This window comes from Micromonospora sp. DT231 (assembly GCF_049847025.1).
In the GTDB taxonomy this organism is placed as follows: domain Bacteria; phylum Actinomycetota; class Actinomycetes; order Mycobacteriales; family Micromonosporaceae; genus Micromonospora.
This window is the reverse complement of record NZ_JBNCNO010000002.1, coordinates 111567-167996: the sequence shown is the minus strand read 5'-3', so window position 1 is coordinate 167996 and position 56430 is coordinate 111567. Positions and strand designations below refer to the sequence as shown.

Annotated in this window: 54 protein-coding genes and 1 pseudogene (2 of these 55 running past the window's edge); 24 read left to right on the top strand and 31 right to left on the bottom strand. The window is 71.5% G+C overall.

The features are described 5' to 3' along the window. On the bottom strand, nt 1-139 hold the 5' end (the start) of the coding sequence (locus tag ACPXBU_RS05590) for a hypothetical protein (RefSeq protein WP_425756914.1). Its footprint begins 2462 nt before the window's first position; the window shows 139 of its 2601 coding nt (coding positions 1-139); it begins with the start codon at nt 137-139; the stop codon falls past the left edge of the window. After that, on the bottom strand, nt 136-927 hold the full coding sequence (locus tag ACPXBU_RS05585) for a deoxyribonuclease IV (protein ID WP_393365002.1): 792 nt from the start codon (nt 925-927) through the stop codon (nt 136-138). The genes ACPXBU_RS05590 and ACPXBU_RS05585 overlap by 4 nt, the downstream gene beginning before the upstream one ends. 637 nt (nt 928-1564) lie before the next feature. Between ACPXBU_RS05585 and rpsF the strand changes: the two genes are divergently transcribed. The 4 genes from rpsF to rplI all read left to right on the top strand — a co-directional run bounded on the left by rpsF (nt 1565) and on the right by rplI (nt 3217). Next, nucleotides 1565-1855 (top strand): 30S ribosomal protein S6, encoded by a 291-nt coding sequence (rpsF, locus tag ACPXBU_RS05580; RefSeq protein ID WP_036391391.1) that lies wholly within the window; start codon nt 1565-1567, stop codon nt 1853-1855. Nucleotides 1856-1935: 80 nt separating this feature from the next. Further along, the gene (locus ACPXBU_RS05575) at nt 1936-2475 is read left to right on the top strand and encodes a single-stranded DNA-binding protein (RefSeq protein WP_030487687.1); all 540 of its coding nucleotides are present in this window, start codon (nt 1936-1938) and stop codon (nt 2473-2475) included. Beyond that, nucleotides 2475-2756, top strand: a complete 282-nt coding sequence (gene rpsR / locus ACPXBU_RS05570; RefSeq protein ID WP_051723758.1) for a 30S ribosomal protein S18 — start codon at nt 2475-2477, stop codon at nt 2754-2756. The genes ACPXBU_RS05575 and rpsR overlap by 1 nt, the downstream gene beginning before the upstream one ends. A gap of 14 nt (nt 2757-2770) precedes the next feature. Continuing rightward, the gene (gene rplI, locus ACPXBU_RS05565) at nt 2771-3217 is read left to right on the top strand and encodes a 50S ribosomal protein L9 (protein ID WP_357242916.1); all 447 of its coding nucleotides are present in this window, start codon (nt 2771-2773) and stop codon (nt 3215-3217) included. Nucleotides 3218-3393: 176 nt separating this feature from the next. Here rplI and ACPXBU_RS05560 read toward each other — a convergent pair whose 3' ends face one another. After that, the gene (locus ACPXBU_RS05560) at nt 3394-4941 is read right to left on the bottom strand and encodes a hypothetical protein (protein ID WP_425756912.1); all 1548 of its coding nucleotides are present in this window, start codon (nt 4939-4941) and stop codon (nt 3394-3396) included. 525 nt (nt 4942-5466) lie between these two features. On the opposite strand from ACPXBU_RS05560, the gene ACPXBU_RS05555 reads away from it, so the two are divergent. After that, nucleotides 5467-9372 (top strand): replicative DNA helicase, encoded by a 3906-nt coding sequence (locus ACPXBU_RS05555; protein WP_425757536.1) that lies wholly within the window; start codon nt 5467-5469, stop codon nt 9370-9372. Nucleotides 9373-9394: 22 nt separating this feature from the next. Here the strand turns inward: ACPXBU_RS05555 and ACPXBU_RS05550 are convergent, their stop codons facing one another. The 5 genes from ACPXBU_RS05550 to ACPXBU_RS05530 form a co-directional block, all read right to left on the bottom strand. Next, nucleotides 9395-10072: a maleylpyruvate isomerase N-terminal domain-containing protein gene (locus ACPXBU_RS05550; protein WP_425756910.1), complete on the bottom strand. Its 678-nt coding sequence runs from the start codon at nt 10070-10072 to the stop codon at nt 9395-9397. 103 nt (nt 10073-10175) lie between these two features. Beyond that, nucleotides 10176-10550 (bottom strand): zf-TFIIB domain-containing protein, encoded by a 375-nt coding sequence (locus tag ACPXBU_RS05545; protein ID WP_393364985.1) that lies wholly within the window; start codon nt 10548-10550, stop codon nt 10176-10178. Between the two features lie 22 nt (nt 10551-10572). Continuing rightward, nucleotides 10573-11205, bottom strand: a complete 633-nt coding sequence (locus ACPXBU_RS05540) for a phosphoribosyltransferase (RefSeq protein WP_393364982.1) — start codon at nt 11203-11205, stop codon at nt 10573-10575. Nucleotides 11206-11246: 41 nt separating this feature from the next. Next, nucleotides 11247-12587 carry a glycosyltransferase 87 family protein gene (locus ACPXBU_RS05535; RefSeq protein ID WP_425756907.1) on the bottom strand — a complete coding sequence of 447 codons (1341 nt, stop codon included), beginning with the start codon at nt 12585-12587 and terminating at the stop codon, nt 11247-11249. A gap of 67 nt (nt 12588-12654) precedes the next feature. Next, entirely contained in the window at nt 12655-15171 is a 2517-nt protein-coding gene (locus tag ACPXBU_RS05530; RefSeq protein ID WP_393364976.1) for a putative bifunctional diguanylate cyclase/phosphodiesterase, read from the bottom strand. Between the two features lie 887 nt (nt 15172-16058). Between ACPXBU_RS05530 and ACPXBU_RS05525 the strand changes: the two genes are divergently transcribed. The 5 genes from ACPXBU_RS05525 (at nt 16059) to ACPXBU_RS05505 (ending at nt 21945) form a co-directional block, all read left to right on the top strand. Next, nucleotides 16059-18968, top strand: coding sequence for a BTAD domain-containing putative transcriptional regulator (locus ACPXBU_RS05525; RefSeq protein WP_425756905.1), 2910 nt, complete (start codon nt 16059-16061; stop codon nt 18966-18968). Nucleotides 18969-19229: 261 nt separating this feature from the next. After that, nucleotides 19230-19721, top strand: a complete 492-nt coding sequence (gene moaC / locus ACPXBU_RS05520; RefSeq protein WP_425756903.1) for a cyclic pyranopterin monophosphate synthase MoaC — start codon at nt 19230-19232, stop codon at nt 19719-19721. Beyond that, a complete protein-coding gene (locus ACPXBU_RS05515; RefSeq protein ID WP_425756901.1) occupies nt 19718-20188 on the top strand; it encodes a MogA/MoaB family molybdenum cofactor biosynthesis protein in 471 nt (156 codons plus the stop codon). The genes moaC and ACPXBU_RS05515 overlap by 4 nt, the downstream gene beginning before the upstream one ends. 75 nt (nt 20189-20263) lie before the next feature. Further along, the gene (locus tag ACPXBU_RS05510) at nt 20264-21520 is read left to right on the top strand and encodes a molybdopterin molybdotransferase MoeA (RefSeq protein ID WP_425756899.1); all 1257 of its coding nucleotides are present in this window, start codon (nt 20264-20266) and stop codon (nt 21518-21520) included. Next, a complete protein-coding gene (locus ACPXBU_RS05505; RefSeq protein ID WP_357411229.1) occupies nt 21517-21945 on the top strand; it encodes a molybdenum cofactor biosynthesis protein MoaE in 429 nt (142 codons plus the stop codon). Before ACPXBU_RS05510 ends, ACPXBU_RS05505 begins: the two co-directional genes overlap by 4 nt. Before the next feature lie 4 nt (nt 21946-21949). On the opposite strand, the gene ACPXBU_RS05500 is transcribed toward ACPXBU_RS05505, so the two are convergent. Together ACPXBU_RS05500 and ACPXBU_RS05495 are read right to left on the bottom strand one after the other, a co-directional pair. Further along, nucleotides 21950-23416 (bottom strand): glycosyltransferase 87 family protein, encoded by a 1467-nt coding sequence (locus tag ACPXBU_RS05500; RefSeq protein WP_425756897.1) that lies wholly within the window; start codon nt 23414-23416, stop codon nt 21950-21952. Nucleotides 23417-23631: 215 nt separating this feature from the next. After that, nucleotides 23632-24177: a DoxX family protein gene (locus tag ACPXBU_RS05495; RefSeq protein ID WP_393364959.1), complete on the bottom strand. Its 546-nt coding sequence runs from the start codon at nt 24175-24177 to the stop codon at nt 23632-23634. A 135-nt stretch (nt 24178-24312) separates the two neighbouring features. On the opposite strand from ACPXBU_RS05495, the gene ACPXBU_RS05490 reads away from it, so the two are divergent. Next, nucleotides 24313-24861, top strand: coding sequence for a GNAT family N-acetyltransferase (locus ACPXBU_RS05490; RefSeq protein ID WP_393364956.1), 549 nt, complete (start codon nt 24313-24315; stop codon nt 24859-24861). 21 nt (nt 24862-24882) lie between these two features. Here the strand turns inward: ACPXBU_RS05490 and ACPXBU_RS05485 are convergent, their stop codons facing one another. The 3 genes and pseudogenes from ACPXBU_RS05485 to ACPXBU_RS05475 all read right to left on the bottom strand — a co-directional run. Further along, nucleotides 24883-26124 carry an AAA family ATPase gene (locus ACPXBU_RS05485; RefSeq protein ID WP_393364954.1) on the bottom strand — a complete coding sequence of 414 codons (1242 nt, stop codon included), beginning with the start codon at nt 26122-26124 and terminating at the stop codon, nt 24883-24885. 155 nt (nt 26125-26279) lie between these two features. Next, nucleotides 26280-26678 (bottom strand): LppU/SCO3897 family protein, encoded by a 399-nt coding sequence (locus tag ACPXBU_RS05480; protein WP_425757534.1) that lies wholly within the window; start codon nt 26676-26678, stop codon nt 26280-26282. Between the two features lie 475 nt (nt 26679-27153). After that, nucleotides 27154-27648, bottom strand: a pseudogene (locus tag ACPXBU_RS05475) (LppU/SCO3897 family protein); the annotation flags it as partial. 464 nt (nt 27649-28112) lie between these two features. Between ACPXBU_RS05475 and ACPXBU_RS05470 the strand changes: the two are divergent. Both ACPXBU_RS05470 and ACPXBU_RS05465 read left to right on the top strand, forming a co-directional pair. Continuing rightward, nucleotides 28113-29117, top strand: coding sequence for an EamA family transporter (locus tag ACPXBU_RS05470; protein WP_425756894.1), 1005 nt, complete (start codon nt 28113-28115; stop codon nt 29115-29117). Between the two features lie 10 nt (nt 29118-29127). Further along, on the top strand, nt 29128-29760 hold the full coding sequence (locus tag ACPXBU_RS05465) for a prepilin peptidase (RefSeq protein WP_425756892.1): 633 nt from the start codon (nt 29128-29130) through the stop codon (nt 29758-29760). Between the two features lie 108 nt (nt 29761-29868). Here ACPXBU_RS05465 and ACPXBU_RS05460 read toward each other — a convergent pair whose 3' ends face one another. The 5 genes from ACPXBU_RS05460 to ACPXBU_RS05440 all read right to left on the bottom strand — a co-directional run bounded on the left by ACPXBU_RS05460 (nt 29869) and on the right by ACPXBU_RS05440 (nt 36601). Continuing rightward, nucleotides 29869-33054 (bottom strand): UvrD-helicase domain-containing protein, encoded by a 3186-nt coding sequence (locus ACPXBU_RS05460; RefSeq protein ID WP_425756890.1) that lies wholly within the window; start codon nt 33052-33054, stop codon nt 29869-29871. A gap of 61 nt (nt 33055-33115) precedes the next feature. After that, nucleotides 33116-34408, bottom strand: a complete 1293-nt coding sequence (locus ACPXBU_RS05455; RefSeq protein ID WP_425756888.1) for a metallophosphoesterase — start codon at nt 34406-34408, stop codon at nt 33116-33118. Nucleotides 34409-34418: 10 nt separating this feature from the next. Further along, complete coding sequence (locus ACPXBU_RS05450; RefSeq protein ID WP_425756886.1) at nt 34419-34673, bottom strand: MoaD/ThiS family protein; 255 nt, start codon at nt 34671-34673, stop codon at nt 34419-34421. 3 nt (nt 34674-34676) lie between these two features. Next, entirely contained in the window at nt 34677-35690 is a 1014-nt protein-coding gene (gene moaA / locus ACPXBU_RS05445) for a GTP 3',8-cyclase MoaA (RefSeq protein WP_425756884.1), read from the bottom strand. Further along, a complete protein-coding gene (locus ACPXBU_RS05440) occupies nt 35687-36601 on the bottom strand; it encodes a fructosamine kinase family protein (protein WP_425756882.1) in 915 nt (304 codons plus the stop codon). The genes moaA and ACPXBU_RS05440 overlap by 4 nt, the downstream gene beginning before the upstream one ends. A gap of 172 nt (nt 36602-36773) precedes the next feature. Between ACPXBU_RS05440 and ACPXBU_RS05435 the strand changes: the two genes are divergently transcribed. Together ACPXBU_RS05435 and ACPXBU_RS05430 are read left to right on the top strand one after the other, a co-directional pair. Further along, nucleotides 36774-37820, top strand: coding sequence for a DUF4192 domain-containing protein (locus ACPXBU_RS05435; RefSeq protein ID WP_425756880.1), 1047 nt, complete (start codon nt 36774-36776; stop codon nt 37818-37820). Nucleotides 37821-37990: 170 nt separating this feature from the next. Next, nucleotides 37991-38698 (top strand): GAP family protein, encoded by a 708-nt coding sequence (locus ACPXBU_RS05430; protein WP_425756878.1) that lies wholly within the window; start codon nt 37991-37993, stop codon nt 38696-38698. Nucleotides 38699-38701: 3 nt separating this feature from the next. On the opposite strand, the gene fdhD is transcribed toward ACPXBU_RS05430, so the two are convergent. Further along, nucleotides 38702-39568, bottom strand: coding sequence for a formate dehydrogenase accessory sulfurtransferase FdhD (fdhD, locus tag ACPXBU_RS05425; RefSeq protein WP_393364924.1), 867 nt, complete (start codon nt 39566-39568; stop codon nt 38702-38704). Between the two features lie 272 nt (nt 39569-39840). Between fdhD and mobA the strand changes: the two genes are divergently transcribed. From mobA to ACPXBU_RS05410, 3 genes are all read left to right on the top strand, one after another. Beyond that, a complete protein-coding gene (gene mobA / locus ACPXBU_RS05420) occupies nt 39841-40440 on the top strand; it encodes a molybdenum cofactor guanylyltransferase (RefSeq protein WP_425756875.1) in 600 nt (199 codons plus the stop codon). Beyond that, nucleotides 40437-40703 (top strand): DUF6457 domain-containing protein, encoded by a 267-nt coding sequence (locus ACPXBU_RS05415; RefSeq protein WP_393364918.1) that lies wholly within the window; start codon nt 40437-40439, stop codon nt 40701-40703. Before mobA ends, ACPXBU_RS05415 begins: the two co-directional genes overlap by 4 nt. 81 nt (nt 40704-40784) lie before the next feature. Beyond that, a complete protein-coding gene (locus ACPXBU_RS05410) occupies nt 40785-41891 on the top strand; it encodes a T3SS (YopN, CesT) and YbjN peptide-binding chaperone 1 (RefSeq protein WP_425756873.1) in 1107 nt (368 codons plus the stop codon). Here ACPXBU_RS05410 and ACPXBU_RS05405 read toward each other — a convergent pair. Together ACPXBU_RS05405 and ACPXBU_RS05400 are read right to left on the bottom strand one after the other, a co-directional pair. Beyond that, entirely contained in the window at nt 41888-42892 is a 1005-nt protein-coding gene (locus ACPXBU_RS05405) for a zinc-binding dehydrogenase (RefSeq protein WP_425756871.1), read from the bottom strand. The genes ACPXBU_RS05410 and ACPXBU_RS05405 overlap by 4 nt on opposite strands. Before the next feature lie 25 nt (nt 42893-42917). Next, nucleotides 42918-43382 (bottom strand): Lrp/AsnC family transcriptional regulator, encoded by a 465-nt coding sequence (locus ACPXBU_RS05400; RefSeq protein WP_393364909.1) that lies wholly within the window; start codon nt 43380-43382, stop codon nt 42918-42920. Nucleotides 43383-43441: 59 nt separating this feature from the next. On the opposite strand from ACPXBU_RS05400, the gene ddaH reads away from it, so the two are divergent. Continuing rightward, a complete protein-coding gene (ddaH, locus tag ACPXBU_RS05395; RefSeq protein WP_393364906.1) occupies nt 43442-44275 on the top strand; it encodes a dimethylargininase in 834 nt (277 codons plus the stop codon). A gap of 66 nt (nt 44276-44341) precedes the next feature. On the opposite strand, the gene ACPXBU_RS05390 is transcribed toward ddaH, so the two are convergent. Further along, nucleotides 44342-45529 carry an ABC transporter substrate-binding protein gene (locus ACPXBU_RS05390; protein WP_393364903.1) on the bottom strand — a complete coding sequence of 396 codons (1188 nt, stop codon included), beginning with the start codon at nt 45527-45529 and terminating at the stop codon, nt 44342-44344. Nucleotides 45530-45609: 80 nt separating this feature from the next. Next, entirely contained in the window at nt 45610-46407 is a 798-nt protein-coding gene (locus ACPXBU_RS05385; RefSeq protein ID WP_425756869.1) for an alpha/beta hydrolase family protein, read from the bottom strand. An 83-nt stretch (nt 46408-46490) separates the two neighbouring features. Here ACPXBU_RS05385 and ACPXBU_RS05380 point away from each other — a divergent pair, with 83 nt between their 5' ends. Then, the gene (locus ACPXBU_RS05380; RefSeq protein ID WP_393364897.1) at nt 46491-47093 is read left to right on the top strand and encodes a bacterial proteasome activator family protein; all 603 of its coding nucleotides are present in this window, start codon (nt 46491-46493) and stop codon (nt 47091-47093) included. A gap of 5 nt (nt 47094-47098) precedes the next feature. On the opposite strand, the gene ACPXBU_RS05375 is transcribed toward ACPXBU_RS05380, so the two are convergent. The 3 genes from ACPXBU_RS05375 to ACPXBU_RS05365 all read right to left on the bottom strand — a co-directional run bounded on the left by ACPXBU_RS05375 (nt 47099) and on the right by ACPXBU_RS05365 (nt 49719). Beyond that, the gene (locus ACPXBU_RS05375; RefSeq protein WP_393364894.1) at nt 47099-47911 is read right to left on the bottom strand and encodes an HAD family hydrolase; all 813 of its coding nucleotides are present in this window, start codon (nt 47909-47911) and stop codon (nt 47099-47101) included. Then, a complete protein-coding gene (locus ACPXBU_RS05370; protein ID WP_393364891.1) occupies nt 47911-48732 on the bottom strand; it encodes an HAD family hydrolase in 822 nt (273 codons plus the stop codon). The genes ACPXBU_RS05375 and ACPXBU_RS05370 overlap by 1 nt, the downstream gene beginning before the upstream one ends. A 246-nt stretch (nt 48733-48978) precedes the next feature. Next, complete coding sequence (locus tag ACPXBU_RS05365) at nt 48979-49719, bottom strand: hypothetical protein (RefSeq protein ID WP_425756866.1); 741 nt, start codon at nt 49717-49719, stop codon at nt 48979-48981. Between the two features lie 130 nt (nt 49720-49849). Here ACPXBU_RS05365 and ACPXBU_RS05360 point away from each other — a divergent pair, with 130 nt between their 5' ends. From ACPXBU_RS05360 to ACPXBU_RS05350, 3 genes are all read left to right on the top strand, one after another. Then, nucleotides 49850-50281, top strand: coding sequence for an OsmC family protein (locus ACPXBU_RS05360; RefSeq protein ID WP_110564777.1), 432 nt, complete (start codon nt 49850-49852; stop codon nt 50279-50281). A gap of 146 nt (nt 50282-50427) precedes the next feature. Next, nucleotides 50428-50775 (top strand): metallopeptidase family protein, encoded by a 348-nt coding sequence (locus ACPXBU_RS05355; protein WP_393367003.1) that lies wholly within the window; start codon nt 50428-50430, stop codon nt 50773-50775. A gap of 104 nt (nt 50776-50879) precedes the next feature. Continuing rightward, a complete protein-coding gene (locus tag ACPXBU_RS05350; protein ID WP_357065944.1) occupies nt 50880-51602 on the top strand; it encodes an AIM24 family protein in 723 nt (240 codons plus the stop codon). A 45-nt stretch (nt 51603-51647) separates the two neighbouring features. On the opposite strand, the gene pheA is transcribed toward ACPXBU_RS05350, so the two are convergent. The 5 genes from pheA to ACPXBU_RS05325 form a co-directional block, all read right to left on the bottom strand. After that, nucleotides 51648-52604 carry a prephenate dehydratase gene (gene pheA / locus ACPXBU_RS05345; RefSeq protein ID WP_425756864.1) on the bottom strand — a complete coding sequence of 319 codons (957 nt, stop codon included), beginning with the start codon at nt 52602-52604 and terminating at the stop codon, nt 51648-51650. Nucleotides 52605-52614: 10 nt separating this feature from the next. Continuing rightward, nucleotides 52615-53241, bottom strand: coding sequence for a hypothetical protein (locus ACPXBU_RS05340; protein ID WP_393364883.1), 627 nt, complete (start codon nt 53239-53241; stop codon nt 52615-52617). 85 nt (nt 53242-53326) lie between these two features. Then, complete coding sequence (locus ACPXBU_RS05335) at nt 53327-53716, bottom strand: ACT domain-containing protein (protein WP_393364881.1); 390 nt, start codon at nt 53714-53716, stop codon at nt 53327-53329. A 66-nt stretch (nt 53717-53782) separates the two neighbouring features. Further along, nucleotides 53783-54241 (bottom strand): hypothetical protein, encoded by a 459-nt coding sequence (locus ACPXBU_RS05330; protein ID WP_393364878.1) that lies wholly within the window; start codon nt 54239-54241, stop codon nt 53783-53785. Nucleotides 54242-54409: 168 nt separating this feature from the next. After that, a complete protein-coding gene (locus ACPXBU_RS05325) occupies nt 54410-55147 on the bottom strand; it encodes a hypothetical protein (protein ID WP_393364875.1) in 738 nt (245 codons plus the stop codon). Between the two features lie 163 nt (nt 55148-55310). Here ACPXBU_RS05325 and ACPXBU_RS05320 point away from each other — a divergent pair, with 163 nt between their 5' ends. After that, nucleotides 55311-56430 carry the 5' portion of an arginine deiminase gene (locus ACPXBU_RS05320; protein WP_425756861.1) on the top strand. Its footprint extends 86 nt past the window's final position, so 1120 of the gene's 1206 nt are visible here — the first part of the coding sequence; its start codon is at nt 55311-55313; its stop codon lies beyond the right edge, outside the window.

Here is a 56430-nt window from a genome sequence, read left to right as displayed (position 1 = left end):
CGGGCGCCCTGTCGGTGCCCGAGCTGTCGGCCGGCTGGGTCGGGCTGGCCGTCGTGGACGCGGTGGCGGGTTGGTTCTCGGCTTTCGCGCCGGTGGGGGCGGGCCGGGCCGCGCCGGTCCCGGGCTGTCCGGTCGTCATGCTTCCGGGCTCTCCGTCCCGAGCTGCTGACGGAGGAAGTCGATGTCGGCGGTCTGACCGGCCACACCTCCCGGTGTCTCGACGACCACCGGCGCCCCGGCCGCCCGAATCACCGCCACCACCAGTTCCGGGTCGATCGTCCCGCCGTCCAGGTTGTCGTGCCGGTCCTGGCCGGAGTTGAACGCGCCCTTGGAGTTGTTGGCGTGGATCAGGTCGATCCGTCCGGTGATCGCCTTGACCCGGTCGACGAGCCCGAGCAGCTCCTCGCCGCCCGCGTACGCGTGGCAGGTGTCCAGGCAGAAGCCGACCTCGTGGTCGCCGATGGCGTCCCAGAGTCGGGCGAGCGCGTCCAGTCGGCGGGCGCACGCGTTGTCGCCCCCGGCGGTGTTCTCGATCAGGACCGGCACGCCGAAGCCACCGGAGTCGGCGGCGTACGCGAAGGTCTTGCGCCAGTTGTCGAAGCCGACGGCCAGGTCGTCCCCGGCGTTGACGTGCCCGCCGTGGACGATCAAGCCCTTGGCGCCGATGGCCGCGGCGGCGGTGGCATGCCCGAGCAACAGCTTCCGGCTCGGAATCCGGATGCGGTTGTTGAGGGTCGCCACGTTTATGACGTACGGCGCGTGCACGTAGAGGTCGACCTCGGCCGCGCGCAGCCGCTCGGCGTCTTCCCGGGGCTTGGGCGCCTTCCACCCCTGAGGGTCGGCGAGGAAGAACTGCACGGTGTCGGCGGACCGGGCGGCCGCCTCCGCCAGCGGGTCGGTCGAGTCGACGTGGGCTCCGATACGCATGCGAGCGAGCCTACGTCGCGGGCCGGACCGCCGCCGCGACGGTCGGGGCGGTGTCGTGGGGCGTTGACGTCACCGCTCGGACCGACGGTCGTTGATGGGATTGAACCGGCGACCACAGCCGGGTCAGCCGGCGGCGCGAGCGCCGCGTACGGCGACCGGGGTCGACGGCCGACAGCGAGGTTGCCTCCGCCGCGCGGCCCGGCGCGGCGGGGGCGGCCCCCTCGTCGGGCGGATTCCGACCGACGAAGAATCCGGGAAATTTGTGCTTTTTGCTCCGACAAGGTACGAGAGCTGTTGTATCGTCAGATAACAACACGATAAAGCTCCGCGGGGCGTCTCCAGTCCAACCTCATCGGTGTGGTCGTTCCTCCCCAGGTCCCACCCAAGGAATGCGGACGGGACGCCCCGCGGCCTCGTTGGACGGGGGTCCACCACCGATCGGTAACGGTCGGGCGGTGGACCCCCGTCAGCGTGTCCGGGTGCTGACCCGGCCGCCCCGGGCATGATCGTTCGGACCGGGTATCCTGGTCCGGTTGTCCGCGTCCGGCCGAGTTCCCTCGGCGCGAGCGGGCAGCGACACAAGACCTCCTGCCACGGAAGGACCGTGGCCGCTTAGCCCACAGGAGGTGAGCACGTCTTGCGTCACTACGAACTAATGGTCATCCTCGACTCCAGCCTCGAGGAGCGCACCGTCGCACCGTCGCTCGACACGTACCTGAACGTGATTCGGACCGCGGGTGGCTCGGTTGAGAAGACCGACGTGTGGGGCCGTCGGCGCCTCGCGTACGAGATCAACAAAAAGGCCGAGGGCATCTACGCCGTCATCGACCTGCAGGCCACGCCTGCTGCGGTGGCCGAGCTGGACCGTCAGCTGCGCCTCAACGAGTCCGTGCTGCGCACCAAGGTCATCCGACCGGAAATGCGCTAGAGCATCCAACCCCGGTTCGTCCGGATCAGCCTCCGCGACTCTGTCGTACGGCTCTGCGAGCCTGTACGACGAGACGCTGAGTGCGCGAGGAGATGGTCATGGCAGGAGACACCACCATCACGGTCATCGGCAATCTGACCGATGACCCCGAGTTGCGGTTCACCCCCTCCGGGGCTGCGGTCGCCAAGTTCCGAGTCGCTTCGACGCCCCGTTTCATGGACAAGGCGTCGAACGAATGGAAGGACGGCGAGCCGCTGTTCCTCGCATGCACCGTGTGGCGGCAGGCCGCCGAGCATGTCGCCGAGTCGCTGCAGCGTGGCGCTCGGGTGATCGTGTCGGGCCGGCTGCGTCAGCGGTCGTACGAGACCCGCGAGGGTGAGAAGCGCACTGTCATCGAGCTTGAGGTCGACGAGATCGGCCCGTCGCTGCGCTACGCCACGGCGAAGGTGCAGAAGATGTCCCGCTCCGGCGGCGGTGGCGGCGGCTTCGGTGGCGGCGGTGGCGGCGGTCAGGGTGGCGGCGGAGGCAACTTCGACGACCCCTGGGCTTCGGCTGCTCCCTCTCCCTCTCCCGCGCGTGCCGGTTCGGGCGCCAATTTTGATGAGGAGCCACCGTTCTAATGGCGCCTAGCGCTCGCGATCGCAAACCAGGAGCACGTGCAACGGCCAAGGCTGCGGCACTGCGCAAGCCCAAGAAGAAGGTGAACCCGCTCGACAAGGACGGGATCGCCTACATCGATTACAAGGACACCGCGCTGCTGCGCAAGTTCATCTCCGATCGCGGCAAGATCCGCGCTCGTCGGGTGACCGGCGTTACCTCGCAGCAGCAGCGCCAGATCGCCCGTGCGGTCAAGAACGCCCGTGAGATGGCGCTCCTGCCGTACACGGCCACCACCCGCTGAGAGGAGGCACCGATATGAAGATCATCCTGACTCAGGAAGTGTCCGGCCTCGGTGCCCCGGGCGACGTCGTCGAGGTCAAGGACGGCTACGGCCGTAACTACCTGCTGCCGCAGGGCTTCGCGATCGCCTGGACCAAGGGCGCGGAAAAGCAGGTCACCGTCATCAAGCGAGCCCGTGGGGCTCGCGAGATCCGGGACCTCGACCACGCCAACGAGGTCAAGGCTCAGCTCGAGGGTCTCAAGGTCAACCTGAAGGTCCGCGCCGGCGACGGCGGACGGCTCTTCGGCTCGGTCACTCCGGCCGAGATCGTCGACGCCGTCAAGGCGGCCAGCGGCCCGGTCCTCGACCGTCGCCGACTGGAGGTGCCCGGTCACATCAAGTCGACCGGCACCTACCCGGTGAAGATCAAGCTTCACCCCGACGTGACCGCGTCGTTCAACCTGAACGTCCTTCAGGGCTGACGTCCGCAACACCACCACGAGGGCCCGCACCGAGCGATCGGTGCGGGCCCTCGTGCGTACGTCGTCCGCCCTCGCTCCTGCCTGCCCGCGGCCCGGCCTGCCCGCGGCCCGGCCTGCCCGCGGCCCGGCCTGCCCGCGGCCCGGCCTGCCCGCGGCCCGGCCTGCCCGCGCCCCGATCAGCCGATCGGCTGGCCGGTCACCGCGCTGATCAGCACCGTGGACAGACCGCCGCCCACCACCGCGGCGGCGAGCGCGATGGTCGCCGAACGCCAGGTCGTGCCCACCCGACGCAGCAGCGCCGCCACCACCAGACTGCTCACCAGCGCCAACCCGAAGCGCGGCGAGCCAGCCAGCAACGACTCCAACGCGCGGGACCGAGGTGAGTCGCACCCACCCCCGCTGATGTCTGTCACACAACCAGCGGGCGCCTGACTGTCCAAGGTCAACAACCACACGAAGATCAGCACCGCCGGCGTCAGATAACAGGCCGCCGTGTACAGCAGCGGCCGGAAGGGTCCGCCCGGATCCGGGTCGAGCAGGTCGTCCTCCAGGCGGCGAGCCCAGGCGCCCGTGGCCGCCGACTCGACCCGCCGACGCACCGACGCCGTCCCGGCGGCCGGCCGATCCGCCCGACGCCGTGGCGCACCCACCGGCGGCACCGCGGCGCTGCGCGGCCTCGGAGCCGTGTAACCCACCACCGGCGATCGAGGCGCGGACGGCAGCGGATCCGTCCACCGGGGATCATCGCCGGCCAGCCGAGTGCCGGACCAGAACCCGCCGTCCCGGGCCGGCCAACCCTCCGCCGCGGCATCCCGGTCCGAGCGCGGCGGCAGTGTCTGGTCCCACTTGTCGTCCTCGATCGCGGACCGCTCCCACTGACCAGTGCGGTCAGACCGCTCCCAGCCACCGACGCTCTCCACCGCCGACCACTGCTCGCTCAGATCCGTGCCGTCCGCACCCGGCCCCGGCGGCCACCCGTGCACCCCAGAGGCGTCCCACGGATCCACCGCGGGCGGGTACGACGGCTCGGGCTCAGCCACCCGATCCGACCCACGTGCCCACGGGTCGGCCGCCGGCCGGGACCACGACTCCTCCGCCGCACGGCGGCTGCGCCGGGTGGGACGGCTCACCTCCGGGCCCGGCACCGGCTCGCTCGGAGCGGACTCCAGATCCCCGCCCGACCAGACCACCTGCGGACGGCCAGCGGGCGCGCGACGGGGACGGCGGTCCGGGACAGCACCGGAAACCGGCTCGTCCTCCCCGGCGTCCGCGCGCCGGCGGCCGGCGTACCCCTGCTCCTGCGGACGGTCGAGCGTCCACTCCCGGGTGTGGTCCGACTCGGGAGCCGCGCCGATCGCCGTCTGCTCCCGCCAACTCGTGTCGCTGCCCCGCCGCCGGCTGCCAGACGACTCGATCGACCGCCGGCCGGCACCCGAACTCGGCCGCTCGGGTTCGCGTTCGGGCTCTTCCTCGTCGTCCGGTGCCGCGTGGCGACCGCCGCCGTCAGCGTGCCGAACACCCGACTCCAGCGCCCACCGGGGCAGGTAGGCGTCGACGGGCTCGTCCTGGCCGCGGTCCAACGCGCGCCGCCGGCTGGAGGTGCGGTAGCGACCGTCCTCGTCGTACGGATCAACCGGAAGAGACGCCGCGCGCTCACCCCACGAGGCGGTCGGCTGGCGCTCGCGCGGGCTGCCATCCCCGCGTCCCCAGTCCCGGTAACTCACGGCCGGAGTGTGACCCTTCTGAACCGAAAGCGGAATCCGCTGTCCAGGTGTAGCCGTTCGCTGGAGATAGTACGGGACGATCGTGTCACAGGCCCGACCGAAATATTCTCCTCCACAGGCTGGGGAGCATGTTTTCCCAGGTCAACGGCCTAAGGCCAAGAATTCCCCAATGGTTATCCACAGGCTGTGCACACCCTGCGCACATCATCTCCCCCGGCATCCACAGGTTGTCCCGAGGCTCGTCCACCGGCGTTGTTGAGTCTCTGACCTCGGGGTCCGTATGGTTGGCCCCCGACCGCCGGCGCGATGGCCCCCGATCGACCGGCCCGGTCGGACGGAATCGTCAGACCCCAGCGGTAGAGCTGGAATCAGATCCGACGCACTGGAGGGGGACCCGTGTCGGTCACCGACGACAGGCGGGCGGACTCACGGTCCGGTGGCGGCCAGCCACAGGGGCCGCGCGACGGCCAGTTCGACAAGACCCCACCCCAGGACGTCGCCGCGGAGCAGTGCGTCCTCGGCGGCATGCTGCTCTCCAAGGACGCCATCGCCGACGTCGTCGAGATCCTCAAGACCAACGACTTCTACCGGCCGGTGCACGCCACCATCTTCGACATCATCCTCGACATCTACGGCCGGGGTGAGCCGGCCGACCCGATCACCGTGGCCGCCGCCCTGACCGACTCCGGCGATCTCGCCCGCATCGGCGGCGCGCCCTACCTGCACACCCTCATCGCCAGCGTGCCCACCGCGGCGAACGCGGCCTACTACGCGCGCATCGTCAGCGAACGTGCGGTGCTGCGCCGGCTGGTCGAGGCCGGCACCAAGATCGTGCAACTGGGCTACGGCACCGCCAGCGGCGGCAGTCGCGACGTCGACGACGTCGTGGACCTCGCCCAGCAGGCCGTCTACGACGTCACCGAACGGCGGGTCAGCGAGGACTTCGCGATCCTGGCCGACATGTTGCAGCCGACGCTCGACGAGATCGAGGCGGTGGGCGCGCAGGGCGGGATGATGACCGGCGTACCGACCGGCTTCAGCGACCTGGACCGACTGCTCAACGGCCTACACGCCGGACAGTTGATTATTGTCGCTGGCCGGCCCGGTCTGGGAAAGGCGCTCGCGCTCGACACCCCGCTGCCGACGCCGGACGGCTGGACCACGATGGGTGAGGTACAGGTCGGTGACCGGCTCATCGGCGCGAACGGTCATCCCACCACTGTCACCCATGCCTTCGAGGTGCGTCACGACCGTCCTTGTTACGAGGTTGAGTTTTCCGACGGGTCCATCATCGTGGCGGACGCTGAGCATCTGTGGAAGACCACCACCCGAGCGAGCCGCAGAGCGGGCGACGACAGGCGTCGCAACCAATGGCGCCCGGAGACCGTTGAACGGCTGCGCGCCGTCGCCACGACCGCCTCGACCACTGACACCGTCACCATCAACGAGTTGGCCAGCACGATCGGCGCAGAGCTCGTACACACAGCCCAAAGGGTCGCCCGTGAGTTGCCGCGGGAGGCTTCCTCCTCGATGCGCGGCAGGCCGGGGAAACGTCCCGCGCGTGCGTATCCCACCCGTGCGCTCCGTGGAGGATTGCTCCACCGGGTTGAGCGCTGGACCGCTGACCCCGGTGACAGCATGCAGCCGGGGGTCGTGACGACCGAGCAGATTCGGGCGACGCTGCGCACGGAGACGGCAGATCGTCGCCTCAATCACGCGGTTACGAACGCGGCCCCTCTCAGCCTTCCCGATCGACTCCTCCCGATCCCGCCGTACACGCTCGGGGCGTGGTTGGGTGACGGCAGCAGCGCCGACAGCCGGATCACGACCGTTGACCCCGGTATTTTGCGGCGTATCGAAGAGGATGGCTTCGAGGTCAGGCAGTCAGGCGCTGTCTCGACCCTCTACACGATCCTGCCCAGGAAGTGCCCGGTCTGCGACAGGCGTCGAAATGGCTGCGCGGCCTGCGGGAACCGCCCTTCCTCCCTGGTGCGAAGTCTGCGAGAGTCGGGAGTGCTGAACTTCAAGCACATACCCGATGCCTACCTGCGCGCGTCTGAAGGGCAGCGCCGAGCCCTGCTCGCAGGGCTGCTCGACACCGACGGGACTGTCACTGGCACGGGAAATGCGCAATTCACCACCACCTCGGCGCGACTGGCTGCCGGGGTGTATGAGCTGATCGTCAGTCTGGGATACCGCTGCTCGATCAGTCGCAGAGCGGTCGACGGGCGCAAGCCGGAGACGTCGGTCGCATACAACGTGAACTTCACGACCAGGGACCAGGTCTTCGGGCTTGCCCGAAAGCGGGAACTGCACGCGGCACGACGGCGGGGGGAGGGCACCGCCCGATCCGGAACCCGCTTCATCGTCGACGTCCGCCCGGTCCCCAGCGTGCCGGTGCGGTGCGTGACCGTAGACAACGACGATCATCTGTACCTGGCCGGCCGGGCCATGATCCCGACGCACAACAGCACGGCGAGCATGGACTTTGCCCGAAATGCTGCTATTCGCGCCAATCAGGCTGCCGCGATCTTCTCCCTGGAAATGAGCAAGGTCGAGATCGTCATGCGACTGCTCTCCGCCGAGGCGCGGGTGCCACTGCACGTGCTGCGGAGCGGGCAGCTCTCCGACGACGACTGGACCAAGCTGGCCCGGTGCATGGGTGAGATCAGCGAGGCGCCGCTCTTCGTCGACGACACACCGAGCATGAACCTGATGGAGATCCGGGCGAAGGCTCGGCGGCTCAAGCAGCGGCACGACCTCAAGATGATCGTCGTCGACTATCTCCAGCTGATGACCTCGCCGAAGCGCACCGAGAGCCGCCAGCAGGAGGTCGCCGACCTGTCCCGTGGCCTGAAGCTGCTGGCCAAGGAGGTCGAGTGTCCGGTGATCGCGGTGAGTCAGCTGAACCGTGGCCCCGAGCAACGTACCGACAAGCGACCCCAGTTGTCCGATTTGCGGGAGTCGGGCTGTCTCACGGCGGAGACACGAGTGGTTCGAGCGGATAACAATACCGAGATCACGCTAGGTGAGTTGCTGTCAAATAACGCTAAAGACATCCCGGTCTGGGCGTTAGACGAGAGCCTTCGGTACACGCCACGCACGATGACCCACGTCTTCCCGAGTGGTAGCCGCGAGGTGTTCCGGCTGACTCTCGCATCGGGCAAGCAGATCGATGCCACAGCCAACCACCCCTTCCTCGCGTTCACCGGGTGGGTTCCACTCGGCGAGCTTTCACCCGGGGATCGCCTTGCCACACCACGTCACCTGCCGCCGCCAATGGCCACCCGCCCATGGGACGACGCGGAGGTCGTCATGTTGGCGCACCTGTTGGGTGACGGCTCCTTCGTTCGGCGCCAGCCGATCCGATATGCAAGCTGTGATGAGCTGAACCTGCAGGCTGTGGCGGAAGCCGCGAAGCACTTCGGGATCACCGCCGTGCGTGACGACTATGCGGCCGCGAGGGTGACCACTCTCCGGCTGCCTGCGCCCTATCGCCTGGCTCGCGGTCGGCGTAACCCGATCGCTGCGTGGCTGGACGACCTGGGTCTCTTCGGTCTGCGGTCACACGAGAAGTTCCTTCCTTCGGCCGTTTTCAGCCTGCCCAAGGAACAGATCACCGCCTTCCTGCGGCACCTCTGGGCCACAGATGGTTCGGTGACCGTCAACGGCTCAGGTCGTGGAGGTCGCGTCTATTTCGCGTCCACGAGCCGCCGAATGCTCGAGGACATCTCGCGACTGCTCCTCAGGTACGGCATCACGGCCCGGCTGAGGGTCGTACCAGTCGTGGGGCACCGCCCTCAGTACACGCTCGACATCTCCGGCCGGGATGACCAGTTGAGGTTCCTGCGCGAGATCGGCGTCTACGGGCAACGGTCGGAGGGCTGTTCCGCTCTGCTCGCTGCGTTGGAGTCAACGGAGAGCAACACCAACGTCGACACTGTGCCACGAGAGGTTTGGGCCAGAGTCAAGGAGATTTTGGTCGAGCAGGGCATGACTCACCGTGAGTTCGCGAAGGCCATCGGCACCCAATTCTGCGGCAGCACCCTCTGGAAGCGCGCCCCCAGCCGCTCCCGCCTGGCAGCGATCGCCACTGTTCTTGATGCGGCCGATCTGGACCTGCACGCCACCAACGACATCTTCTGGGACTCGATCGTGTCTATCGAGTCGATCGGTGAGCAGGAGGTGTTCGACGCGACCGTGCTCGAGAAGCACAACTTCATCGCCAACGGCATCGCCACCCACAACTCGATCGAACAAGATGCCGATGTTGTCATACTTCTGCATCGTGACGACTACTACGACAAGGAGTCGCCGCGGGCGGGCGAAGCGGATTTCATTGTCGCTAAGCATCGGAATGGACCAACCGACACCGTGACCGTCGCGGCCCAGTTGCACCTGTCCCGCTTCGTCGACATGGCCATCGGCTGACCGGCGCGGCACCCGCCGTCGATCACCCGAGCAGCGGGAACCAGCCCGCCGACTCGCCCAGCTCCACCCGGTCCCGATCGGTGAGCGGGACGCGCCCGGTGGCCTTCAGCAGGAAGTCCTTGTCGTCCCAGCCGGCGGGGCGCACCGTGTCGTCGCTGAGTAGGCCCTCCATCGTGGTCACCGCGACACGCGCGGCCAGCGGGCCGGGCGGCGGCGCCTCGGGCAGCTCCGGGATCAGGTCCAGGTGGTGGACGACAGCCTCGGTGGTCAGGGTGGCGAGGAAATCGGGTACGCGCAGCACGTGCCCCTGCGTGGTTACGTACCCCTCGGGGTTGGCTGACCCGGCGGCGCGGACCGCGGCCGGGGCGGTGTCCCGCCAAAGTCGAACGATCCCGGTCGGACGGTCGAACGCGGCGGCGGATCGGCGGACCCACCAGGCGTGTCTGTCGCTCTCGTCGTCGCCGGACGGGAAGTCGCGCCAGTAGCTGACGTCGTCGACGTCGGCCGGCCCGTCGACGGGGCTGGCCAGTGCGACAAGTGCGCGCTGGGCGTCGCCGAGCACGTGCAGGAGCAGGTCCGCGACCAGCCAGCCTCGGCAGCGGGTGGCTCGTTGCAGGCCGGCGTCGTCCAGGTCGCCGACCACCGCGGTGATTCCGGCGTACGCCTGATCCAGCGCCTCGGCCGGTCGGGTCGTGGTCATGCGATGCAGCCTGGCACGGACCGCCCCGCCCGCCAACCGTCTGCCGGTGGGCGCTGCGCCCGGGTCGACGCGTGATCGACCCGGGCCGGTTGTCGGTCCCGGCTCAGCCGAACATGTCGTCGAGGAAGCCCTTGCGCTTCTTCTGCCGGTAGTGCCCGTGGTAGCCGTGGTGCTGTTGCTGCTGGTGACCGTAGGCCGGCTGCGGCGGGTAGCCGTGGACGGGCGGGGGCGGCGGCGGGACGGCACCGTATCCGGGCGGGGGCGGCGGGGGCGGATAGCCGGCCGGCTGGTGGGTGGGTTGCGGCGGCGCACCACCGGTTTGTTGGCGGCTCCAGTTGGCCTCCGCCTCGAACAGCTTCTCCAACTCGCCGCGGTCCAGGAAGATGCCGCGGCACTCGCCGCACTGGTCGATCACGACGTTGCTGCGCTCGTACTGGCGCATTTCTCCGTGACACTTGGGGCAGGTGAGACTATTCATCTCCCGACGGTACCTGGTCGACCTAAGCGGTTGCTGTGAGCGCTTCGGTGACCTCGTCGTCGGAGACCTCGTGGAAGTCGTCGTAGTAGACGCTCACCGCGCCGAAGTCAGGTGGGCGTTGGGCGCAGATGACCTGGTCCGCCTCGGCGGCGAGCAGTTCGTACGCCTCCTGTGCGCCGACCGGGACGGCGACCACGACCCGGTGTGCCCCGAGTTGGCGGACGACCTCCACGGCGACGCGGGCTGTCGCACCGGTGGCCAGGCCGTCGTCGATGATCAGCGCGGTCCGCCCGGTGAGGTCCACCTGGGCGCGACCACCTCGGTAGAGCTGTTCCCGCCGGGCCAGTTCGGCCTGCTCCCGTTGGCTGACCTCGGCGATGTCGTCGCTGCTGAGTCGGCTGGCCAATACGCCGTTGAGTACCTGGACCCCGCCCGGCCCGAGCGCGCCGAAGGCGACCTCCCGAGCCCACGGCATGCCGAGCTTGCGGACGACAAGCACGTCGAGTGGTGCGCCGAGTCGTTCGGCGACGACCCGGGCGACCGGCACGCCGCCGCGGACCAGGCCGAGGACGACCACGTCCGGGTCGCCGACGAGTGCGGTGAGCCGCTCGGAGAGCACCCGGCCGGCGTCGGCCCGGTCGCGGTACGTCGTCATGCCTTCAGGTCTACGCCCTGGCGCGCGGTTGCGCCCAGCAGTTACGCCGATGTGGTCCGAGCGGATCTGTCGGGAAGGGGGGTGGTCGGCGTGTCGACCGGGCGGTGCAGGGCGGGTGCCCAGGTGAGCAGGGCCACCGGGTAGAGCAGATAGCCGAAGCGGGTCGAGGGCATCAGGGCGATGGCGGCGAGTAGCCCGTACCCGCAGATCAGTGCCGTGGCGACGGCGGTGCGGGGCGGGCGGCGGGCGAGCCGGACGGCGATGGCCACGCCGGCGGCGACCAGCAGCGCGGCGGCGACGAGCCGGCCGGCGGGTAGCGCGGTGGCGATCAGGTAGCCGGGGAACGGGGACTGCGCGGGGCTGGTGACCAGGCCGTGGCCGAGGGGGAAGCGCAGCACGTTCTCGGTGAGCGCGTCGCGGTCGACGAGCATCGCCGGTAGCAGGGCGGCGATGGGCAGGCCGATCGCGCCGGCGGCGACCCGGGTGCCGGCGCGTCGGGTCAGGCCCCACACGATCAGGACCAGCGCCACCGGCCAGGCGAAGAGCTTCAGCGCGCCGGCCAGCCCGACCGCGAGGCCGGCTCGGCCGGGGCGGTCGGCGGCGGCGAGCGCGAGGGCCAGTAGGCAGAGCGCGAGTACGGGGAGGTCGTCGCCGCCGGTGGCGAGGGTGAGGGCGCAGATGGGCAGTACGGTGGCGGCCTGCACGCCGCGCAGCAGCGCGGCGTCTCGCCGGTGGGCATCCGGGGCGGGGAGGGCGGTGGTCGGTGTGGTGCGCAGGGCGGCCACGGCCAGGGTGAGCGCCAGCACGGTGCCGACCGCGAACCAGACCCGGGAGTCGGTCCACCAGGTGTCGGCAAGTGCTCTGGGCAGGCCGAACATGGCCATTCCGGGTTGGTACGGGGTGTAGCCCAGCAGTTGTTCGCCGGGAGGCAGGGCAGCTATCGCGTCGGGGCCGAGGTATGGCGTGCCGTGCTCCAGGAGGCGGGTGCCGGCGTGCTCCACGACCAGCACCTCCTCCTGTGCCCGGTCGGTGCGTCCGTTGGCCCGCTCGATGCTCTGCCAGAGCAGGGGCAGCAGCGCGGTGCCGGCCCAGGTGAGGCCGGTGATCGTCCAGCGGGCTCCGAGACCGGCCAGCCGCGCGGTCGGGCGGTGTCGGCGCAGCAGGAGTTGGGTGAGCACCGCCAGCGTCGCGAGCAGGTATCCGACGGCGGCGACCGCGCCCCAGGCCCGGTGCGGCAGCAGGGTCGACGTGACCGCGGTGATCGCGGCGAAGATGGTCGAGACGGCGTAGAGGCCGAGGTCGACGGCGAGTCCGCCGGCGGCGGTGTCGAGCGTCCGCCAGTGCCGGGGACGGCGGCGGGCGGTCGGGGCGTCGGCGATCACGCGCGCCAGTCTGGCAGACCGGGGCGTACCAGCACCGGGCCGCGGGGCGGGGGCGGCCGGTGCCCGGTCAGGCGGGCAGGTGTGGGAGGCGGGCGCGGCCGGTCTGGCGGCGGTTCTGGCTCAACCGGATCACCGCGCCGGCGTCGTGCAGTGGCGCGACGAGGGCGCCGGGACGCCCGCCGGAGCCGCGCTGCATCGCCGCGAGCAGGATGCCGGCGGGCACCGGTCGCGCGAACAGGTGACCCTGGCCGGCGACGCAGCCCAACTCCCAGAGGGCGCGCCGTTGCGGCTCGCTCTCCACCCCCTCGGCCACCACGACCAGGTCGAGACTGCGACCCAGGTCGAGGGTGGAGCGGATGACAGCGGCGGCCTCCGCCGAGCTCTCCATCGTCGTCACGAAGCTTCGGTCGATCTTCAATTCGTGCACCGGGATGCGGGAGAGGAGCGACAGCGAGGAGTAGCCGGTGCCGAAGTCGTCCAACGCCAACCGGACGCCCTCGTCCCGCAGCCGGCTGAGCACTCGGTCGACCACGTCGAGTTGGCTGAGCGTGAGCGTCTCGGTCAGCTCCAGCACCAGCCGGTCCGCTGGGAGGTCGTGGGCGCGCAGGCGGGCCAGCACCGAGCCGGGGAACCGCGCGTCGAGCAGGCTGCGTGGGGACACGTTCACCGCGACCGGTACGTCGAAGCCGGCGTCACGCCAGGTGCCGGCCGCGATCAACGCCTGGTCGAGGATCGCCTCGGCGAAGGCCGGCAGCAGACCGGACCGCTCCACCGCCTCCAGGAAACGCAGCGGGTCGATCATGCCGTGGGTGGGGTGTCGCCAGCGGGCCAACGCTTCAGCACTTGTGACCTCGCCGGTGCCCAGGTCGACGATGGGTTGGAAGTTGACGATGAACTCGTGGTCGGCGACGGCTCGGGGCAGGTCGCCGCCGAGGGTGAGGCGGCCCAGGTCGGCGGTGTCTCGGGTCGCGGCGTAGGTGGAGGTCTTCTGCCCGGCACGCTTGGCCTGGTACATGGCCACGTCGGCACGGCGCAGCAGTTCGGCCATGCCGCCGCTGGACGGTGCGACGGAGATGCCGCCGCTGGCTTCGACGCTGATCCGCATGCCGTCCAGCTCGAACGGTTCGTGCAGGGCGGCGAGCAGGATCTCGGCCCGGTGCGCGGCCACCGCCGGGGCCGGCAGCCCGCGCAGGAGTACGGCGAACTCGTCGCCGCCGAGGCGGGCCACCAGGTCGCTGGCCTGCGCCGCGTCTCGTAACCGGTCGGCGACCTGCACCAGCACCTGGTCGCCGGCGGCGTGACCGAGGGTGTCGTTGACTTCCTTGAAGTGGTTGAGGTCGATCAGCACAAGTGCGGTCACCCCGTCGGCGTGCCGGGCGCTCAACTGCTCGGTGCCCTCGTCGAGGAGGTGCCGGCGGTTGGCCAGTCCGGTCAACGCGTCGTGGGCGGCGGCGTACGCGTGTTCGTTGGCGACCCGGGCCAGTTCGGCGTACGCCTGGGCGTTGCGTACGGCCGTGCAGAGCGCGGACGCGAAGGTGCGCAGGGTGTACTGCTCCCGTTCGGAGAGCTGTACCGGGCCGCGGAAGCGCAGTCGCAGCACGCCGACGTCGACGGTGCGGTCGTGCCCTTCGAGCCGGGTGGGGACGACGGTGCCGTGCACGTCGGTGGGCGTGCCGGTGAGGCCGTCGAAGGTGATGCCGCCGGTGCCGCCGCGCACGGCGCGGTCGCCGTCACGCAGTTCGATTTCGACCTCGTCGGCGGAGAACAGTTCGGCGGCCTGGGTGACGGCGGTGGTGAGGACGGCGTCCAGGTCGACCACGTTGAGCGCGTCGGTGGTGCGGGCGAGGCGTTGCCACGCCTGCTGTTCGGTCCTGGAACGGATTCTCGTGGCGTAGGCCAGGTGCAGGCTGAGCACCAGGGGTGGGATGACCAGCAGGAGTTTGAAGTTGGCGTCGAGGATCAGCAGCGTGCAGACCGCCACGACGAAGCGTACGGCGAAGCCGGCGAGTCGGAGGTCGAGGTTGGTCCGGAACTGCTTTGAGATCTTGGTGTTGGATGCCAGCGCGATGACCGGGATGGCCAGGAGGTCGTCCAGCAGTGCCGCTACCAGGTACGAGGCGGCTACCGGCACGATCAGGGCGACGGTGCTCGCCGGTGGCCAGGTCCAGGTCGTCATCGCCAGTGTGATGCCGGCGCCCCAGGCCACGATGACGTTCTTGCCCACGCTGAAGGCCATCTTGATCGGCGACAGCCGGAGCGAGGCGAAGGTGATGCCCACCGCGGTGCAGAGGACCACCGACTGGGCCGGGGCGATGGCGAGTCCGATGATGATCGCGGCTTCGGTCCAACTGATCGAGTGGGTGGTGGACCGGATCCGCACCCGTGCTTTGACCCGGGCTCCCAGGGCGATCGTGACGGTGAGTACGACGAGGACCGCGATGTCCGCCGGCGTGGCGGTCACCGCCGAGCGTGCGGCGACCGGTAGTGACGTGGCGGTGATGATGGTTGCCACAACGACGACGAGACCGACGAGCAGCCGTAGCCGCCGATCGGTCTCAATCTGTCGTTGCTGAGGAAGGGTCATGCCGCTCCCGAAGGACTGTCTCTGCCGTGCTCGTAGCCTACCGTTCGAGGCTCGTGCACGTCCCCGGTCGAGGGGTCACTCCCACTCGCTGCCGCGCATCGCGTGCCCCCTTCTCGCTGAGCCATTCGAAGACCTACCCAAAGGGGAGGTCTTCCTTGGAAACGCAGCTTAAGAGAAGGATCGGCAGGTTAGAAGAAATAAATGTCGGTATGCGCAACATTAGCCAAGTTGGCGAGTGTTTGTAACGTTCTGTCCATCGCTGCTGAACGGAGTGCGGTCGAACTCGCTCCTGCTGGATTCGTGGGACAGCTAGCAACTGCAGACGGTATCGGACGAGGTAATGGTCGCGTTATTCGCTGGCTCCGCAGATCCCTACAAGTTGCCGCATCCGGAGCGTGGACAGGCGTCAAGGCGGCATGGGCAGAGTTGACGCGCCCGTGTGTCGGGTAGGCGGAGTAAAGGTGTCAGTCTTCGCCTGGATCGACGGTGACGACGCGGAATTGGTGTCCCTGAGCCCGTGCCGATGCAACTTGCGGCCGACATCGTGCGGCTGCGTGCGGGCAATCGAGCGGCCCTCCTCGCGGTAATCCTGGGGTCACCAACAGCCATCCGCCTTCGCCCCGTGAGCAGCATGTCACCGATGGGGGTCGTAGACTTCGTTGCGTGATCGACTGAGTACCTGGGATGGCTGGAACAGGGGACCGGTGGAGATTCAGGTTCTGGGCGGCCTTTCGGTGCAACTGTCTACCCGCATGCTGCGCCTCGGTACACCCAAACAGCAGGCAATCTTCGCGATGCTCGCAGTGCAGCCCGGCCGGCTGGTGGCATTGGAAGACCTCGTCGATGAGTTATGGGGCGATTGCCCACCGCGATCGGCTGTGGCTAATGTGCGGACCTATGCGGCCAATCTGCGCCGGACTTTCGAGTCCTTCGCGGCCGGTCACGGTGCCATCGAACGCCAACGCAACGGCTATCGACTCGTTGTGGACCCGGAACGGATCGACGTCTTTTGCTTCGAGCGGGAACGTAACTCGGGTCGGGAAGCGCTGACGGCCGGTCACCTGGACCCCGCCCGCGAGCTGCTGGAGCGCGCTCTGGCTCGGTGGCGCGGTCCGATGCTCGCCGGCGTACCGCTCGGTCCCGTCCTCACCTCCCGAACCGTCGCTGTGGAGGAGGAACGGCTGGTGACCGTGGAACTTCTCGCCGACGTCCAGCTGCGGTCAGGGCGAAACGACCTGGCGATTCCACTGCTGCGCGACGTGGTGGCCCGCCACCCTCTCCGGGAGCCGGCCTACCACCTCCTCATGCGGGCCTTCCACGAGCGCGGGGACAACGCGGGGGCGCTGGCGGCGTACGACGAGATCCGAACCCGGTTGGCCACGGAGTTGGGCGTCGGTCCCGGGCACGACCTCGAAGAGTTGCGCCGCTCGATCGTCGCGGCGGTGTCGCGCTCCGGCCCGGGGCGCGCCGTTGCCCCCCGGCGGGAGAGCGGCCAGCGTCCGGACGTGGTCGTGGCGGATGCTGCGGCTGCCGGACAACCGGGCCGGATCGAACCGGTGGACCACCTGCCCCGGGCGGTCGCCGACTTCGTCGGCAGGGAGACCGTCGTGTCGCGGCTGCTGGCGGAGACCCGGCGGGTGGAGGAGCGGGTGCCAGCCGTGCACATCGTCGACGGCATGGCGGGCAGCGGCAAGACCACCCTCGCGGTGCACCTGGCCCGCCGGCTGTCCGACCGATACCCGGACGCCGCGCTGTTCGTCGACCTCGGTGGGCACGGCGAGAAGAACCGGGTGGAGCCGGCGAGCGCACTTGTCACACTGCTCCGACAGCTCGGCGTGCCGGCCGAGCGCGTCCCGGTGGAGTTCGACGACAGGGTGGAGTTGTGGCGGCAGGAACTGGCCCGCCGGAGGTCGGTGGTGGTGCTCGACAACGCGGCGAGCAGCGAGCAGATCATGCCCCTGCTGCCGGCCGAGCCGACCACCGTCGTGCTGGTGACCTCGCGGCGGCGGCTGTCCCACCCGGACGTCGGGCCCTCGCAGACGCTACCGCTGCTGAACCCGCGGGAGAGCGTGGATCTCCTGCGTCTGAGCGTCGGTCAGGACAGGGTCGAAGCCGAGCCGGAGGCGGCCGCCGAGGTGGTACGTCGGTGCGGGTACCTCCCTCTGGCGATTCGGCTGGCCGGTGCCCGACTGGCGCACCGGCGCGGCTGGCGGGTGGCGGACCTTGCCGAGCAGATGGCCGGCGACGCGCCGGTGCTGCACCAGCTCGCGCAGGAGGAGAGCAGCGTCACCGGGGCCTTCGCCGCCTCCTACCAACCTCTGCCGAGCACGGCCAAGCGGGTCTTCCGATTCCTGAGTCTGTATCCCGGTAGCCGCTTCAGCGTGCCGGTAGCCGCCGCGCTGACCGGCCTGACCGTCGCGGAAGCTCGTACGGCGCTCGACGACCTCGTCGACCGGAACCTGGTGGAGGACCTGGACTCGACGCGCTATCGACTGCACGACCTCATCCGGGAGTACGCCATCGACCTGTGTTCGCGGACCGACTCCGCGAGCGAGCGGAAGGCCGCGCTGGCGCACCTGTTCGACTTCACTCTGGCGGTGGCGTTACGGGTCGCCAAGACGCTGGAATTCGACGACCTGGGAGCCCACGTCACACATCTCCCGTTCGGGCGACCCGAGCTGATCGACGCGATCGGGGCACCCACCGCCGACTGGTTGGAGACGGAACGGACGGACCTGGTGACGATGGTGCGGGCGGCGCTCGACGAGGGCTTCCCCGAGCACTCCTGGCGGCTGGCCCGTGCCCTCTGGCGATTCTGTTACATCCGCGGATACTTCGAGGACATCATCACGACCCACCGGTACGCGCTGACCGCGGCGGAAGCATCCGGGGACGTCAGTGCGACGGCACTGATAAACAACTACCTCGCCTCCGGCTACGTCCGGATCGGCGACAACCGGGCGGGGCTGAACCATCTGACCCGCGCTGTCGCCCTCGCCGGAGAGTCGCGGGACGTGCTGAACGCCGCCCGATACCGCGCCAATCTCGCCGCCGTCTACCTGTGGAGCGGCAACCTGACCGAAGCGGTGACTGTCGGTCAGGAGTGCCTGCGTGACTACAAGGGGTACGGCAATGTCCGGGTGCCGACGGTGCTGCCGAATCTCGGCATAGCGCTGATGGCCCTGGGACGCTACGAGGAGGCGTTGCGGATACACCGCCTGTACCTGACCTGGGCCCGGACGAACTCCGACGAGTTCCACGCGCTCAGCGCGCTCAGTCGCATCGGCGCCGTACGCCTCCGAATGGGTGACCTTCAGCCGGCGATCCGCATCCTCCTGGCCTCGTTGGCCCTCCGCGATCGCACCGGTCACCGGTATACCGAGGCCGAGGTGCGCAACGACCTCGGGATCGCCTATCGGGTTCTGGGCCGTCTGGTGGAGGCCGAGCGGGAACACGAGCTGGCCCGGAAGCTGTCGATCGGTTCGGGGGAGCTCCACGTCGAGGCGGCCGCGCTGAACGAGCTTGGGCGCACCCTGTTGGCGCAGGGGCGCCGTGGCGAGGCGTTCGAGACGCACCAGCAGGCGTTGCGCCTGGCCACTCGCATCGCCTACCCGCACGAGCAGGGTCGAGCCCTGAGCGGGCTTGCCGAACACTTCGCCCGCGTCGACCCGGCCGAGGCCCGACGGCACTGGGAGCGGGCGTTGGCGATCTTCCGGCGGATGGGCGTGCCGGAGCGCTTCGAGACCGAACGCCGCCTCGCCGAGGTGGCAGCCGCAACCCCGGCCGCAGATCGCTGAACTGCCCGAACGGCCTTTATCGATTTCTTATCGGCAGGCCCGGTAACTTTCCCGCCGTAACGACGAACGGGGGAGGTTCTGCTCCTGGGCAGAACCGGGTCGTCGACACGCACCCGCTGCCAGTTCTCCCCCGAGGCCTTGGCAGCGGGTCGGCGAGGAAGGAGCGGCGTTGCGTCGCCGGGCCGCAGCACCCGTCCTGGCGGGCAGGGACGGCGCCGCTCCTTCCAAGCGCCGTCGTACCGCACCGATAGGCTCACGACCGTGACCGAACCCGCGCAGCTCAGCCACGTCGACCGCGCTGGCGCGGCCCGCATGGTCGACGTCTCCGACAAGGCGGTGACGGGCCGCCGGGCCGTCGCGGCCGGCCGTTTGCGGACCACACCCGAGGTCATCGACCTGCTGCACCGCGACGGGCTGCCCAAGGGCGACGCGTTGGCGGTCGGTCGGTTGGCCGGGATCATGGGCGCCAAGCGCACCCCCGACCTGATTCCGCTCTGCCACCCGATCGCCCTGCACGGCGTCACCGTCGACCTCCGACTGACGGTCGACACCGTGGAGATCACGGCCACCGCCCGCACGGCGGACCGGACGGGCGTGGAGATGGAGGCACTGACCGCGGTCGCCGTCGCCGGTCTCGCCCTGATCGACATGGTCAAGGCGGTGGACCCGGCGGCCTCGGTGGAGGCGGTCCGGGTGCTGCGCAAGGAGGGCGGCAAGACCGGCGAGTGGGTCCGGCCGGAGGACCGGCCGTGATCCGGGCCCGAGTGATCGTCGCGTCCAACCGGGCCGCGGCCGGTGTCTACGCCGACACCAGCGGTCCGCTGCTCGTGGCCGGCCTGCGCGAGTTGGGGTGCCAGGTCGACGAGCCGGTGGTGGTGCCCGACGGTGAGCCGGTCGGCGTCGCCCTGCGGGCTGCCCGCGCCGACGGTGTCGACGTGGTGCTGACCAGCGGTGGCACCGGGGTGACCCCGACGGATCGCACCCCGGACGTCACCCGGGGTCTGCTGGATTACGAGATCCCCGGCATCGCCGAGGCGATCCGCGCGCACAGCCGCGACCGGGTGCCCACCTCGGTGCTGTCCCGTGGCCTGGCCGGGGTCACCGGCCGGATGCTTGTGGTCAACCTGCCCGGCTCGACAGGTGGCGCCCGGGACGGGTTGGCGGTGCTCGGGCCGATCCTCGGGCACGCCGTCGACCAGCTTCGCGGTGGGGACCACTGAAGTCCGCGAGGGGAACGCCGACGGAGTCCACGCCAGGCCCCGACGGGTGTCGGCCCGTGCCGATAGGCTCGGTCGGTGAGCACGGAAACCGCACCCACCGCGGATCGGGTCGCCGCCCCTCCACCAGCCGGGTGGGAGGAGGCGCGGTCGCGGGTCTACGCGGTCGGTCTGGCCGCCGCGCTGCCCGCCGTCGCCCGACCACTCGCCGACATCGACGGGTCGACCCTGGCCGAGCCGTTGACCACCCGCACCGACCTGCCCGCCTTCCCCACCTCCAGCGTGGACGGCTGGGCGGTGTGCGGCCCCGGCCCGTGGCGCATCGTCGGCCGGGTGTTGGCCGGCAGCACCCCCGCGCCGCTCACCGCTGACGGCACGACCGTGGAGATCGCGACCGGCGCCATGGTGCCCGAGGGCGCCACCGCCGTGCTGCGCGTCGAGGAGTCGACGATCGTCGACGGTCTGGTCAGCGGCACCCCCCGGGCGACGCCGGAGTGGCGCAAGCCCGGCGAGGAGGCGTACGCCGGTGAGGAGCTGTTGCCCGTCGGCACGCCTGTCGACCCGGCGGTGATCGGCCTGGCCGCCTCCTGTGGGCACGACACGCTGCGGGTCCGGCGGGCGCCGCGCGCCGCGCTGCTGGTCTTCGGCGACGAGTTGCTGACCGCCGGCCCGCCCGCCGCCGGTCGGGTCCGCGACGCGCTGGGCCCTGCCGTGCCGGCGTGGCTGCGGCGCTACGGCTGTCAGGTCCGCCCATCGGACGTGGTCGGCCCGGTGGCCGACACACTGCCCGCCCACGTGGCGGCCCTGCGGGCGGCGCTTGCCACCGCCGACCTGGTCTGCACCACAGGTGGCACGATGAACGGCCCGGTCGACCACCTGCACCCGACCCTGGAAGCGCTCGGCGCCGACTACGTGGTCAACACGGTGGCGGTTCGCCCGGGTTTCCCGATGCTGCTGGCCCGGCTGGCCGGACCGGACGGGCGGGTCCGGTTCGTGGCCGGGCTGCCCGGCAACCCGCAGTCCGCGATCGTCGCGCTCGTGTCGCTTGTCGCGCCGCTGCTCGCCGGCCTACAGGGCCGCTCGATGCCGGTGCTGCCGCACGCCACGTTGGCCGAGGCGGTGCCCGGTCGCGGTGACCACACCCACCTCGCCCTGGTCCGCCTGGACCGGGCCGCCGGGACCGCGTCCCCGGTGCGACACGTCGGCTCGGCGATGCTGCGCGGCCTGGCCGGCGCGGACGGGTTCGCCGTCATCCGGCCCGGCACCAGGGGCGAGCCGGGCGACCGGGTGCCGATCGTGCCGTTGCCGCTGCTGCCCGGGGAGCGTTCGTCATGACCGCACCGACCATCACCTTCGGTGAGATCACCGACCAGCCGCTCGACCTCGCCACGCACGAGGCGGCCGTCGCCGACCGCCGGGCCGGCGCCGTGGTCTCCTTCCAGGGCGTGGTCCGCGACCACGACCACGGCCGGCAGGTCACCAGCCTGGAATACGAAGGACACCCGAGTGCCGCGCAGGTGCTGCGCGAGGTGGCCGCCGAGATCGCCGCGGAGCCCGACGTCTACGCGGTGGCGGTCTCCCACCGGGTCGGCCCCCTGGCGATCGGTGACGTGGCGCTCGTCGCCGCGGTGAGCACCGCGCACCGGGCGGCAGCCTTCGCGGCCTGCGCCCGGCTCGTCGACGAGGCCAAGGCGCGCCTGCCGATCTGGAAGCGGCAGGTCTTCACCGACGGCACCGAGGAATGGGTCAACTGCCCCTGACCGCTCAGCGGCGGCCGTTGAGCGCCACTGTCCGGGCGAGTCGGTCACCGTAGAACGCCGGCTCGGCACCCGGACGCCAGGGCAGTGCGGCGACAAGCACGATGAGCGCGAGCGCGAGCGAGTTTTCCATGAGCGCCCCGAAGAGACCGTCCTGGTAGTGCGACATCTCCGGTAGCTGGTGCTCGTAGGGCCAGATCGGGGAGATCAGGAAGAGCAGGTAGAGCCCGATCGCGGCACCGCCGTGCCGGAGCCCGGTCAGCGTTGGATACCAGATCGGCGGGCGGAGCCCGTTGACCCCGGGCACCCCGCCGAACACGGTCCCCTGGCCGGCGCGCGGTGGCATCGTCCGGCTCGCCTCCCGGCGGCGTACGGCGGCGTCGGCAAGCACGATGATCGCCGGGATCACCCAGACCAGGTGGTGCGTCCAGGAGATCGGGCTGATCACGTTGGCGGTGAGGCCGACGAGTGTGAACGCGGTCAACTCGTCACCGTCGGCGCGGGAGCTGGCCGCCCGGGACAGGCCCACCGCCAGGATCAACACCGAGAAGGCGAGCCAGAGCAGCCCGGGGGTCTCGATCGAGTCGTACAGGCGGGCGAGCAGGCCGGCGAGTGACTGGTTCGGCGTCATGTCCGCCGCGCCGACGCGTTCGGTCTGCCAGAGCACGCTGCCGAAGTACGTCCGCGACTCGTCACCGACGATCCCGAAGGTCGCCACCGTCACGCCGATCGCGGTGCCGATCGCGGTGGCCGCCACCCGCCACTGACGGGTGATCAGCAGGTAGGCGATGAAGAGCGCCGGGGTGAGCTTGACCGCGGTGGCCAGGCCGATGCCGGCACCGGCCCAGGCTCCGCCGTAGAGGAAGCGCAGCAGGGGGCCGTCCGTCGCGGCGTAGTGGGTGCCCCGGCGGGAGCGCCAGCGAAGGCCGATCAGGTCAGCCATGATCAACGCGAACAGCAGGATGTTGACCTGGCCGTAGCCGAGCGTCTCCCGACCTGGCTCGATGGCGACCGCGAGCGGCACCGCCACGGCCACGGTGAACCACAGTGGCCACCCCAGCCGGTCCACGATGGGGCGGAGCAGCCCGGCCAGCACCAGCGCCAACGCGGCGATGCTGGCGACGGCGTTGACCATGCCGGCGGCGTCGATCGGAAGCTGCGCCATCGGCAGCATGACCAGCCCACCGAACGGCGGGTAGGTGAAACCGAGGGTGGTTCCGGGCGCGATGAACTCGTAGAGCTCGTGACCGCTCGCCCACCACACCACGGCACCGTGGTAGATCTTCATGTCGAAGAAGTTGTACGGCCGCCCGAAAGTGCCGATGGCGAGCCATGCGGCGTAGGCGACGGCGACCACGATGGCGCCCCGTACGACGTTCTTGCGATCGATCCGACGTGTCACGCGGTCGATCCCGCGTGACACGCGTTGGATTGGGGCGAGGCGGTCCGCCCGACTACCGACAGCCGTCGGCATGGCGTGGCCACCCCCGTACCAAGGTCGTCCTACCCGTCCAGGTCCTGCACGGAGCCTAGAACGGCGCCTCACGTCAGTGCCTCCCGCGTTATGCGACCGTGTCCGATCCCACACATGTTTTTGACATTTCCACCGCGTTAACGCCTACCGGGTGGTTCAGGTAATTCGCGGCCTTAGCGGGGGGTGGGGGTGACGCGGAGAGGCATCGACGCAGTTCAGCCGGGCAGTCGACGTGCGGTGGACGCGGATCGGACGGCGATCCGGGCTTCTCGTCGGGCGGTACGGACGGCGCGCTGCATGGAACGTCGAGAGTGGCCGATGCGATGGCCCGTCCGCCAGCGCAGACCCGGCTTGCCGCCGGTGTCGGCAGCGGCCAACAGCAGACCGCCGAGGAGACCGAGGTTCTTCAGGGCGTGGATCTGGTTGTTGTTCTTGGCGATCGGGTCGTCGTTGTTCCAGAAGGGATGCCCGGCGATGGTCACCGGCACCAGCGTGCCGGCGAGGACCAGCGCGGCGGGTCGACTGAACCGCCCGGTAGCCAGCATCAACCCGGCACTGACCTGCACCGCCGCGTTGAGTCGGATCAACGTCTCGGTCTCGGTGGGGAAGCTCGGGTGCGCCTTTTTCAACAGCGGCGCGACCCTGTCGGTGACCGGTGCGGCGGCCTGCGCCAGCCGCGCCGGGTTGCGGAGGTTGCGATACCCGCTGACCACGAAGATGCCGCTCAACATGGCGCGGGCGAGGGAACGTACGGGCGTCATGGATCAGTCATACCCCCTCGCGGCGTTTGCTACCCCGGCAACCGTCGGATCGGATCGGTGTTCATACACGCGTGCGCCACGCCGATTCGAGCGACAGTCACGGATGGACCGACCCCGGCGGGTAACGTCGCGCGGGTGACCACGCTGCGGCTACGCCCCGAGGACCCGGCCGACGCCGGTCCGGTGCGCCGCGTGCTGGCCACCGCCTTCGCCCGCCCCGACGTGGCGACGCCGCCGGAGGTGAGCCTGGTCGACGAGTTGCGCGGCACCGCCGCCTGGCTGCCGCGGCTGGCCATGGTCGCCGAGTACGGCGGCGAGGTGGTCGGGTACGCGCTGCTCACCCGGGTGCGGGTGCGGCCGGAGCGAGGCTCGGACGTGCCCGCCCTGGCGCTCGGTCCGGTGGCTGTCGCGCCGCACCGGCAGCGCGTCGGGCACGGCACGGCTGTCGTGCAAGCAGCACTTGACGCGTCCACCGAGCTGGGTGAGCGGCTGGTCGTGGTCCTCGGTGACCCGGCCTTCTATCGCCGGTTCGGCTTCAGCCCGGCGACGGAACTGGGCCTGACCAGCCCGTGGGCCGGTCTCGGTGAGCCCTGGCAGGCGTTGGTGCTGCCGCCGTCGACAAGCGAGGAAGGCCCCCCGCCACGCGGTGAGGTGCTCTTTCCGGCGCCCTGGTCGAAGGTCTGACCGCTTCGACACCGTCGGCGGTCAGGCCGGCTGGGTGCGCAGGTATCTGCCGAAGTGCGGCACCGTGAAGGCGACCGTGCCCCGCTCGCCGGAGTAGATCAGCCCCTTCTTGATCAGCGCGTCCCGCGCCGGGGAGAGGCTGGCGGGCTTGCGGCCGAGGGCTCGGGCGATCTCGGCGGTGGGCACCGCGGCGTCCATGTCGTCGCGGATCACCGCCCCGGACTCGTCCTCGACCGCGGACATCATGGCCATCGCCCGCATGTACTCACGTTCGGCGGGGGTGGCCCGCTCGAACCGGGAGCCGAAGAACCCGACCGCCAGCTCGGCCTCCGCCTCGGGTGCGGCGACGCGCACGTCCGCGGCGGTGATCGGCGAGCGCGGCGCGTGGTCCCAGGTCGCCTTGCCGTACGCCTGGACGAAGTAGGGATAACCGCCGGACTTCTCGTAGAGCAGGTCGAGTGCCTTCTGCTCGTACTCGACGTCCTCGCGCTCGGCAGGCGCGCAGAGCGCCTGGTCGGCGGCGATCCGGTCGAGCCGGTCGATGCGTTGGTAGCGGAAGAGCCGCTCGGAGTACGACTTGGCCGCGCTGAGCACCGCCGGCAGGTGCGGGAGGCCGGCGCCGACGACGATCAGCGGCGCGCCGAGTTGGGACAGCTCGTGGCAGGCCGCGCAGAGCGCCGACACGTCCTCCGGACCGAGGTCCTGCATCTCGTCGATGAAGATGGCGATGCCGGTGCCGACGTCACTGGCCACCGCCGCGGCGTCGGTGAGCAACTCGACCAGGTCGATCTCGATGTCGCCGGAGTCGGCCCGGCCACTGGCGGCCGGCACGTCGATGCCGGGTTGCCACCTGTCGCGCAGCTTCGGGGCGGCACCGGCCCGGCCGGTCGGGGTGGACCGTTGGGCGAACGCCTTGAGGACGCCGAGGAACGCGTCGATCCGGTCGGGTGCGCGGTGTCGGGGCGCCAGCTCCCGGACCGCCATGTGCAGCGCGGCGGCGACCGGGCGGCGCAACGACTGGTCCGGGCGTGCCTCGATCTTGCCGCTGCCCCAGAGATGGTTGATCGCCTGCGACCGGAGAGTGTTGAGCAGGACCGTCTTGCCGACTCCACGCAGCCCGGTGAGCATCAGGCTGCGTTCGGGTCGTCCCCGTGCGATGCGTTCGAGCACGATGTCGAAGACGTCCAGCTCCCGCCCCCGCCCGGCGAGCTCGGGCGGACGCTGGCCGGCGCCCGGCGCGTACGGGTTGCGGACCGGATCCACGCATCGCAGAATATCGGGCCCTCTAGCTGCGAGGCTAGACATGGATAGATGGGGCTACCGGCGTGTCGGGGCCGTGGACAGGGCCAACGGTCGTCGACACAAAACTAGGGCTGTCTAGCTTGGACGCTAGACAGCCCTAGTTTTGGCAATCGGAGCTACTGCTTCCGCAGGCAGAGCACGTAGTCGAACAGGTCCACGTCGTTGTCGTGCACGTAGGTCGCGCTAATCGGGGGTGGCAGCGCGTCACACCGGGCCGAGTCGGTGGTCGCCGGGATCCGCAGCAACACCCGGTAGGTGTTCGGGCCGCACGGCACCTTGCGCAGCTCCGCGGCGTCCTCGGTGCCCTCGTTCACCAGGCAGTCGCCCGTGGCGAACCCGGTGTCCCGCGTCGGCGCGGCCGAACTCGGCGCGTCGCTGGGCAGGACCGGCGGGACGACCGGGGCGCTCGTCGACGGCGTACGGACGTCGTTGCCGGCGTCGACGACCCTCCAGACCGCCCAACCGGCCAGGCCCAGGCACGGGCAGAGCAGGAGCACCACCACAAGCACGATGATGAGGGCGACCTTGCGGCCGGTCCTCTTCACCGGTGCGACGGGCGGCATGCCGTAGCCGCCAGGTGGCTGCCCCCACGGCGCAGGCGGTGGACCCGGCACCGGTCCGGCCGGCGGAAACGGCCCGGGCGGCGGGTAACCCGGGCCGGAGGTCGGCGGGTAACCCGGGTCCGGGGCCGACGGGTAACCGGGGCCCGAGGCCGGTGGGTGACCCGGGTCCGGGGGCGGCGGGTAACCCGGGCCGGAGGCCGGCGGTTGCGCCCACGTCGGTGCGGTTGGCGGCTCGGGTTGGGCCGGCGGCTCCGGGTGGGCCGGCGGCGGTGCCCACATCGGCACGGTTGGTGGTTCCGCGTCGGGTGGCGGCTGACCCCACTGCTGCCTGGTCGGATCCTCGGCGGGCGGGCGATGGTACGGGTCGTCCGGCTGATCGGAGCCCGCTGGTCCGTAGGTCGTCATGTCATCCCAAGGGTGGGTGGTCTCAGCGTTGCTTCAGGCAGAGGACGAAGTCGAGGGTGTCCAGCTCGCTGTCGAAGAAGTACCAGTTGGTGTAACCCGGGACCTTGTCGCACTTCGTCTCGGCGTCGCGCTCCCCGCTGGTGGCGCCGTCGATCCGGCTCAACACCTCGTACGACTTCGCGGCGCATTCGCTGATCAGCAGCTTGGGCTTGCCGTCCGCCGCGGCGTCATTGCGGACGCACTGACCAACCTTGGCGAACCGGGGATCGGCCGACGACTCCGGGGCCGGGTCGCTCGGCGGCGGCTCGGCCCCGTCGGCGTCCGCACTGGGCTCCACGGCGGCGGTCGAGGTGGTGGGTGCGGCCACCGGGGCGGGGTCGTCCTGCCCGCGAAGGAACCAGAACACACCGCCGGCGGCCGCCAGCAACAGCACCACGGCCAGCACCGCGATCAGCGGCCCCCGACCGCGCCGGCCCGGTGCCGGTGTGGGGTCCGGGCCGTACGGGTTCTCGTCGGGCCGGTACGGCTGCTGGTCGTAGCCCGTGTTCGCCCCGGTCGGCTGGTACGCGCCGCCGTAGGGCGCTGCGGGGGCACCGCCGTAGGGCGTTCCCGCACCGCCCCCGTAGGGCGCGTTCGGTGGGCCGCCATACGGCCCGGGTCGCTCCTGGGGCGCCTGCGGATACGACGGCCCCGGCGGCGGGTACGACTGGCCGGGCGGCGGATACGACTGGCCGGGCTGCGGGTACGACTGGCCCGGTGGCGGGTACGACGGGCCCGGCGGTGGATAGGGCCCGGGTGCCGGCGGGTAGGGCTGCTGCACCGGCCGGCCGGGCGTCTCGTCGGGTCGCTGCCCGCGCCACGGTCCCGGGTCGCCGCCTCCGGGTGGTCCGTAGTTGGTCATGCCGCCCTCCTGCCCGAAGTGGTGAGTCCGGCCACCGGTACGCGACGCCGACTCCGACGTCACCGTAGCGTGGTCCACTGATGAGCTCACCTCCACCGAGCGCGGCAGCCGTCGTCGGCCGCCCCGCAAGCGCCGCGCCGACCCTGATCTGGACCGCGTTGATCGTGGTCTACCTGCTCTGGGGCTCCACCTACCTGGCCATCCGGATCGCCGTGGAGACGCTGCCGGCGTTGCTGTCGGCCGCACTGCGGTTCGCCGTCGCGGGCCTGGTCCTGGCGGTGGTGCTGCGGCTGCGCCGCGGCCCCGGCGCACTGCGGGTGGATCTGCGGCAACTCGGCTCGGCGGCGCTGGTCGGGGTGCTCCTGCTCGCCGGTGGCAACGGCCTGGTGGTGCTCGCCGAATCCGGGCCGCCCGGAGAGGCGGTGCCGTCCGGGATCGCCGCGCTGCTGGTGGCGACCGTGCCACTGCTGGTGGTGTTGTTGCGCACCGGCACGGGGGACCGGCCGCCCGTCTGGACGTTCGCCGGGGTCACCCTGGGCTTCGTCGGCCTGATCCTGCTGGTGCTGCCCGCCGGCAGCGCGGACGCGGTGCCCCTGCTCGGGGCGTTGGTCGTGGTCGTGGGGGCCGTCGCCTGGTCGGTCGGGTCGTTCCTGTCCGGCCGGATCCGGATGCCCGCCGACCCGTTCGTGGCCACTGTGTACGAGATGCTGGCCGGCGCGCTGGTGCTTGCCGTCGTCGCCGCCGGTCGGGGCGAGCTGGGCGACTTTCACCCGGCGGAGGTCAGTACCCGATCCTGGCTGGCGCTGGGCTACCTCATGGTGGCCGGCTCGCTCGTGGCCTTCACCGCGTACGTCTGGCTGCTGCACAACGCGCCCATCTCGCTGGTGTCGACGTACGCCTACGTCAACCCGGCGGTCGCGGTCGCGCTCGGCGCGCTGCTGGTGGCCGAGCCGATCACCACGCAGGTGCTGCTCGGCGGTGCGGTGATCGTCGCCGGAGTCGCTCTGGTGGTGAGCACCGAACGGCCGCGCCGCAACGGCACGACAGCCCGATCGGGGGCCGCGCCGGCGCGCGACCGGAGGTAACGTCCCGCCCATGTCGGCCGTCGCGCTGGTGCCGGTCGCGCTGCTCGGCGCGCTTGTCGGCTTCGCCGTACCCAGGCTGACCTGGCGTTACGCGGCCCCGCCAGCCGTTTCGAGGGTGCCGCGGCGTGCGGTGTGGGCGGTGGTCGCGGCGGTGGTGTTCGCCGGGCTCGCGGTCGCCCGGGGCGACGACTCCGCCCTGCCGGTCTTCCTCGCGGTGGCGGCGGTGGGGCTGGTGCTGGCGCGGGTCGACCTGGCCTGTCTGCGGCTACCCGACCCACTGGTGCTCGCCGCCGGGGTGCTGGCCCTCGGTGGTCTGACCGCCGTGGCGATGCTGTCCGGTGAGGCGGCGCGGCTGCTCGGCGCGCTGGCCGGCGCGGCTGTCGCCGGTGTGGCGCACGTGCTGCTGGCCCTGCTGCCGGGCTCCCGGCTGGGGTTCGGGGACGTCAAGCTCGCGACAGTTCTCGGCCTGCCGCTCGGATGGATAGGCCGGGACGCCCTGGTCGTCGGGCTGGTCCTGCCACATCTGCTGCACGGTGGTCTGGTGCTCGGCCTGCTCGCCACCGGGCGGGTACGCCGCGACACCCTGCTGCCACTCGGCCCAGCCCTGCTCATCGGTGCCTGGCTAGCCCTACTGCAAGCCTGACGCGCGCCCCACTCCTCGTCGATCTTGCACTTTCCGCGCCGACACAAGGTGCATCCCACGCCTGACGGCGACCGAAAACGCAAGATCGTGCGGCGAGCGGGTGGCCGATCAGATCAGGCGGAGTTGGCGGTCCCTGGGGCGGCGGGGCTCGGCTTCGCCGAAGCGTTCGAACAGGCCCGGGTCGATGCTGCCGAGGAACGGTGAGGGGGCGCAGTCGCGTTCCGCGCCGTGCCGCGTGCGGCGGGCGGCGTGACTGACGTACAGCCGGTCCTGGGCCCGGGTCAGGCCCACGAAGAAGAGCCGGCGCTCCTCGGCGACCGCGTCCTCGTCGGGCGTCGCGCCCGGCCAGCGCAGCGGCAGCAACCCGTCCTCCACGCCGACCAGGAAGACCACCGGGAACTCCAGGCCCTTCGCCGCGTGCAGGGTGAGCAGCGTGACCGCCTCCGCACGGGGGTCGAGCGCGTCCACCTCCGCGCCGGTGGCCAGCTGCGACAGGAACGCCTCCAGGTCGTCGCCGCAGCGCCGGGCCAACGGGGTGAGCAGGTCCACGGCGGAGCGGACGGCCTCGGGGCGTACCGTGCCGGTGCCATCCAGGGTGGGCACCGCGAACCGCTCGGCGACCACCTGGCCGGCCAACCGCACCCGGGCGGTCAGCGAGCCGGCCAACCCGTCGGCGTGCCGCAGCTCGCGGGCGATGGCCGCCACCCCGGGCCGGTCCCGCAGCCGGTCGTGTGAGCGCTTCTGCACCGGAATGTTGGCGCGGGCCAGAGCGTCGACGATCGGCGCGGCCTGTGCGTCGGTGCGGTACAGCACCGCGATGTCGGAGAACGACAGCGAGGTGGACCGGCCGTCGATCCGGCCCGAGTCCAGCGACCGGTGGGACAGTCCGCCCACCAGGTCGTCGACCGTCCGCACCACGAAGTCGGCCTCCTCGGCCACCGACGCCGCCGGATAGCGCCCCACCAGCGGGGCCTCCGGGTCGAGTCGGGCCGGATCCAGCCGCCGGCCACGGACCAGCGAGGACGGCGCGATGGCCTGCACCGCGGCGGCCAGGATCGGCGCCGACGAGCGGTAGTTGCGGTTGAGCCGGACCAACCGGGCGTCGGTGAAGTCCTCGGAGAAACGCAGGAAGTAGCCGACGTCGGCACCCCGGAACGAATAGATCGCCTGGTCCGGGTCGCCGATCGCACAGAGGTTGCCGTCCGCGGGGCTGAGCAGCCGCAGCAGCTCGTACTGCACCTCGTCGACGTCCTGGTACTCGTCGACGAAGATCCACCGCCAGCGGTCCCGGTATCCCTCGACCAGCTTCCGGTCGGCGCGCAGCAGCTCCACCGGCAGGGTGACCAGCTCGTCCAGGTCGACCAGGTCCTGCTTGCGCAGCAGCGACACATAGGCGGCACCGTCGTCGCCGGCCGCGGCTCGGGCCGCCGCCCGTTCGGTGTCGTCGGCGATGCGGAAGTCGGCCGGCAGGCCCGCCGCGTCGGCGTTCTCCCGCAGGATGGTCAGGCCCAAGGCGTGGAACGTGCCCACTGTGACGTCCTCGGCGACCGGGCCGAGCAGGCCGTCGAGGCGGTGTCGCAGCTCCTCGGCCGCCCGGCGGGTGAACGTGATCGCGAGGCAGTGCTCGGGGAAGACGTTCAGCTCCGCGCAGAGGTACGCGATCCGGTGCGTGAGGGTCCTGGTCTTGCCGGTGCCCGGCCCGGCCACGATCAGCAGCGGCCCGCCCGGAGCGGAGGCGGCCACCCGCTGCATCGCGTCCAGCCGGTCCAGCAGGCCGGTGCCGACCTCCTCCATGCCGGAGAGCATCGGCTCGAACGGCTCGTGCGGGGACGGCGGCGACGCGATCGGCGGCGCGGGAGCGGGGATCGGCTTCCGCTTCGGCTCCGCCTTCGCCGCCGGACGCTTGGCCGTGGCCTTCGCCGCCGGCTCCGTGGGTCGGCGCTGCGCCGGCACCGGTACGTCGAACAGGGTCTCCTGGGCCGCGTCGGCGCCGCCCAGCTCCGCCGGGTCGAAGAGCGTGATCACCCCGTACTCGCCGTCGTAGCCCGGCACCCGGCGCACGTCGCCTCGTCGCAGCCGCCCGATGCCCTCGGCGAGCAGCTCGCCGCCGGCCTGCGCGATGTCGCTGAGCGGCGTCGTGGTCAGGATTTCCAGCTCCGGGCCGAGCGCGGCGAGCAGCTCGTTGAGTCGCCCCTCGACCTTCTTCGACCGGGCGCCCACCTTGTTGATCTCACCGAGGATCTCGGCCAGCGGGACCAGGTGGGTGACGTCCCGAGCCTGTGCCGGCCGGTGTCCCGCCGGCCGGTCGGCCAGCTCCTCGATCCGGCTGAGGACACCCACGGTGAGGGGCTTGCCGCACTCGGGGCAGCGCCCGCCGGCCGCCCGGGTGCGCTCCGGGGACCAGTTGACCCCGCAGAGCCGGTGCCCGTCCGCGTGGTACTTGCCCTCCTCCGGGAAGAACTCGATGGTGCCGGCCAGACCGTCACCGGTCCGCAGCGCCTCCCGGACGGCGAAGTAGTCCCGCTCGGCGGTCAGCACCGTCGCCTCCCGGCCCAGAGCGGGCGGCGAGTGCGCGTCCGAGTTGGAGACCAACTGGTAGCCGTCCAGGCTGCCGACCCGCCAGTTCATCGCCGGGTCGGAGGAGAGGCCGGTCTCCACGGCGAAGATGTGGTCGGCCAGATCGGCGTAACAGTCCGCGATCGCGTCGAAGCCGGACTTCGAGCCCAGCGCGGAGAACCACGGTGTCCAGATGTGCGCCGGCACCAGGTAGCCGTCCGGGCTGGCCTCCAGGGTGATCTCCAGCAGGTCGCGGGAGTCCAGTCCGAGGATCGGCCGGCCGTCCGAGCCGAGGTTGCCGATCCGGCCGAGGGCGGTGTTGAACCGGGCCACCGCGTCCAGATCCGGCAGGTAGATCAGGTGATGCACCTTGCGGGTCCGGTCGTCCCGCTTGTAGATCGTGGAGATCTCCACGCTCAGCATGAACCGGACCGGGTCCGCCTCCGCCGCGCCGGCGAGCCGGGGCGGCAGCCGCCGGGCGATGTCCCGCTCCGCCTCGGCGTCGAGCCGGTACAGCCCCGGCTCCGCCGGGCGCAGGGTCTCCCGCAGGTGGTCGTACCAGGCGGGGTGGGTGAAGTCGCCGGTCCCGAGCAGACCGATGCCCTTACGACGCGCCCACCAGCCGAGGTTCGGCAGCGTGAGGTCGCGGCTGCACGCGCGCGAGTATTTCGAGTGGATGTGCAGGTCCGCGACGAATGGCGAGAGGCCACCGGAGGGTACGGCACTGAACGGGGGCACGCCGCATCCTGTCACGCCCGCCGCGCCGGCCGACGGCCGCCACGCGCGGACGTGACGTCCGCTATGCCGAGCGCAACTCCACGAGACTGATCTGCGGCTCCGCGCCGACCCGGACCGGCGGCCCCCAGAAGCCGGCGCCGTTCGTCACGTAGACCTTCGTGCCGTCGACCTCGCCGAGGCCGCTGACCACCGGCTGCGCCAGCCGGACGACCAGGTTGAACGGCACTATCTGCCCGCCGTGGGTGTGCCCGGACAGTTGCAGGTCGACGTCGTACTGGGCGGCCTCGACGGCTGCCAGCGGCTGGTGGGCGAGCAGCACCACGGGACGGCTCGGATCGCGGTCGCCGAGGGCGGCGGCGAAGTCGGGCCCGGCGGCGAGGCCGGTGCCGGCGGGATCGGCGTCCAGGTCGTTCACGCCGGCCAGGTCGAGTACGCCGCCCCGGGCCTGGATCTCCTGCCGCTGGTTCTGGAGCACCCGCAGGCCGAGCCGGTCGACCTCCTGGACCCACTCCTCCACACCGGAGTAGTACTCGTGGTTGCCCGTGACGAAGAAGCTGCCGTACCGGGAGCGCAGGTCGCGCAGCGGGGCGGCGGCCGGGCCGAGTTCGGCGACCGAGCCGTCGACCAGGTCCCCGACCACCGCGACCAGGTCGGCGTCGAGCCGGTTGATCGCGGCGACGATCCGCTCGGTGTGTGCCCGGCCGCGCAGCGGGCCGAGGTGGATGTCGGAGACGGTCGCGATGCGCAGGCCGTCCATGCTGCGGGGAAGCTTGGCGAGGGGAATCTGCACCCGGTCGAGTCGTGGCGGGCCGAGGGCGGTGCGTACGCCGTACCCGGTGATGCCGGTGGCGGTGAGGCCGGCGAAGATGGCCACCCCACGGGCCAGCAGCAGCCGGCGGGCCGGGTCGTGGTCGAGGGCCGTGACGGCGTCGGTGGCCGGTGGCTCGGACGGCCCGGCGGCGCCGACGAGCACCGGCTCGGGCGCGGTGGTCGGCTCGGCGGTGGTGACGAGCACCGGCTCGGGGGCGGCGGTGGTCGGCTCGGCGGTGGCGAGCCGGCGGCGCAGCACCAGCCGGGTGACGAGCATCGGCACTTCGAGGACGGCAAGCACGACGAGCAGGTAGAACATCACGGCGAGCCACAGGTAGCCCGGCCAGGCGAGCCAGTAGAGCCCGGCCTGCGTCCCGGCGAGGGTGGCCGGCACGAGCAGCGCCAGCACCAGGGCTGCGATCCCGCCGGCCCGCCGCCAGCGGCCCGGCGTCGTGGTGTCCCGAACGAGCCGTTTCCACAGGTAGAGGTGGATGAGACCGGTGGTCAGCGCCAGGACGCCCACGAACCCCAGAACCGCCAACATGTGCGCCTCCTCAGCCGCCCGCGAACGGGGGCAGAACATCGATCGTGGCCCCGGCCGGCAGGGGTGCTTCACGATCATGACAGGTGACGCCATTTACCAGGAAACTCGCCACTCGCAGCACGGCGGCGAGGCGGTCGCCGTGTCGCCGTACCAACTCGGCGGTGAGGCCGTCGAGCGACCGGCCGGCGGGTAGGACCTCCTCGGCGTGCCCGGCAGCGGCGCGGGCACCCGCGAAGTAGCGGACGGTCAGCGGTGTCGGGGCCACGCCTCAACCCCCGATCGCGGACATCGGCCGGGTCGGCTGGAGGAAGGTCGGGTCGTCGATGCCGTGCCCGGCGCGTTTGCCCCACATCGCGGTGCGCCAGCGTCGGGCCAACTCGTCGTCGTCCGCACCGGCGCGCAGCGCCGCGCGCAGGTCGGACTCCTCGGTGGCGAAGAGGCAGGCGCGGACCTGGCCGTCCGCGGTGAGCCGGGTGCGGTCGCAGTCTCCGCAGAACGGCCGGGTGACGCTGGCGATCACGCCAACCCGGGCGGGGCCTCCGTCGACGAGCCAGGTCTCCGCCGGCGCCGCCCCGCGCTCGGCCGGGTCGGGGCTGAGATCGAAGACGGTACGCAGGGAGGTCAGGATCTCCTCGGCGGTGACCATGGTGTCGCGGTTCCAGCCGTGCTGGGCGTCCAACGGCATCTGCTCGATGATCCGCAACTGGTAGTCGTGATCGACGGCGAAGCGGAGCAGGGCGGGCGCCTCGTCCTCGTTGACACCGCGCATCAGCACAGAATTGATCTTCACGGGATCGAGCCCGGCGGCGGCCGCCCCGGCGAGCCCGGCCAGCACCGCGTCGAGGCGGGGACGGCGGGTGAGTCGGGTGAACCGGTCCGCGTCCAGAGTGTCAAGTGAGACGTTCACCCGGTCCAGGCCGGCCGTGCGCAGCGCCGGGGCCAGCCGGTCGAGCCCGATGCCGTTTGTGGTCAGCGAGACCCGGGGTCGGGGCCGCAACGCGGCCACGGCGGTCACGATGCCCACCAGGCCGGGCCGGATCAGCGGCTCGCCGCCGGTGAACCGCACCTCGGTCACACCGAGCCGCTCGACGGCCACCCGGACCAGCCGGACGATCTCCGCGTCGGTCAGCAGCTCGGGGCCCGCCAACCAGGGCAGCCCTTCCGCCGGCATGCAGTAGGTGCAGCGCAGGTTGCACTTGTCGGTGAGGGACACGCGCAGGTCCCGGGCGACGCGGTCGTACCTGTCGACGAGGACGCCATCGGTCCCCGGGGTGGCGCTCACCTGTCGACCGTAGCGCGTTCGACCCGGGCCGGGACGGCGCGGGCAGCCTGGAGGACCGCGTCTCGGTAGCCGCCGCCGAAGAGCGCGGTGTGCACGAGCAGCAGATGCAGTTGGTGCAGTGGCACCCGGTCGCGCCAGCCGTCCGGCAGCGGCCACCTCTCCCGGTAGGCGGCCAGCATCCGGTCCAGGTGGGGGATCCCGCCGAAGAGGGCGAGCTGGGCCAGATCCGTTTCCCGGTGCCCGCCGTGCGCCGCCGGGTCGATCAGCCAGGCCCGGTCCGCGGCGCCCCAGAGCACGTTGCCCGGCCACAGGTCGCCGTGGATGCGCGCCGGTGGCTCGTCGCCGCCGAGCCCGTCGAGCCGACCGATCACCTGCTCGACGACCGTGGCGTCGGCGCTGGTCAGCGCGCCACCGTCGACCGAACGTCGCAGGTAGGGGACGAGACGTCGCTCGGCGAACCACGTCGACCAGGGCCCGTCGGTGGGGGTGTTGTCCTGGGGGAGCGACCCGATGAACCCCGGCCAGGTCGCACCGAAGGCGGGTGAGCCCGCCCGGTGCAGGTCGGCCAACTCCCGGCCGAAGCGTTCCGCGGCCTCCGGCGTCGGCTCGCCGGGCTCCACCCAGTCGAGCGCCAGCAGGTCCGGCAACGCCACGATCACCTCGGGTACGGCGATCGCCCCGGCCTCCCGCAGCCAGCGCAGCCCGGCCGCCTCGGCGGCGAAGAAACCCTCCGGCGCGGGTCGGCCGGCGTCCTCGGGCCAGGATTTGGCGAAGACGGAGTGGCCGTCGTCGAGGGTGAGCCGGGCGGCGGCGCAGATGTGCCCACCGGCGACCGGCGTCTCCCGGATCCGCTGGTGGGTCCGGAAGGTCGGCAGGTGTGCCGGATGCGCGCGCAGGTACGCCAGGTCCATCAGCGCACGGTAACCGCTCCCTGTGACGCCACGGTGCCGGCCGAGGACATCGGGTCTCTTTCGGCACTCGTAGAAATGGTTGAGCAGCGAAAACACGGTAAGTAACTGTGGATAAACCGCGTGTCGTCCACAGGGCCTGTTGGGCCGGGCGGACCCGCCGCAGGCTTCCGACATGGCCTCGACCGAACGCCCCCAGCTCGCCGTCCGCTCGCCCGCCGACCTGATCGCCGCCGTGCCGTACCTGCTCGGCTTCCATCCCGCCGACAGCGTGGTCGCGGTGGCGTTGCTCGGGCGGCAGATCATCTTCGCCGCCCGGGCGGACCTGCCCGATCCGTCGGCTGATCCCGTGGAGCGGGCCCGGCACCTGGCCGGGGTGATCCGCCGGCAGGGCGCGGAGGCGGCCACCGTGGTCGGCTACGGGCCACCCGATCGGGTGACGCCGGCCGTGGACGCGGTACGTGCCGCACTGCTCGCCGCCGGGCTGGAGGTCCTCGACGCGCTGCGGGTGACCGAGGGCCTGTGGTGGTCCTACCTCTGCACCGAGCCCGACTGCTGCCCACCCGAGGGCCGGCGCTACGACCCGTCCGCCAACCCGGTGACCGCCTCGGCGGTCTTCGCGGGCCAGGTCGCGCTCCCCGACCGGGCGGCCCTCGTGGCGCAGGTGGCACCCGTGGACGGGCCGGCCCGGGACGCGGTGCGAGCGGCCACCGCCCGCGCCGAGTCGCGCCTGGCCGAGTTGCTTGAGCAGGCGCCCTCGAGCGACCTGCTGGGCAACCGGACGATGTGCTCCGCCGGGGTCGTGGCGGTCCGCGAGGCCCAGCGCCGGCAGCGCCGCGGGGAGCGGCTCGACGACGACGAGGTGGCCTGGTTGAGCGTGCTGATGCTCCACCTGCCGATCCGCGATCACGCCTGGGAACGCACCGACGGTCGGGATCGGGACATCGCCATGTGGACCGACGTGCTGCGGCGGGCCGAGCCGAAGTTTGCCGCCGCGCCGGGCGCGCTGCTGGCGTTCGCGGCCTGGCGTGCGGGGCAGGGGGCGTTGGCGGCGGTCGCGCTGGAGCGCACGCTGAGCCTGCACCCTGACTACGCGCTCGCCGTGCTGCTGGACGACATGCTCCGGCGCGGTGTGCCCCCGTCCGAGCTGGACGGGTGGCCGTCGGCCGGGATGCCAGGGGTCATCCGTCCGCGCAAGCGGAGACGACGTGGCCGCCGCTGACGAGCGATCGACTCGGCTTCCTGGAAGGCGGGGTGTCCTCGCTGCCGGGACACCCGATTTCAGCAAACCCGACCGGGGCGGTCCCGTACGTGCGACTCCGCCGAACGATGTACGCGTTTCTCCTGATCGCGGCCGACTCGGCGGGGCGTACGCCAGCCGACAATGATCGAGTGACCCCCGAACTGCTGCTCTCGTTGGCCGGGCTGGCGTTGGTGGACAGCACCAGCATCGGCACCCTCTTCATCCCGGTCTGGCTGCTGCTCGCCCCCGGGCCGGTCAACGCGCGGCGGATCCTGGGCTACCTCGCCACCATCGCGGCGTTCTATCTCGCGGTGGGGCTGCTGCTGGTGTGGGGTGGCAGCAGGTTGGGTGATGCGCTGGGCGGTGCTCTGGACAACCGGGCGGTCCTCTGGGCGCAACTCGTGCTGGGTGTCGCGATGCTGGCGCTCAGCTTCCGCTACGACGGCAAACGGCGGCCCCGCACCGGTGGGGTGCTGCGGTGGCGGGACCGGGCCACCGCCGGGGACTCCTCGGCCCGCTGGCTGGTCGGGCTGGCGTTGCTGGCCGCGCTCGCCGAGGTGGCGACGATGCTGCCGTACCTCGGTGCGGTTGGTCTGTTGGCGACCTCGGGGGTGGGCGCGGTGGCCGTGGTGGCGCTGCTTGCCGGATATTGCCTGGTCATGGTGCTGCCGGCGGTGGTGTTGCTGGCTGCGAGGGTGGCCCGCCCGGCGTTTGTCGAGCCGGTGTTGGCCCGCCTCAACGCCTGGATCGTCGCGAAGGCGGGCGGTGCGTTGGGCTGGATCCTCGGCATCGCCGGCTTCCTGATCGCCCGCGACGCCGCCGCGCGGCTGGCCCTGTTCGACCTGATCGGTCGCTGAGCGTCAGGCCGACTGTTCCAGTGTGATCCGGTGCGGCCCGGTGTAGACGTTCATGGTCCGGCCGCGCAGGAAACCGACGAGTGTCATCCCCGCCTCGTCCGCCAGTTCGGCGGCGAGCGTGCTCGGTGCGGACACCGCGGCCAGCAGCGGCAGCCCCGCCATCCACGCCTTCTGGGTCAGCTCGAAGCTGGCCCGGCCGGAGACCAACAGCAGGTGCCCGGCCAGTGGCAGCCGACGTTCGCGCACCGCCCAGCCGATCACCTTGTCCACCGCGTTGTGCCGGCCCACGTCCTCCCGCAGCACCACCAGCTCTCCGCCGGGGGTGAAGAGGCCCGCCGCGTGCAGCCCACCGGTCCGGTCGAAGCCACGCTGGGCGGCGCGCAGTCGGTCGGGCAGGTCGGCGAGGAGCGCGGCGGGCACGCTGAGCGGATCGTCGGCGACCGGGAACAGGGACCGGGTGCGGACCGCGTCGATGCTGGCCTTGCCGCAGACGCCGCAGGAACTTGTCGTGTAGAAGTTGCGGGACGGGTCGGTCGTCGGTTCCGGCACGCCGGGGGCGAGCGTCACGTCCACCACGTTGTACGTGTTGGGTGTCTCCGCGCCAGCGCAGAGCTGCGCGGTCAACACGTCGTCGGTCGACCGGATCAGCCCCTCGGTCAGCAGGAACCCGATGGCCAGGTCGAGGTCGTCACCGGGGGTACGCATAGTGACGGCCAGGGGCTTTCGCCGGCCCGGACCGGCCGCGCCGACCCGGATCTCCAGCGGTTCCTCCACCGCGAGCGTGTCCGGTCGACGGATGGACCCGCGCCCGACTGTCGCCGCGTCCAGGTCGATCCGAAGTACGCCCCGCCGATCAGTAGCCCGTCCCATCCCGCCATCCTCCACCCCACCCCAACCCCCGCGCGCTGATACCCGGCGCGCCGCAACCCTGCACCCGGCGCGCCACAACCCTGCACCCGGCGCGCTGCCACCCTGCACCCGGCGCGCTGCCACCCTGCGCGTTGATCATGGAGTTGTCCGCGCGTGTCGTCGGCGTGTCGAACGACAACCTCATGATCACCGAGGCGAGGGGTCGGGGGCCGGGGGCCGGGGGCCGGGGGCGGGCCGGGGGCCGGGGGCGGGGGCACGGTTACGGTGGTCGGGTGGGGACGTACGCCGCTGTGGTGCTCGCGGGTGGGGCCGCTCGACGGATGGGCGGGGTGGACAAGCCCGCGCTTTCCGTTGGCGGGCGGCCGATGCGTGACCGGGTGCTGGCCGCTGTCGGCGACGCGAGGCCGCGCGTGCTTGTCGGTGCGGCCGACTCCGTGCCGGCGGGTGTGCGGGTCGTCCGGGAGGATCCGCCGGGCGGAGGCCCGGTCGCCGCCGCCGCTGCCGGCCTGGCGTTGCTGGAGACCGACATCGTCCTGGTCGCGTTGCTCGCCGCCGACCTGCCGCTGCTCACCCGCTCCGCGATCGGCGACCTGCTGGCCCACCTCGCCGGCGAAAACGCCGACGGGGCGTGCTTCGTCGACGGGGACGGGCGGCGACAGTCGCTCTGCGGTGTCTGGCGGGTCGCGGCGCTGCGGGCCGGGCTGGACCGCCTGACCGGCGAGCGGGGCGGCAGCCTGTCCGGAGCCCCGGTCCGGGCGCTGCTGGCCGGGCTCGTCGTGCGGGAGGTGGCCTGGTCCGGCGACGGCCCGCCGCCCTGGTTCGACTGCGACACTGACGAGGACGTACGCCGGGCGGAGGAGTGGGCGCGATGACGGTGATGGACGACTGGGTGACGGCGGCGTGCGCCGAGCTGGATCTGGACCCGACCGGGGTGCCCGTGCAGGCGGTGCTTGATGTGGCCCGCGACGTCGCCCACCAGGTGCTGCGGCCGGGCGCGCCGGTCACCGCGTACCTGCTGGGGCTGGCGGTCGGCCGGGGTGCCGACCCGGCGGACGCCGCGGCCCGGCTCAGCGCCCTGGCCGGTGCCTGGCCCGTCGAGCTGGGCGCGGACCCGGCGGACCCGACGGCCCCCTGACTGCCCCTGTCCGATCCCGGTCCGGGCTGACGAGGCCCGAGGGCGGCGTGGGTAGGGTGATCGGGACGGACGGAGGCGATCATGACGGCTGACCACCCCTCGGCGCCGCTCGGTGACCTGCCCGGCGCTACGACTGAGCCGGCGGAATCGATCCTGCTCGACGAACCCAGCACGACCGACCTGCGGGCGAAGGTGACCGAGGCCTGGCAGGAGTTCGCCCGCGCGCTCGCCGTGCGGCTGCGGGAGCTTCCCGTCGGCGCGCACCTGGAGGTGACCCTGGACCCGACCGCCTCCGGCACCGGGGACGCCGTCTACTCGGTGAGCGTGGATGTGCGCGACGGCGGCGGGCTGTCCGCGCGGGCGGTCGGAAACGCCACGCTGCCGGCGGGCTACCGGCTGGACCGCAGCGCGGTGGCGGACATGGTCGCGCTCGGCTGGTCGCCGCCCGGGGTGGTCGCCGGCTCCGGTGGCTTCTTCGGGCTGGACGGCGAGACGAGCGAGTCGACACGGGTCGCGGCGTTGCTCTCCCGGACGCTGCGGGACGTCTACGGCGCCCCGCATCCGGCGTTCCTCGTCTACCTGGTGCAGGACGCCGAGGGTGAGCCGCTGGCCGTGGACCCGTTGGGCACGGCGCGCAGCGAGTTCGGCCCGGACGCCGACGTCGAGGGCGACCTGGAGGAGGCGCTGGCCGAGGCGGCCTCCGCGCAGGTCGAGCGGGACGACGTGCTCGACCTGGCTGATCGGGTCCGGACCGTGGTCTCCACGATGCTGAAGTCGGACACCGACCGGTTGCAGGTCGACTCGGACGGCGACATCAACATCCGGGCCGGCTCGGCGATGGTCTTCGTACGGGTACGCGACAATCCGCCGCTTGTGGACGTGTTCTCCCCGGTGCTCACCGAGGTGGAGCCGACCGAGCGGCTCTACGTCAAGCTCTCCGAGTTGACCAACCGGATGCCGATCGGCCGCCTCTACTGCGCCGACGACACGGTCTGGGCGTCCATCCCGGTCTTCGGTCGCAACTTCCAGGCCACCCACCTGATGCTTGCGGTGCAGGTGATGACCGGTCTCGCCGACGAGTTGGACGACCGGCTGCATGGCGAGTTCGGCGGCAAGCGGTTCTTCGGCGAGGGCGACAAGCCGGTTCGGCGCGACGACTCGGAGCACCGCACCGGCATGTATCTCTAGGCGACGTCCAGCAGAGTCTTGCCGACCGTTGCGCGCGCCTCGATGGCGGCGTGCGCGTCGGCGGCGCGTTCCAGCGGGAATCGCTGGCCGATGAGCGGGCGTAGGCGGCCGGCCGCGCCGCCGGCCAGGGCCTGCCGGGTGTACGCCAGTAGTTGTGCGGGTGACGTGTCCGGCCGTACCAGGGTGACCTGCCGTGCCGTGGCGGCCTCCGCCGACACCGGGGACCACTCCCCGCTCGCCAGGCCGAAGCTGACCATGCGACCGCCCGGGTCCAGCAGGTCGAAGGCCGCTCGGGCCACCGCGCCGCCGACCCCGTCGAACACCACGTCGACGCCGCCCAGTGGGGCCCGAACGCGGTCGGCCCAGTCTGGCTGGAGGTAGTCGACGGCCAGGTCGGCACCCAGGCCGGGTAGCAGGTCCACCTTGCGCGGCCCACCGGCGACGCCGATCACCCGTGCACCGGCCTGGGCCGCGAGCCGCACCAACAGGCTGCCCACGCCGCCCGCGGCCGCTTCCACCAGCACCCGGTCACCGGGGCGGATGCCGACCGCCTCGACAAGCATGGTGGCGGTACGCCCGTCGGCCAGCAGTGCCACCGCCTCGTCCAGGGCCAGCTCGGCGGGCACCTCGATCGGCGCGGAGGCGTCGACCGCCGCGCGTTCGGCGTATCCGCCGGAGCCGCCGGTCGCGCTGACCACCCGCCGCCCGAGCAGTGCCGGGTCGACGTCCGGGCCGTGGGCGGCGATCACCCCGCCCACGCCGTTGCCGGGGATCAGGGGCGGGGTGACCTGGAACGGCCCGGGGCGGCCGGCGCGCTGCTGCGTCTCGACGAATGTGATGTTCGCGTGCGCGACGTCGATCAGCACCTGACCGGGGCCGGGTGTCGGGTCGGTCGCGGTGCCGGGCACCAGCACCTCGGGCCCGCCGAACTCACGTAACCAGACCGCACGCATCACGTCTCCCTCGGCTGCGGTGGGCGGCGTGCCCACGCTCCCGACCACTTCATCTCCTCAACCAGGGTTGAGGTCAAGCGGTGCGGGAGGACGGGCCGACGCCGGGGGACTCGACCAGGCGGGACAGCACGATGGTGCTGCGGGTGGAGGTCACGAAGGACTCCGCCCGCAACCGTTCCAGCGCTGCCTCGAGGTGGGCGATGTCGGCGGCCCGCAGGTGCACGAGCGCGTCCGCCTCCCCGGAGACGGTGTACGCCCCGACCACCTCCGGGTGCCGCCGGGCGGCCACGCCGATCTGGGCGGGGGTGGTCCGGCCGGCGCAGAACAGCTCGACGAACGCCTCGGTGGTCCAGCCGACGGCGGCGGGATCAACGACGGCCGTGAATCCCCTGATCACGCCCGTGGCGCGCAGCCGGTCGACGCGACGCTTGACGGCCGGGGCGGAGAGTGACACCCGGGTGCCGATGTCGGCGTACGACGCACGGGCGTCGGCGACGAGCAACGCAATGATCCGCTGGTCTACCGCGTCTATCTGCAACGTTCCGCCTCTGGGAAGCAACGGTTGTGGCTGTTACCAAAGTTCCACGGTACCTACTGTTGGTGACCGTGAACCAGCAGCGAGTCTCGCGAAAGCGGACATATCTCATGTGCTCGCCCGAGCACTTCGCGGTCGAGTACGCGATCAACCCGTGGATGGACGTGGCCACCCCGGTGGACCGGGACCTGGCCGTCAAACAGTGGGACCGGCTGCGCGAGACGCTTGTCGGCCTCGGCCACGAGGTGCACGTGCTCACGCCCGAGCAGGGCCTGCCGGACATGGTCTACGCCGCCAACGGCGCCTTCGTCGTGGACGGCAGCGTGTACGGCGCCCGGTTCAAGCACGAGCAGCGGGCCGCCGAGGCCGCGGTCCACCACGCCTTCTACGAGTCACAGGGTTGGCGGTTCGTGTCGCCGAGCGAGACCAACGAGGGCGAGGGTGACTTCGCGTACGTGCCGGAGGCGCACGGCGGCCTCATCCTCGCCGGGCACGGCTTCCGCACCGAGCTTCCGGCGCACGCCGAGGCGCAGGAGGCGCTGGGCCGCCCGGTGGTGTCGCTGCGGCTGGTCGACCCCCGCTTCTACCACCTGGACGTGGCGCTGGCGGCCCTCGACGACTCGAACGTCATCTACTTCCCGGGCGCGTTCTCCGCGGCGAGCCAGCGGGTGCTCACCCACCTCTTCCCGGACGCGGTGATCGCCGACGACGCCGACGCGTTGGCCTTCGGGCTGAACCTGGTCAGCGACGGCGCGAACGTGGTGCTCAACAGCGAGGCCACCCGGCTGGCCGGCAAGCTCAAGGCCGCCGGTTACACCCCGGTCCCGGTCGAGCTGGCCGAGCTGAAGAAGGGCGGCGGCAGTGTGAAGTGCTGCATCGCCGAGCTGCGGCACTGATCCGCACGTGCGTCGGGGCCGGCCTCCCAGTGGGAGACCGGCCCCGAATCGTGCCGCGGGTGGGCGTCAGCCGAGCGTGGCCAGCTCGTTGATCAGCACGTTCGACATGACCTGACCGTCACGCTGCACCTCGCGCAGATACCACTTCTGCTGGGGCGTGCGTGGCTGGTTGAACTGCCAGATGCCGCGCGGGCTGTCGATCTGGCCGATCTTGCCGAGCGCCAGGTTTACCTGCTGTGGGCTGGGCGAGCCGCCGGTCAGCTGGATCGCCTGGTCGAGCACCTGCGCCGCGTCGTACGACGCCATCGCGTACGTGGTGGGCGTGACCTGGTACTTCTTGCGGTAGGCCGAGGCGAAGACCCGGTTCGACGTGTTGTTCAGGTCGGCCGAGTAGTTGAGCGCGGTCTGGATGCCCAGCGCGTTCTCCTTGAGGTTCTCCAGCACGTTGCCCTCGGTGAGGAAACCGGGCGCGTAGACCGGCCCGCTGAACTTCTCCCGCAACTGCTTGATGAACTCGACAGCGGCCGCGCCGGCGAAGAAGCAGAAGACCGCGGTGGGCTCCTTGGCCAACGCCCTGCTGATGTCGGAGGCGAAGGTGGTCTTGCCGGGGTTGGGGTTGGCGCTGGTGTAGGTGACCGGGTCGCTGATCCGCGGGTCGGTCGCGCCGAACTCCTGCCGGAAGCCACGCACCACGTCCGGGCTGCCGACGTTCTCCGGCATGATGATCGCGACGCGACCGTTGGACGGCAGTTGGTCGCGCAGGTAGCGGCCCAGCGCCCGACCGGCCTCGTCCAGCACGTACGACGTCCGCCAGATGTAGAAGACGCTCTGCAGGCTGCTCGGCGAGGCGTTGGAGCCGATCAGCGGGACCTTGGCCTGCTCGACGGTGTCCCGGATGCCGACCATCACCGCCGAGTTGACCACCCCGGTGAGCGCCAGCACGCCCTGCTTGAGCAGCCCGTCGACGGCGGCCTTGCCGGTCTTCGGGGTGTCGCCCTCGTCGGCGGTCAGCAGCTCCACCGGGTGGCCGCCCAGCCGCTTGTCGTGCAGGTCGAGGAAGAGCTGGAAGCCGTTGGTGATGTCGTCACCGATGCTTTTGAGACCGCCGGCCTTCGGCGTGATCAGCCCGATCTTGACCGGGCCGCGGTTGACGGTCGGCTGGGCGTCGGTGTCGGAGGCGCACCCCGCGACGAACCCGGTGGTACCGAGCGCGGCCAACAGTTGGAGCGCGCGCCTGCGATTCATCTGTGACACCGAGTTCCTTCCAAGGAGCGTTGCAGGGCTGAACACCGCCCCTCCGGCGTTCTACCTGGTCCGCGACGCTGCGTCAATGGCTAGTGATCAACGTGCAGGGACCGCAACGAGGCAAGGACCTGAGGCCACGCCGTGGACTCCGGATCGATGAGCCCGAAATGCTCGCATTCGGGCAGTTCAAGAAGGGAGATATCGGATCCTGCGGCGGTCGCTTCCGCGACGAACCCCCGGCTCATCTCCACCGGAACCTGCTGATCCTCCGAGCCATGCAAAACTACCGTCCGTGTCCGCGTGGGTACCAACAATCGTGGATCCGCCACCGCGTACCGGTCGGGCACCTCGGCCGGGCCGCCACCGAGCAACGCGGCGACCGCACCCGAGTCCAGGTCCCGCCGGTACGCCTCACCCAGGTCGGCCACCGGGGCCAGGGCCAGCACCCCACCCACCGTCGCCGCGGCGGTCGCCGCCACGTAGAGCGCCAGGTGGCCGCCTGCGGAGTGCCCGACCAGGATCGGCGCGGCCCCGGTCACCCGGCCGGGCAGGGCCTCGGCGGCCAGCGCGGGCAGCTCGGTCACCCCGTTCAGCACGTCGGTGAACGTGCCCGGCCAACCACCTCCCGGCTGCCCGGTCCGCCGGTATTCGAGCTGGGCCACCGGGTAGCCACCGGCGGCGAGTGCGGCAGCCATCGGGTCGGTGTGCCGTCGGTCGTACTCGACCCGCCAGAAACCGCCGTGCAGGACGACGACGAGCGGCCGCGCCGGGTCAGCTCCCGCCGGGCACCGCAGGTCGGCCACCTGGTCCGGGTGGTCGCCGTACGCCAGGGTGAGGTCGGGCTCCGCTGCGGGCCGGGTCAACACGGCACGCGGGTCGGCAGGCATGGGGCGACGGTAGCGCGCCCGCGCGGGTGTATCGGGCCCGGTAGCCGGTCCCGGGTGCCACGGGTGCCGTCCGCTGGGTAAAGATGGACCCCATGACCGAAGCGCGCTCAGCTGGACACGACGACGAGCCGGGCACCGACGACTCCGGCCACCCCGGCACTGTTGTGGTGGTCGGTCCGGACGGCCGGCCGATCGGGACGATGCAGACCGACGAGGGCCAGGGTGAGGACCCGACCCGCCTGGTCGAACAGCCGGCCAAGGTGATGCGGATCGGCAGCATGATCAAGCAGTTGCTGGAGGAGGTGAAAGCCGCACCTCTCGACGACGCGAGCCGCAACCGGATGCGGGAGATCCACGAGCGGTCGATCGTCGAGCTCAAGGAGGGCCTCGCCCCCGAGCTGCGCGACGAGTTGGAGCGCATCTCGCTGCCCTTCGCCGAGGACAAGGCCCCCAGCGAGGGCGAGTTGCGGATCGCGCACGCCCAGCTCGTCGGTTGGCTGGAGGGCCTGTTCCACGGCATCCAGGCGGCCCTGGTGGCCCAGCAGATGGCCGCCCGGGTCCAACTGGAGCAGATGCGCGGCGGCCGGCAGGCGCTGCCCAGCGGCCCCGGCGGAATCGTCCCCGGGGTGTCGGGCATCGGCCAGCCGGGCGGCGGCGAGGGCCACAACACCGGCCAGTACCTGTAACCGGCTCAGTCCACCCCGAAAACCTTCTCCAGGTACGCCGCCACGCCGTCCTCGGTGTTCGCCGTCGTCACCTCGTCGGCGACCGCGAGGACGGCGCGGTGCGCGTTGGCCACCGCCACGCCCCGGCCGGCCCAACTCAACATCGGCACGTCGTTCGGCATGTCACCGAAGGCCAGCACGTCCGCGGCGCGTACCCCGAGCCGGTCGCAGTACCAGGCCAGCCCGGCCGCCTTGGTCACCCCGGCCGCGGAGATCTCCACCAGACCGGAGGACGACGAGTGCGTGGCCTCCGCCAGCCCCGCCACCGCCGCGGCGATCAACTCGACGAAGGTGTCCGGGTCCTGCTCGCCGGCCCGAGCGAGCAGCTTCACCGCCGGCACCGAGAGCAACTCCTCGGGCGTCTCGATCGGTCGGATGCCCACGGGGTCGACGTCCCACCGCAGCGGGTAGTGCGCCTCGTGCCGCATCTCCCGGCTGTCCAGGATCTCCACCGCGAAGCTGATGTCGGGCACCTCGGCCCGTAGCCTCCGGGCCACCTCGGCCAGGTGGTGCGGCGCGAGTGGATCGGCCCGCAGCACCTCGTCGGAGAACGGGTCGTAGACCACCGCGCCGTTGGCGCAGACGGCCGGCAACGGCTCGGCCAGTTGGTCGTACACCATCTTGAGCCAGCGGACCGGACGGCCGGTGACCAGGACGACCGGCGTGCCTCGCGCGGAGATCCGCGCGAGCACGTCGGCGGTACGTGCGCTGACTGTGTGGTCGTCGCGGATCAGCGTGCCGTCGATGTCGGTGGCGATCAGGCGAGGCGTCTCTCCCATCACCGGGACAGTAGCCGGTCCAGATACACCGCCACACCGTCGTCGTCGTTGCGCAGGGTCACCTCGTCGGCGGCGGCACGCAGGGCGGGGTGCGCGTTGGCCACCGCCACCCGGGACCAGCCGGCCCACTCGAACATCGGCAGGTCGTTGGGCATGTCACCGAAGACCAGGACATCGGCCGGGTCCACCCCGAGGCTCTGCGCCACCACCATCAGCCCGGTGGCCTTGTCCACGCCCGGCGGGCAGATCTCGATGAAGCCGAGCCCGGCCTGGGTGAGCGTGGCGACCTGCGGCGAGATGATCCGGCGGGCCACCGCGAGCAGTTCGTCCACGTGGTGGTCGGCGGTCCGGGCGAACGCCTTGATCACGTCGCAGGAGAGGCACTCCGCGCGGCTGCGTGCCTCGAACCGGTCCTGGTAGGGCCAGCTCTCGTGGTAGTCACCCCAGAGCGGGGCGTCGTGCTCGTCGGACGCCTCGACCATCACGGTCAGTGGGCCGACCTCGGCCTCCAGGTCGGCGAGCAGCCGGGCCAGCACCTCGGCGGGCAGCCGCTCGTCGCGGAGCACCACGGGGCCGGCCGGGTCGCTCTGGTCGACCACCCGGCCACCACCGGCCAGCACCAGGAAGTCGGCGGCCCGGATGTCGTTGCGGGTCAACTCGGTCAGCCGAGGGCCGCGACCGGTCGCGCCGACCACCGGAATTCCGGCGGCCCGCACCCGGTCGAGCACCCCATGGGTGTACGCGGAGACGGTGTCATCGCTGCGGACCAGCGTCCCGTCGAGGTCGGTGGCGATCAGCTTGGGCAGTCCCGGGCGGGTCATGGTTCCTCCTTCGCCCACCGCCGTCGCGCCTGCTGTCCCCTTCTGGTGAGGGGACCCTGGCGTCACGGCGGGCAGCAACCGTACCTCGCGGAACGGGTCGCATCCATGGCTTCCAGACGAATCGGACGCGAACAAACCCCCCTCCCGCGATCTTGCACTTTCCGTCGCCGTTATGCGTGGGATGCACCTGATGTCGGGACAGAAAGTGCAAGATCGGCGCAGCGAGCGGGTGCGCGGGTGCGCGGGTCAGGGCTGGGTGTCGGGGCGGGCGAAGGGGGCGGCGGGGGTGACCGTCAGGTCGGCTGGGGCGGGTGGACCGTCCTCGATCGGGTCGGGCCTACGGCGGCGGCGCCAGGGTCGCGATGTTGGCGCGTCGTCGGACGGGTCACCGTCCGGTGGCCCGGCGAACGCGCCCGGTGGTGCGGCGGGCGCCAGCCGCAGGGCAGCCGCGAACAGCACACAGGCGGCGAACGCCATCACCACGCCGCGGCCGTACTCGGCCCGGAAGCCGTCCTGGGGCGAGTAGAAGAAGTTGCGCTGACCGGGGTCGTCGAGGGTGGCCGTGGCGGCGACCAGCAGCGCCAGCAGGGCGCCGGCGAGGGTGAGACCGGCGAGCCGGGCGTTCGGTCGAACGGCTGCCGTGCCCCGCAGGGCCAGCGCCACGGTGCAGACGAGACCGAGGAGCCCGACCAGGTAGCCGACCCCGAAGCCACCGACCTCGGACACCCCGGCCGGCACCTCGATCGTGGCCTCACCCTCGGGCCCGCCGTTCGGCAGGCTCATCACCAGCCACTCGCCGACGAGCGAGGCGACACCTGCCACCGCGCCCAGTCCGGCGAGCAGCAGAGGCAGCCGAGGGTCCCCGGCGAGACCGGCCAGGGACCAGCCGAAACGGCGGCGTGGAGCCGGGTCGACAGCACCCCACTCGATCACGGCCGGCCCTTCGGACCGGTCGCCCTGCCGCGGGATCGGAAGCTCGTCGGACATCGGCCATCCTTCCGCCGGTCACGGACCTGGTCGCATCATGGCACAGCCAGGCCGTGGTGACAGGGATCGCACGGCAGGCGTCCGTGCCGGTCGGTCGCTCGACGGTCACCTTTCCGCTAGCGTTCTCCTCATGCCTATCCGTACCGCTTCAGCACAATGGCAGGGCAATCTCACCGAGGGTGCCGGCACGGTCCGCACCGGTAAGGGTGGCCTGTCGGGCAACTACTCCTTCAAGTCGCGCTTCGAGGAGGGCGAGGGCACCAACCCCGAGGAGCTGATCGCCGCCGCGCACGCGGGCTGCTTCTCGATGGCGTTCTCGAAGGCGCTCGCCGACGCCGGCTCGACGGCCACCTCGGTCGAGACCACCGCCAAGGTTCACCTGGACAAGACCGACGCCGGCATGACCGTGACCCGCATCGACCTGGAGACCGTCGGCCAGGTCCCGGGGATCGACGACGCGGAGTTCCAGAAGCTCGCCGAGGCCGCCAAGGCCAACTGCCCGATCTCCCGCCTGCTCTCGCCGGGCGCCGAGATCACCCTCAGCGCGCGCCTGGCGTCCTGAGCGGTCGACCCACAACCGCTCGTTCACGGACAGAGCAGCCGCCCACCCCTGGGCGGTCGCTCTCTCCGTGAGCCTGCGGGGCGGGCCAGCGGCACGTCACGAGGGGCCCGCCGGGTCCGGCATCGGGCAGAATGGGTGGCGTGCCGGTGGAGATGACCCGTGAGCGCTTCGAGGAGCTGGTTGCCGACGCCCTCGACGAGGTGCCCGAGGAACTGCTCGGCCTGATGAGCAACGTGGTCATCCTCGTCGAGGACGATCCGCCGCAGGGCGAGGCCGACCTGCTCGGCCTCTACGAAGGCCACGCCCTCACCAGTCGCGGCTGGGACTACTCCGGCGTGTTGCCGGACCGCATCTTCATCTACCGGCGCCCGATCCTGCGGATCTGCGACAACGACGACGATGTCGTCGACGAGGTCGCGGTGACGGTCGTGCACGAGATCGCCCACCACTTCGGCATCGACGACGAACGGCTGCACGCGTTGGGCTGGGGCTGAGCCCACCGGCGGCCGCGTGGTCGCCGCTCGGCCGATGGCCCGTGGTTGCTCCGGTCGCCTACCTTCGGTGCAGCGACCGCAACCCTGTCAGGAGGCACCCTTTCATGCGCAGTGAGCTGTTCTCCGCCGAAAATCTGGAGAAGGAGTCCGCGCAGCCCGGCATGCGGCTGCAGAACTCCAAGATGCTGAAGATCGAACTCAACGGTGAGGCGATGGCCCGGGTCGGGTCGATGGTCGCCTACCAGGGAAATGTGCAGTTTCAGGCGTTGGGCTCGGGCGGGCTCGGCAAGTTTCTCAAGCAGAAGCTCACCGGCGAGGGTGTCCCCCTGATGAAGGTCTCCGGTCACGGTGACGTCTTCCTCGCCGAACTCGCCAAGGACGTGCACATCATCGACCTGGAGCCGGGCGACGCCCTCTCCATCAACGGCTCCAGCGTGCTCGCCTTCGACTCGACCCTCCAGTACGACATCAGGATGGTCGGCGGCGCCGGGATGGCCTCGTCGTCCGGCCTGTTCAACTGTGTGTTCAGCGGCTACGGACGGATCGCCATCACCACCAAGGGCACCCCCGTCGTGCTCAACGTGGACGCCCCGACCTACGTCGACCCGCAGGCCGCGGTCTGCTGGTCGGCCAACCTGCAGACCGGCTACCACCGGGCCGAGCAGTTGGGCCTCGGCACGCTGCTGGGCCGACGCACCGGCGAGTCGTTCACGATGAGCTTCGCCGGCCAGGGCTTCGTGGTGGTGCAGCCGTCCGAGGAGCCGCCGGTCCTGGGCAGCGGCCAGCAGCAGCAGGAGGGCGGCCTGCTCGGCGGTCTGCTGAGCTGACGACCTCGGTGTGGGCGCCCCCGCGTGGAGGGGCGCCCGCACCGGTCAGGTCAGCTCGCCCGTGCGCAGTCGGGCCAGCCAGGCCGCCGCGTCGACGTAGTCGGCGTCGGAGAGCCCCGCCGGCGCGGGCACCGGCCGATCGGCCGCCGCCTCGGCCCACCGGTGCCGGGGGTACGAGCCCAGGAAGCGAACCTCCGCGCAGACCCGGCGCAGCCCCTGCAACGCCTCGCCCAGTCGTACGTCGGCCACGTGCCCGGTGCAGTCCAGGAAGAAGACGTACCGGCCCAGCGCCTCCCCGGTGGGGCGGGACTCGATCCGGGTCAGGTTGACGCCCCGGACGGCCAACTCCATCAGCACCGACAGCAGCGCGCCGACCCGGTCGTGCGCGATGTAGACCGCGAGCGAGGTGAGGTCGTCGCCGGTCGACGGCGGGGGTGGCCCGGGACGGGACACCAGCACGAACCGGGTCACCGCGTCGGGGTGATCGGCGATCTTGTCGGCGAGTGTGGTGAGCCGGTGCCGGCCCGCCCCGATCGGCGCGCAGATCGCCGCGTCGTACGCGCCGGCACCCGCGCCCGCGGCGGCCGCGCCGTTGGAGAGCACGTCGACCACCACGGCGTCCGGCAGGTTGTCGCGCAGCCAGCCCCGGCACTGGGTGGAGGCCTGCGGATGGGCCGCCACGGTGCGGATCGAGGTCAGTGGAGTGCCGGGCCGAGCACCGAGCACGAAATCAACAGGCAGGATCACCTCTCGGGTGATCACCAACGGCTCGCCCTCGGCCATCTCGTCAAGGGTGACGCCCACCGCGCCGCCGATCGAGTTTTCCAGGGGCACCAGCGCCGCGTCGGCGTCGCCGGTCCGGACGTTGTCCAGCGCCTCCCCGACGCTGCGGGCAGGCGTACGGGTGCCGCGTTCGGCGGCGGGGAGGGAGCGCAGGGCCTGCTCGGCGAAGGTGCCCTCCGGCCCGAGGTAGACGAAGTGTGTCGGCGGTGTTCCCGGCATGGCGATCAGCCTACGCACCCGGCCGGACGGTCGGAACGGCGTCGCAGGCGAGGGCCCGGATCCCGGCCGGGCCGGTGGCGCGTACCTCGATGGTGCACACGTCGGTGCCGGCGGTGACCAGGGTCGGTGCGTCGGCCCGACCCCGGGTGACCACCTGGAGCTCCTCGTGGCCGGTCACCGTCAGGACGGTGTACTGCCACTCGGCGGCGCAGAGCGGCCCGGTGCGGACCTGGACCCGGACGTTTGCCGGCAGCACTCCGGCCCGGCCCCGCAGCAGTTGCACCACCCGTTGACCGGTCGGGCCGTTCCGGCAGGCCGTCGCGACCAGCCCGGCGTCCGGAGTGGGCGTGACCGTGCCGAGTGGTGGTGCGCTGGCCGGCGGGCGGGTGGGTGGGGTGCTCGGGGCGGATGCCGTCGGGGCTGCGGTGCGGGTCGGTGCGGCGGTGGGCTCCGACAACTCGGGTGGGGCGCCACAGCCGGCGAGCACCGCGACGGCGAGCACCGCGAGGGCTACCGGTCGGATCCGGACCGTGGGCCGCGCCGGGGCGTGATCGGACGCCCGGCCGCGAGGCGCCGGTCGGATGTGGGACGCCGCCCGTGGTGGGGGAGACGAGGGGTGGGGTGGGGTGAACGGCACGGGCCGATCCTCGGGACATCGGAGAATTCGTCGCGGCCGGGGTTGGCCGAGCCCATCGTAGGGTCAGCGGCCGACCGGGTGAAGGTCAGCCGGTGACGCGGTGCCCGGCGCGCTGTAGCGCGGCCGTGCCCTCGGTCAGCCGGACGGCCGGCACCAGCAGATAGTCGGTGTCGAAGGTGGAGAAGGTGAGCACGCTGACCCGCGCCTCGGCGAGCGGGTCGACGAGCGCGGCCAGGCTGCCGGTGCTTGCCAGCTCCACCGGCGCGGTGACCCGTAGACAGCGCCAGACGGTCTCCACCACGGCCTGCGCCGGCACCCGATCCGCCGGGCAGATCACCGAGATCCCGTCGGAGGTCCAGCTCACCGTCACCACGTCGGTGCCGCCCAGCCCGCTCGACAACGCGTACGGCAGGGCGGTGCCGGCAGCCAGCCGACACACAGCGTATTCCCCTGGCAGCACGGCGATGTCGAGCATGAGGGCACCTTACGGCCTCCTCGCGCAAGGCTGAGCCAGCAACGCCGTGCGCGGCTACGCGGCTGGTCAGACCTCGGAGAAGAAGGTGAGCGAGCCGGCCACGGCGCCGTCGGTGAGCACCGGGGTGGAGATCGCGTCGACTGTCGCGTCGGAGCTGTCCGCGGAGGCGCCCTGCACCCGGAGTAACCCGCGGGCGAGTCGACCGGAGGTGAGCGCCAGCAGGGGCGGGATCTTGTCGATCTCGGCCTCGGTCAGCTCGCCCCGGTTGGCGGTGAAGTCGAGAAGACGCAGCCCGCCGTTGAGCAGCGGTCGCCCGATCAGGCCGTCCGGCTCGCCCAGGCAGAGCAGCTCGCAGCCGGCGGTGGAGATCGCCAACACCAGGGTGTCGGCGTCGATCAGCAGGCACGGCTCGTCGGCCCGGGAGACCGTCGAGGACCACTGGCCGACGTTGCCGGACTCCGGCTCTGTCAAGGCCCGCGCCGCCGGCACGAACGCTTCTGAGAGCGAAAGTTCGACGTGGGCCACCGCGCCTCCTATGTGCACCGATCGACTGTCCACGCTAGCGGGTCGCCGACGGAATCACCGAGCGCACCGGGTCACCGAACCGCGCAGCGTGAACCGGGGCGGTCGGTGACGGCGCGGAAACCGGTGAGGTCGAAGGGGGGCCGGAGCCGCGTGGCGTCGCCGGTGACGTTACCGGCGACGAGCCGGCTTGTCAGCGGCCGTTCGGCCCTCGTCATACCACCGGTAGTCGGCTGGTGGACGGTACGTGCCGTTCAGCCAGGTGCCGGGATGCTGTGCGACCCGGGAAAGCTTTTCGGCAGTGGCCGGGCTGATCCGGCTGCCACCGGCCACGAGGAGCCGGTCCAGCTCTCGGTGGGTGGCCATCAGACAGTCCTTCGGGAGGCCGTAGACGCTGATCACGCCGGAGCCGACGAAGGTCAGCACCGGCGTCACCGGGACGGGCAGCCCCACCGCGTCGGAGAGGGCCTTGCTGGCCCGCTTGGCGTCCCGGCGGGACTCGGCCACGTACGGCGGACGCTTGCCGTTGATCTGCACGACGTCCCCGGCGACGAGCACCCTCGCCCGGCCGTGGTCGGCGATGGTCACGGCGAAGAGGCCGCTCGGCCCGATGGCGAGGAACCCGGCGCGCTCGTCCTGACCGCGGTCGAGGACGTCCGTGACGTCCGTGCGCGGCCACTCGATGACGTGCCAGGCGGGCCCGAGGTGGTCGAGTTGACCCAGTGCCCGCGCCCCGGCCGCCTCCAGGCGGCGCGCACCCCGCTCGGCACGACGGCGGCGAGCCCATTCGAGCGGTGTCGGACGGGCCGGTTCGAGAACCCCCGGCGACTCGACGCGGGGGTGTGGCACCGACACGGGCGGCAGTGCCCGAGCGGACGGTACGGCTCGTCGTGCGGGAAAGACAGTCATCGCGACCTCCGGCAAAAGGTCCCTCGAAGTTATGTCCTCACTACCCTACGTTGCCACTACCGGTGTTCGGCAAGCCGGAACGCCGGAGTGACTACGGATGAATGCCATATTCATCCACAGTTCTTTTCTCGGATGCCGCCAAACCCTGCCCTACGCTGCGGGAGTGACCCACTACGTCGACAGTGAAGTCGGCCGGCTCGGCACCGTACTGCTGCACCGGCCCGGCCCCGAACTGGCCCGGCTCACCCCTCGCAACAACGACTCGCTCCTGTTCGACGCGATCCCCTGGGTCGGACGAGCCCAGGAGGAGCACGACGCGTTCGCCGCCGCCCTGCGCGACCGTGGAGTCGAGGTGCTGTACCTGGCCACCCTGCTGACCGAGACGCTTGCCGTGGCGGACGCCCGTGCCGAGCTCACCGAAGAGGTGCTGCGCTCCCGGCGGCTCGGCGACACCCTGCGGGCCCGCGTCGCCGACCACCTCTCCTACCTCGACCCGGCCGCCCTGGCCGACGTGCTCACCGCCGGGCTGGCCCACGAGGAGCTGCGGATCAGCTCGGAGCGGCCGGGCGGACTCGTCTACACGCTGATGGACCGACACGACTTCGTCATCGACCCGTTGCCCAACCTGCTGTTCACCCGCGACTCGTCGCTGTGGATCGGCGACCGGGTCGGTGTCACGAGCCTGGCCATGCCGGCCCGAAGCCGCGAGACCACCCTGACCGACGCCATCTACCGCCACCACCCACGCTTCGCCGGCACCGAGTTCGTCTACCGCCCCAACCTGGAGCACCTGGAGGGCGGGGACGTGCTGCTGCTCGCCCCCGGAGTACTGGCGGTCGGGGTGGGTGAACGGACCACACCCGCCGGCGCGGAACGACTCGGCCGGCAGGTCTTCGCCGCCGGCCTGGCGCACACCATCCTGGTGGTGCCGATCGCCCAGAAGCGCGCCACCATGCACCTCGACACGGTCTGCACGATGGTCGACGTGGACGCCGTGCTGATGTATCCCAACATCGCGAGCACGCTGTCCGCGTACACGGTGATCGCCGGCGCGGACGGTGCGGACCCGCGGGTGGACGGGCCCGCGCCGTTCCTGCGGGCCGCCGCCGACGCGATGGACCTCGACCTGCTGCGGGTCATCGACACCGGGCTGGACCCGGTGACCGCGGAACGCGAGCAGTGGGACGACGGCAACAACACACTCGCCCTGGCGCCCCGGCTGTGCGTCGGCTACGAGCGCAACACCGAGACCAACGCCCAACTGGAGCGCGCCGGCATCGAGG

Coding starts and splice junctions, on each gene's coding strand:
- ACPXBU_RS05585 (WP_393365002.1), bottom strand. CDS start 927: ATGCGTATCGGAGCCCACGTCGACTCGACCGACCCGCTGGCGGAGGCG.
- rpsR (WP_051723758.1), top strand. CDS start 2,475: ATGGCGCCTAGCGCTCGCGATCGCAAACCAGGAGCACGTGCAACGGCC.
- rplI (WP_357242916.1), top strand. CDS start 2,771: ATGAAGATCATCCTGACTCAGGAAGTGTCCGGCCTCGGTGCCCCGGGC.
- ACPXBU_RS05555 (WP_425757536.1), top strand. CDS start 5,467: ATGCTGCTCTCCAAGGACGCCATCGCCGACGTCGTCGAGATCCTCAAG.
- ACPXBU_RS05550 (WP_425756910.1), bottom strand. CDS start 10,072: ATGACCACGACCCGACCGGCCGAGGCGCTGGATCAGGCGTACGCCGGA.
- ACPXBU_RS05545 (WP_393364985.1), bottom strand. CDS start 10,550: ATGAATAGTCTCACCTGCCCCAAGTGTCACGGAGAAATGCGCCAGTAC.
- ACPXBU_RS05540 (WP_393364982.1), bottom strand. CDS start 11,205: ATGACGACGTACCGCGACCGGGCCGACGCCGGCCGGGTGCTCTCCGAG.
- ACPXBU_RS05530 (WP_393364976.1), bottom strand. CDS start 15,171: ATGACCCTTCCTCAGCAACGACAGATTGAGACCGATCGGCGGCTACGG.
- ACPXBU_RS05505 (WP_357411229.1), top strand. CDS start 21,517: ATGACCGCACCGACCATCACCTTCGGTGAGATCACCGACCAGCCGCTC.
- ACPXBU_RS05500 (WP_425756897.1), bottom strand. CDS start 23,416: ATGCCGACGGCTGTCGGTAGTCGGGCGGACCGCCTCGCCCCAATCCAA.
- ACPXBU_RS05495 (WP_393364959.1), bottom strand. CDS start 24,177: ATGACGCCCGTACGTTCCCTCGCCCGCGCCATGTTGAGCGGCATCTTC.
- ACPXBU_RS05470 (WP_425756894.1), top strand. CDS start 28,113: ATGAGCTCACCTCCACCGAGCGCGGCAGCCGTCGTCGGCCGCCCCGCA.
- ACPXBU_RS05465 (WP_425756892.1), top strand. CDS start 29,128: ATGTCGGCCGTCGCGCTGGTGCCGGTCGCGCTGCTCGGCGCGCTTGTC.
- ACPXBU_RS05455 (WP_425756888.1), bottom strand. CDS start 34,408: ATGTTGGCGGTTCTGGGGTTCGTGGGCGTCCTGGCGCTGACCACCGGT.
- ACPXBU_RS05440 (WP_425756882.1), bottom strand. CDS start 36,601: ATGGACCTGGCGTACCTGCGCGCGCATCCGGCACACCTGCCGACCTTC.
- ACPXBU_RS05435 (WP_425756880.1), top strand. CDS start 36,774: ATGGCCTCGACCGAACGCCCCCAGCTCGCCGTCCGCTCGCCCGCCGAC.
- fdhD (WP_393364924.1), bottom strand. CDS start 39,568: ATGGGACGGGCTACTGATCGGCGGGGCGTACTTCGGATCGACCTGGAC.
- ACPXBU_RS05415 (WP_393364918.1), top strand. CDS start 40,437: ATGACGGTGATGGACGACTGGGTGACGGCGGCGTGCGCCGAGCTGGAT.
- ACPXBU_RS05410 (WP_425756873.1), top strand. CDS start 40,785: ATGACGGCTGACCACCCCTCGGCGCCGCTCGGTGACCTGCCCGGCGCT.
- ACPXBU_RS05385 (WP_425756869.1), bottom strand. CDS start 46,407: ATGCCTGCCGACCCGCGTGCCGTGTTGACCCGGCCCGCAGCGGAGCCC.
- ACPXBU_RS05380 (WP_393364897.1), top strand. CDS start 46,491: ATGGACCCCATGACCGAAGCGCGCTCAGCTGGACACGACGACGAGCCG.
- ACPXBU_RS05375 (WP_393364894.1), bottom strand. CDS start 47,911: ATGGGAGAGACGCCTCGCCTGATCGCCACCGACATCGACGGCACGCTG.
- ACPXBU_RS05370 (WP_393364891.1), bottom strand. CDS start 48,732: ATGACCCGCCCGGGACTGCCCAAGCTGATCGCCACCGACCTCGACGGG.
- ACPXBU_RS05365 (WP_425756866.1), bottom strand. CDS start 49,719: ATGTCCGACGAGCTTCCGATCCCGCGGCAGGGCGACCGGTCCGAAGGG.
- ACPXBU_RS05360 (WP_110564777.1), top strand. CDS start 49,850: ATGCCTATCCGTACCGCTTCAGCACAATGGCAGGGCAATCTCACCGAG.
- ACPXBU_RS05350 (WP_357065944.1), top strand. CDS start 50,880: ATGCGCAGTGAGCTGTTCTCCGCCGAAAATCTGGAGAAGGAGTCCGCG.
- pheA (WP_425756864.1), bottom strand. CDS start 52,604: ATGCCGGGAACACCGCCGACACACTTCGTCTACCTCGGGCCGGAGGGC.
- ACPXBU_RS05335 (WP_393364881.1), bottom strand. CDS start 53,716: ATGCTCGACATCGCCGTGCTGCCAGGGGAATACGCTGTGTGTCGGCTG.
- ACPXBU_RS05325 (WP_393364875.1), bottom strand. CDS start 55,147: ATGACTGTCTTTCCCGCACGACGAGCCGTACCGTCCGCTCGGGCACTG.